The sequence below is a fragment of the Desulfitobacterium sp. PCE1 genome, from assembly GCF_000384015.1.
Lineage (GTDB): Bacteria > Bacillota > Desulfitobacteriia > Desulfitobacteriales > Desulfitobacteriaceae > Desulfitobacterium > Desulfitobacterium dehalogenans.
Genome location: NZ_KB913023.1, coordinates 130,618 through 188,288, shown reverse-complemented (window position 1 = coordinate 188,288; position 57,671 = coordinate 130,618). Strand labels below are relative to the sequence as shown.

Here is a 57,671-nt window from a genome sequence, read left to right as displayed (position 1 = left end):
TCTCGAGCAGCAACAGCATCCCGCATCAGCACACCCAAACCGGGGTAAGAGAACACGGTTTCGACCAATACCGAGCCACTTAAAAGATAACCCACATCCATCATCAACACAGTAAATACAGGGATCAAGGTGTTTCTCATAATATAGCCTAGATTAATCTGCATGGGGGGTATTCCCCTAAACTTTGCCATCTTAACATAGTCTTCACTGATAGTTTTTAGGACACTATATCGAGTCGTTGAGAAGTAAGGCATAAGTGATGTAATGACTAAGGCCGTTGCCGGTAAGGTAAGATGCTTTAATAAATCCAGAATATATGGCCATCCCTGGAGATCACTCCACATCGAATAGGCACCATAGGTTGGAAACCATCCTAATCTCGCACCGAATACGGCCAATAATAGGATGGCTATCCAAAAAGGTGGAATGGAGCTGATCAGGACAGTTCCTAGAACAATAGAAAGATCGCGATTCTTTTTCCGCCGCAAAGCGGAAAGGGCTCCGAGAAAAGACCCGATTAATACTGAAAAAAACAAAGTGACCGACGATAAGAGTAACGTCCATAATATCGCCGGTTTTATGATTTGGTTTATGGGCAAGCGTTTGGAGAAGGAAATACCCCAGTCTCCTGTCACAAGATCGGAAATGTAATATCCAAACTGTTCATAAAGAGGGGCATTTAAATGATAGGCATCAAGAATACCCATTTTCTCCTCAGCTGTCATCTCGGCCACACTTTCTCCCATCAGGGTTTTGACCGGAGAACCCGGCAAAAGGCGGGGAATGAAAAAGTTAGCAATAATGATGATAATAAGAATAATGGTGTAGTGGGCTAATTGCTTCTTCAACGCTTCATCCCCCTTTTGCCATATTTGGAACGATTAATAATGGTTATCCTATTTCCCTAAAAAGGAGTGAATGTTTATGACATTGGTGCCTTTTCCAGCTTTCCAACCCGAGTATTGGGTGGTATTGCAAGCCTGAAGGCTATCATCATAACCAAAATTTACCAGGCCGGGGTCTTCTGCTATAACGTTCTGAAGTTTACGAAGAGCACTATATAATTCCTCCGTTGTTTTGGCCGTACTGAATTCGGAAGCGATAATTTGGTCAAACTCTGAGTTTGTATAACCACATACATTGGATGTTCCGATGCCTAAATCACCAGAGAATAAGGACACGAGGAAGTCGAGGTTTGTGCCGATGCTTGTACCCCAACCCCACATTGCAAAGTCATAATTTCTTCCTTTCGTTACATCAAAATCCGGCCACACAAAGGCATCGACAGTATCCATTTCCATCACTTTGATCTTCATTTCTATTCCCACCGCTTTAAGCTGTTCAGCGATCATTTCAGCGGTACGAATACGTGTGGTGTTCCCGGAGTACACCAGTATTTCAAATGAGCAGGCTTGACCATCGGGTGTGAGACGGATTCCATTGGCATTTTTCTTATCAAAACCCGCTCCATCTAAGATTTCGTTTGCTTTTCCCGGGCTATAAGAGTACTCAAGGCCTGTAACAGAATAGGGCAAATCCGGTCGGATCAAACCCTTTGTTCCCACTGTGGCATATTCGCCATAAAGGGTTTTCATGATGCCATTGACATCAATAGCATAGGTAAGGGCTGTACGGAATTCCTTTGCATCCATAGGTGCTCTGCTATTATTGATATTCATAATTAAAGGTGCAAAACCGGCGCTTGAGAAAACTTCAATCCCTTGCGCCTTATTAAATGTCTCAACCATTTCAACGCCAATATTCGATGTTGCGGCAGCCAGCTGACCTGATAGAAGGCCTTGCTGTATGGCTGTGTTGTCTCCTATAATCGGCATATTGATTGCCTTTACTTTGGGAGTCCCTCTAAAATAGTCTGCAACAGCTTCAAGCTTATAATATTCCCCAACCTTGTACTCACTTAGCTTGTACATTCCGCTGCCAATTGTTTCCGATATCAACGTGGCATCAGCCGCATTCTCATATTGATTTTTGGAGATGATGCGCATGGCGCTCAACCCACTTCTGAGGAAATTTATATCTGAGGACTTTAGATTGATGGTAACGGTTCTTTCATCAACAGCTTTGATATCTTTAATTTTATTGCATATTTTACGTAAGCTTGAGCTTTTCTGAGTACCTGGGTATGTAAAAGAAAATACGACATCTTCCGAGGTAACAACTGTTCCATCATGAAACTTTTGCCCTTCAAGGAGTGTGAAGGTATACGTCGAAAAATCATTCTCAACCCTGTAATCATCTTCCACCATCCAAGGGATAATCTCATTATCAAGATCCGTTGTAAACAGTGTATCATAAACTAAACGATTGACAATCAGTCCGGTTGAACTCAGATAGGTAAAGGGTGATAGACTATTTTCATCTTTAGAAATGGCAATGGTTAGTATTTCGGCTGTTTCATTATTTGCCCGACTCTTGGGATCCGCTGAATTGACCTTCTCTGCAGAGCAAGCAGCCAATGAAAGGACCATTATACATGCGAGTGCAAGGCTTATTATCTTTTTCATTCTATCCTCCATTTTTCAACCTTTAATGACGCAGACATCTACTCTTAAATAAGCAAGTTATCAAGTACAAAATGTCCATCTCGTCTGTACGGTTCAGCATAAAGTGCTCGGCAATGGCCTGTTGAAGCAGGATACATATAAAATGCCTTGTCCATCTCGCGCTTCCAGAGCATTCCCCGCTCCAAGGGGGACTCAATATCCTCCCAATTAGGGACCGCCATTTTCCGCTGTCTTAGCTGTTCAGGGGTTTCCTCTTCTTTTTCGCCAAAATAAAGAAGCTGGGCTTCAAGGGCATCCATAGCCGCACATTTTTTCTCCCATACAGGCAGGATATCGACCACACAATTAGGGTGCTCAGGAGTCATATAGTAAAGTGTCGCACTGCGGGCGGGCTTAAGGCCAGGCAGCTCATCCAGAGCATATGCTCTGCCGGCAAGGGCAATGGCTTCCAGAACAAGGGTCATGAATGGCCTTCTTCCGGGATCAAGGTCACTCACGCAATGCTCTGGATCTTGGGTAATAATAATGTCCGGTTGGAAAGTGCGGATGATTTTGATGAGGGCAAGCTTCTCTTCATAGGAAGCCGAGATCTTTCCTGCATCCATATTCAAAAACTCTACAGATGTTCCGAGGATTGCCGCTGATTTTTTTAAGTCCTCTTGCATCTTTGCACTGGCAAAGAGAATTGCTGCATGGGAAATACCGCCCGCATCGGCATTTTTGCATAGTGCCCCCCCACACTCAACAACTTCCATGCTATAAGCACCTAGCAAGAGCATTCTTTTTCCTGATTCCATTTTAACGCTCCTCCTCTAACATAATTTATTAGAAAATAAAAAAAGCCAAATTATCATCACGTTCTCGCGATGGCAATTTGGCTTCATACCAAATAATATACAGACCTTTTAAATTAAGAATAATCAAACTATCTTGTGTATTAGAGTATAAGAAATATTTATCCCTGTCAAGCCTATTTTTTCTGGTTTCTTTTCCAATCGTCAAAATTTCTGACCGAAAAATGCATTCGTTCCTACGAGCAAAGGCGTAACAATTAACGTTACGCCTTTACTTGTATAGCTAATAAACCAATCCTTAATTCCTATTCTTCTTGAGCTTCAATGAGCTGCATGAGGGTTTCTTGTTCTTCCCTGATTTTTTCTAACTCGTCAGCCAGATTCAGAGCGGCCAGGATAGCGATTTGATGAATGGCTAGACGTGGTGTCCGTTGGGCAATGAGACGCATCTTTTTATCCACTTCACGGGCAACCTTCAGAATGTGCTCTGGGCTTTCCTGTCCGCGAATCACATGTTTTTCCCCAAATATTTCCACAATGACTTTTTCATTTTCTTCAGCCATATGACACCCCCCAGATACTATACTATTTTCTCCAGGCAGCTCCAAATTCCTTTTCGATTCCTTCAAGAACTTGCTGGTTTAAGGCATTGACCTCTTCGTCCTTCAGGGTTCGATCCAAGGCTTGATACTTCAGCGCAAAGGCAAGGCTCTTACGATCTTCGGGAATGGGTTTCCCGGTATAGACATCGAAAATATTCACCTGGACCAAAAGTTCCCCTCCCAGCTCTTTGATCCGTTTCATAACATCTTGGGCGGAGACCTCCTGAGAAACTACCACAGCCAGATCTCTCTGCATGGCCGGGAATTTAGGAATGGAGAAGGCGCGAATGGTCCGATTGCCGGCCTCTATCAGGGGAACCATGGCCAGTTCAAAAATCAAGGCCCTTTCCAGCTCCCACTCTTTGCCTAAAGCGGGATGAATCTCGCCCATCAAGCCGATCTTCTCCCCGTTGAGGTAGATATCTGCGGAACGTCCCGGGTGAGTAAGTTCCTGATTATTAGGCAGCCGATACTCGAACTCCAGCCCAAACTCACGAGCCACTTCCTCCAGGATCCCTTTCACTGTATAGAAATCATACTCCGTTACCGGGGTTAGCCAATGACGGGAGGATTTGCCCCAGATAACCCCAGCCAAATGCAGCTCCTCATGAGGAAGCTTAACCAGAGGGCGCTCCTTGCTCTTATAAATACTGCCCATCTCGAAGAGACGAATATCCAGGTTCCTGCGGGAGATATTCCGTGCCGCGATCTCCATAATACTGGGAAGTAAAGCGGTCCTCATCACACTTAACTCTTCCCGCAGGGGATTCAGCAAAGGAATAGCCTGCTCCATATCCCCAAATTGCCGATCAGCATCCGGGCGAGTGAAGGAATAAGTCATAACCTCATTCAAACCCAAACGAACCAGGAGATGGCGCAAAGTACGCTTAAACTCCTGCTCAGGAGTTCTCCGTCCCTGGGTTTGATCCCCTTGAGGCAAGGTAGTGGGAATGCGATCGTAGCCTGTCAAGCGGGCTACTTCTTCGATCAAATCTTCTTCAATGGTAATATCGGAACGATAGGCAGGAATCTGAACTTCATATCCCCCATCTTTTTCTTCATAAGGAAAACGCAATCGCTTGAGAACCTCAGTAATCTCTTCCTCAGTGAGAGTAGTTCCCAGGAGGGCATTGGTCTTTTCTACAGTAAGGGAAACCGCCACATGCTCTGAGAGCTGCCCTGCTTGTTCGATAAACCCTACCGGTTTTCCGGCTCCCAGTTGGATAACCAGCTCAGCCACACGGCCTAGGGTTGCCGCTACACCATGAGGATTGACCCCTTTTTCAAAGCGATTGGACGCCTCTGAGCGCAGTCCCAAACGACGGCTGGTACGGCGAATGCTTACACTGGAAAAATGAGCGGATTCTACGAAGATATTTTTGGTGGAGTCGGTAATTTCACTATTTAAACCACCCATGACCCCCGCCAAACCAAGGGCCTTTTCATCATCTGCTATGAGCAGCATTTCCGGATCAAGCTCCCGCTCCAGATCATCGAGGGTTACCAGTTTCTCACCGGCCTGAGCCCGACGAACATGGACAGCACCGGCGATAGCATCCCGATCAAAGGCATGCAGGGGCTGCCCCATCTCCAGCATAATATAGTTGGTAATATCCACTATATTGCTGATAGGGCGCACTCCCGCTGCCTTAAGACGTTTCTGCATCCACTCCGGAGAAGGTTCAATCTTGACATCCTCTACGACTAAGCCGGCATAACGACGGCACAGCTCCGGATCATCCAGGACAATCCTGGCATTGGGATCCACCGGATAATCCGGGCCTTTTGTCCCCTCCGCCCATGTCGGCAGGTGAAGAGCTCCCCCTGTCAAAGAGGCCACTTCTCGCGCCACATTCACCATACCCAGGCAATCAGGGCGGTTGGGATAGAGCTCCAGATCCAAGACGCAATCTCCTTCACCGAGAACGGTATCCAAAGTTACTCCCAAGGGAGCATCTTTCCCTAAGATGAGAATGCCGCCTTCACTGCGTGGGTCTCCCATCTCTGAGTCCAAATGAAGCTCCTCAGTGGAGCAGAGCATTCCCGAAGATTCCACTCCCCGCAGCTTAGAGACTTCGATATGAACCCCATTGGGGAGCGTGGTTCCCGGTAAAGCCACCGGAATCCGATCCTTGACCAGTAAATTCTGGGCTCCTGTGACGATGGTCGTGGACCTGTCTCCCAGATTCACTTCGCAGATCCACAGCTTATCCGCATTAGGATGACGCTCCATACGGGCAATCTCACCGACCACGACTGCATCCAGACCTTGATGCAGATGCTCGACGCCACCGACCTCGATCCCCCCTCGGGTTAAGATCTCTGCTAAATCCTCAGCAGTCTGATCGATATCCACATAGTCTCGTAACCATTCCAAACTGACCTTCATACCCCTGCCTCCTTAAAACTGCTGCAAAAAGCGCAAGTCGTTATCGAATAAAAGCCGCATATCTTCAATGCCATACTTCAGCATGGCGATCCGTTCTACACCCATACCAAAAGCAAAGCCTGTTAATTCTTTGGAGTCATAGCCGCCCATTTCCAGAACTCTGGGATGAACCATACCGGAGCCCAGAATCTCAATCCAACCGGTGCCTTTACAGATTCGGCAGCCGGACCCGCCACAAAGCATGCAGGATACATCCACCTCAGCGCTGGGTTCGGTGAAGGGGAAGAAGCTGGGGCGCAAACGAATCTCCCGGGACTCCCCAAACATCATTCTTGAAAAGCTTAAGAGAATTCCTTTCAGGTCCGACATGCGAATGCCCCGATCCACCATCAACCCTTCTACTTGATGGAACATAGGGGAGTGGGTGGCATCATCATCATTCCGATAGACTTTACCCGGGCAGATAATCTTCACTGGAAGTTGAGGCCGCTGCTTCTCCATAGTTCGTACCTGAACCGGTGAAGTCTGAGTCCGTAAAAGGATCTCTTCCGTTATATAGAAGGAATCCTGCATTTCCCGGGCAGGATGATCCTTAGGAAGATTCAATGCCTCGAAATTATAATAATCACTCTCAATCTCCGGACCTTCAGCAATCTGGAAGCCCATCCCCAAGAAAATTTCTTCGATCTCTTCGATGACCTTTGTCAAAGGATGCTGATGACCCCGAGGAAGGCCTACTCCGGGCAGACTGATATCCAGTTTTTCCTCTTCCAGTTGTTTAATCATCGCCGCTTTGGACAACTCTTCCTCACGACGGGCCCAGGCAGCTTCCAAGACATCCCGGGTCTCATTGACTACCTGACCAAAAATTGGCCGCTCTTCCGGGCTTAAGCCACCCATCTTCCGCAATTGAGCGGTAAGAGAGCCCTTTTTGCCGAGAACTTTAACCTTCAGTTCCTGCAGCCCTTCCAAAGTCGAGACCTTCTGAAGCTCTGCCAGTGTTTCTTCTTGAATACGATGAACTTCCTGTTGCAATGAAAACCCTCCTAAGTTAAGATTTAACCTTTGACCCAAACTCTTTCCTAATAAAAACAAAAATTCTCATCCCTATAAAAGGGACGAGAAATAACTCCCGCGGTACCACCCTGGTTCAGCTCAATGATGAGCCGCAGCTTCCTTCTCCGCTAACGGTGGAGACCGGGTTTACCTAGTTCTTGTTCAGCAAACCGCTCTCAGGGGAAATTTAACACCCCGGACACAAGCCGGAGATGAGGATTTCTCTTGGTTAAGCTTTCAGTCTTGGACTTAACCTCCCTGGAAAAGAAAACATCCTTTTAACCTGATCATTGCATTTTCTTATTCATTGCCAGATTATTGTTCAGAGTGTACTGCTTATAAAGCAAGTAGGCATTTGGAGAACCGGTTGCCTCAAAAATCTTCCATAACCACTCTGCGGGTGACATGGTTTAGCCCACCTTTCGGTCTGGATTCTTAAACCTGTTCACTAAAATTATAGCACCACCCGCGACCGTTTACAAGAAAACCTGGTCCAAAAGCCGCTCTTTTCAAGTTGTTGAGGTTATTCTGCGCCTTATTTCATAGATAATGATTCCTGTCGCCATAGCTACATTAAGAGATTCCACCTGATGGCTCATAGGGATAGTAATCCGCTTCACCCGGGAGCCCCGGAAAGCCGCAGAAGGCCCGTTTCCCTCATTTCCCACAACCAAAGCCATAGGTTGAACGAAATGAGTCTTATACAGATCCGTTCCCTCAATATCCCCGACAAAAACAGGAATTCCTTGACTTTGACAGACCTTAAGAATCTCTTCCGGTTGGCAATGAGTGAGGATCTTCAGGGAAAAAATCGCTCCCATAGTACTCCTTAGAGCCTTAAGATTGTATACATCCACGGTCCCTTCCGTCAGGCAGACTTGTGTTACCCCTGCAGCCAATGCCGTCCGCAGTATGGTCCCACAGTTGCCGGGATCCTGAACCCCATCAAGGATCAAAAGCATGGGGATCTTGTCCCCTGGGCCATGGTTCATTCCTAAAAGATCGTCCCAGGTCCATTGGGGCCGTTTGACAACAGCAAGAATCCCTTGAGGGCTTTCCGTATCGCTCATTTTTCGAAGCACCCGCTCATCCACTTCGATAATCGGTACCTCATTATCTTTTAGAGCCTTTGCAAGTTGTGGCCATGATTCACTTTTCCGCTCAGGGCAGACAAAAACCTTTGTTAAGTGAGCCCCCCGATAAATGCCCTCTTCCACAAAGCGCCAGCCTTCGATCAGGAATTCGCCGGTCTCCTCACGGAATTTCCGCTTATGGAGATTCACCACATATTTAACTTGTTCATTCTGTAAGGAGGTCAGCATATCATCACCCCGGAAACCATTTGCTCACACTATAAATATTCGATAATAGTGTACCCAAATCAAGATGCTTTCTAATAATTCTCGAGCACAAAGCTTTCCTTATTCCCTATGTAAAAAGGGTGCCTCAGCACCCTTTAATGTATTCTTTACTTCGCACTCATTTGAGCTTTAGCAACATTGACTAATTCAGTGAAAGCTGCTGCATCATTGATAGCCAGATCAGCCAACATTTTGCGGTTGATGGATACTCCGGCTTTTTTCAGGCCGTTCATCATACGGCTGTAGCTTAATCCGTTCAGACGGGCAGCTGCATTGATACGAGCGATCCACAATTTACGGAAATCGCCTTTTTTGTCTCTACGGTGAGCATAGGCATAGGCTAAGGATTTCATGACCTGCTCATTAGCCGGACGGTAGAGTTTGCTCTTTGCTCCACGGAACCCTTTTGCAAGCTTTAATACTTTTTTATGACGTTGATGCTTCGTTACCCCTCTTTTAATACGGGCCATAGCGAAGACCTCCTTACATGTTAATCTCTGTCATTCTTCTCATCTCTTATCTGCCCGGCTCATGCCGAACAAGGCTTGTCTCATAATGCGCCCTTAGATTCTAAGGCTGAGACATCAGCAATTATCCTCCAAAAACCTCTTCGATTTTCAATCTTATAGATAAGCAACTAAGCGGGCAATACGTTTGGCATCGGTTTTGTGCATAAGGGTAGCTTTGCGCAGATTCCGTTTACGTTTTGGAGACTTCTTCTCCAGGATATGGCTTGTAAAAGCATGATGGCGAACAATTTTACCAGTACCTGTTTTCTTAAAACGTTTCGCAGCTCCGCGGTGGGTTTTCATTTTTGGCATTGGGATATCCCCCTCTCGTGTTAGTCGTGTTTCACAGGCGCTAAAATCATAATCATATTGCGTCCTTCAAGCTTAGGATCACGCTCTATATTAGCCTCAGCTTTACAAAACTCAGCTAGACGCAGGCATAAAGTTCTCCCAAGTTCCGGATGGGTAACCTCCCGACCACGGAACATAATCGTTACCTTAACCTTATCCCCATCATTTAAAAAGCGTTGGGCATTGCGTGCTTTGGTTTCGAAGTCATGGTCCTCAATATTGGGACGAAGCTTCACTTCTTTGATTTCCATGGTCTTCTGTTTTTTACGGGCTTCTTTATCCCGCTTGGCCTGCTCATACTTGTACTTACCATAATCCATGATCTTACAAACAGGCGGCTTAGCAGTTGGTGCAATTTCCACTAAGTCCAGAGATTTCTCAGCAGCAATACGTTGAGCATCTCTAAGTTGGACAATCCCCAATTGCTCTCCCTCTTCCCCGACAAGACGAACTTCCCGGGCCCGGATTTCGTCGTTAATCCGTAAATCCTTACTAATAACGAACCACCTCCAAAAAAAATCACACAAAAAAAGACGGGCAGAGTTTCCACCCGTCTTCCATACAAATCATGAGCAAGTACGATAGGCTCAGGACCCGAAGATACCTCATCGACTCAAGCCATGAGGTGAGAAGCGGATGGCTTCTACTTGAACATCAATATTATATTGGGTTCTGAGGTAATTGTCAAATATTAATTTTTATATATTTTAATGCGATCAGACAGCCAGTTCTTCCATGATCCTCTGATAAATGCTATTCAGTCCCGGTTCTTTCAAGCGCAAGTCAAGTACTTTCAGCACTCCATCCATAACCGCCGCTATGACTTGGGTCTTTTTATCTTTTGGACAATCAATACTTATAGTTCTTCCTTCGACCTGAAAGGTTTCAATTTGCTTTTCTACTAATATTTTCTCTAAATTATCCGGAATCACGGAAAGATCAATTTCAATCTTCGTTGGCATACCTAACTTATTCTGTAATTCTTTCAAAGTGCCTTGAGCAATAATTTCGCCGCGATTCATAATGCCAATCTGCTGTGCCAGTTCTTCGACATCATTAAGATTATGTGAGGAAAATAATATGGTCGTACCTTCCTTATTCCAGTTCCGAATCATTTCTTTTAATTCCAGGATGCCAATGGGATCTAACCCGGTTGTCGGTTCATCCAGCACAAGCAAATCAGGCCTGTGGATAATAGCTTGGGCCAAACCTAATCTCTGCTGCATTCCTTTGGAAAAAGTTCCTACTCTTCGGTGTCGCGCTTCACTTAAGCCGACTTGTTCCAGCACCTCTTCGCATCGTTTCTTCGTTATTCCTTTTAATTTGGCGTAAAAAGATAGTATTTCCCAAGCCGTTAAATTGTCGTAAAAATTCATTCTCTCCGGCAAATAACCTACCCTTTTCTTAATCTCCTTATTTTTAACATCATAATTTAATCCCTCAATCCCGATCATTCCGGCTGAAGGTTTTACCAACCCTAAAATCATTTTTATTAATGTTGATTTTCCAGCTCCATTGTGCCCTAACAGGGCATATATTTCCCCTTTTTTGATAGTTAAGTTAATATCCTTGACTGCTTGAAACTGACCATAAAACTTCTGGGCATGTTTCACCTCTAAAGTATCAATGACTTCCATAGGATCCCCTCCTAATAATCCTGCCTGCGGCCAAATAGTATCGCCGCAAGCAGAAGAGGTATAATCATCCAGAATAAAAGGGCTCCATATAATAAAAATTCCCCCGACCCCTGAGTAAGCATCCTCGTCAAAGCGACCAACGTGGGACCAAAGGTTTCTTCACCGCCAAGCTGTAAGATGACCAGTACACGCACCATATCCGCCGGATTGGCAAGCAGAAGCAGCAGTAACATGGGAATAATAATGGATACATTCGACAGCCCAGCGACCCCTATAGCTAAAAAATCGTAAACTAAAATCATTAAAAACCAAATAAAAATCCCCAAACCAATCCCTTGAGCTCTTCGTGATACAATGACAGAAATGAGTATGGCTATACTGAGAAATACCAGCGCCAAAATCATGGATAAGATCACAAACATAAGATAATCCATAATATTGATTGACCCTGTTTTCCAGGCGATCACTACCCCCGCCCCGCCAAAACCAACTAAAATGGAAGCAATTAAAGCCAAAGCCAAGCCACCAAACTTGCCGATAATTACTTCAGCCTTATTAATGGGCTGGGTGAGCAGAACATGGAGGGACCCAGCCTCCTTTTCACCGGCTACTGTCGCCGAACCCATTACAAGGGCAATCAAGGGCAGCAAATACAGCACCAGATTCAAAAGACTGGCTGTAACCCGGTTAAATCCCTGCTGCCCACCCACACCGAGACTGGACAAGCCAAAAAAAGAAACCAGGAGGGCAATTAAAGCAAAAACAGCGGTAAACGTTCCCAGCCATTTGCTGCGTATGGATTCCAAAAGTTCCTTTTCTGCTATGGTAACTACATTGACCAGCTGCATCTAATCCCCCCACTCTTCCCGATTAAACTCAATATCCAAGCCGATGGTTAATGGCTCCGTCTGCACTTGCTCCCAGGTCATTTGTTTTCCCCCTACCTCTTCGGCAAATTTCTGAGCCGCCCCCTCGACAGCAAAGGCTACGATCCCGAAACTCATGGGGGTATCGATCCGACCCTGTACATAAAAGGCCTCCTGAGCACTGAGCCATTCCATACTTTCAAAATCTTTTACATAAGAGGCTATAATACTATCCTTTTCCCCTGTTTCCAATCTTCGCATAAAAATAGACATGCATCCGATATCATCAAAAATCTCAACTCGTCCCTGGCTATCAATAATCTGTGCCGCAAAGTGCTCATCGATCACACTCATCCTGCATACAGGACAAATGTCGATTGTAGGGTCAATCTTCCGGGGAGTCCCTGCAACTTCCCCCGCAGAACATCCTATAAGCGATAAACACCATAGAATAATCAAAACCATAATCCTGGGCTTCATTTTCGGCCTCCTCTCAGAAAATCCTCAACTAGTTTTACTCCTTGAGAACTTATTCTAAACGCCCGGGCGGCTATTATCCCTGCCATGAGGAGCATAAGCAAGGAGTATGCACCAAGGACCTTATTGGAAACCTGGTTCTTCTCGAGTTGAAACTGTGTATTCATCTCAATCCCCACAGGCTTAATCAAAGGATATACATCTTCGGCTTTAGGAATCTCTATAACCGGAAACATGTTTTCGGCAAACTCCAAAGCTTTAGCTGCAGGACTGTTTAAAAAAAGACGCACAGTAGGGGCTTTATTCATTAGATAGGTAAAAATATCCCCTGTAAGATAGGGAGTATCACCTATACCGTCTTGATCCAGATCAAACCCCCTATAGTCATTCCAATAGTTGCCTTCCCCTTCGTCATAGAACACATTCCCTTCCCCAATTTTTCCCGCCCGGAAAGCGATTTGCTCCATATTATCCACAAAATTGTTTTTTACAAAGGTATTGAATCCCGAACTGGAAATCAGATCAATCCCAATATCATTAGAGGCCACCATATTATTACGAAAGGTGTTGTGGTAGGACACATCGAAGAGGGCCCCCCTGGTATTACCGAAAATAATATTCCCTTCCGCCAGGCAATCGTTGCAACTGGAAAACAGAACTCCAAAAGAGCGGTGACCACGGTTATAAGCGAAGACATTCTGGCGGAAGGTTATTCTTTTCGAATACATGGGAGCCGCCCCTGCCACATTATTCGTAGCTATATTCCCTTCAAAATAATTATCATCGGAATACATATAGTGAATGGCATAGCGTACCCCATTAATGCGGTTATATAAAAGACGATTATCATGAGCATAGTTGAAGTAGATGCCATCCCTGGTATCCGTAATCTCATTATTCTCAATCAAATTATTGGATGCTGCAAAAAGATGAATCCCGTCACCGCTTTCCCCTTCAAAGAGCGGCAGTAGTTCATAAGTGCCGGCCTCGCTCATTTCCTTTTCAGAGTCTTTTAATTTATTCTTAGCAGGTCTCCCGACAATCGTATTATTGCGGATCGTATTATGGGGAGATTTCAGCAGATAGATCCCAAATAGATTATTGGATAATTTATTATCTTCAATGACATTAAATGCGGAGTGAATTTTAATTCCCGCATCGGAATCCTGTAATCTTTTGCCGCTGCCCACGACCTGAAACCCTTTAAAATTTACCCCATCGGCCTTAAGGCTGACCACATCCCCCTCTCCTCCCCCATCAAGAATCGGAGTGCCGATTCCTATCAAGGATATGGCTTTATCAATCACAATGTTCCCTACGTAGGTCCCGCTATAGACATTGATGGTATCCCCGGGAGCAGCCCTTGCCAAAGCGGATTGAATACTTTCCGCTGAGCCGCCGCCCCGGACCTCCAGGGTAGCAGCCTGAACTGCCGCCGGGATGACCCATAGGAAAAAAAACAGACTCAGCCAAAAGCAACGCCTATTCCGTTTGCTTTTCATGTTCCTTAAACCTCCAAGCAGCCAGCAGCATTAGGATAATGCTCAGCCCCAGTAAATATCCTCCTGAATCAAAGCCCGTATACGTAATAAAATTCGCAAGCTTATTTGTACCTATAATCGGAGGGGTAAAAGGATCTATTTTTATTGCCGCCATGGGGTCCAATTGGGTCCCATAATCGCGTAACCAGCGCCACAAATCATACACCCCAATCATGCCGCCCACAGCACCCAAACCGGCGGTCAACCAGGCGACCCACCTTTTTTTAACCAAAGCAGTAATAAAAGCCAAGCCAATGATGATATAGGCTACTTTAGGAATGACTTTGAATTCGGGAAAATCTTCTTCGCTAATCCACTTCATTCCTATATAGTGATTGATATTATTGATAATATCGATTCGGCCATCCAGTTTGTCCGGATAGACAATTACGGACAGACCTTCCGGATATTGAGGAGCCACTAAATCTAAATGCCACCAAGGCAGGAAAAGAGAAGCCAGGAGTATTAAACCGGCAGCACCAAACATGATTCTTCCTATGATATTAAGGTTTCCCTTTAGAAGCTTTCTTGCAAAATCCATGGTTAACCACCACTTTCCTATCAGTTAAGGGGGGGGGAGGGACCCCTGAGTTAGGATCCCTCTCGATTCTTCTATAAAGCTTTAGAGAGCTTTATAGGCCTTTTGGTTTTACAATGAACCAACCCTGCATTTCCTGGTGGAGTGCCGAGCAGAAGTTGGTGCAATAGAAGGGATAGACTCCCGCTTTATCTGCTACGAATTCAAATTTCACCGTTTCTCCCGGTTGAGCTTCCACATTGAGGTTATACATGGAAATACCGAAGCCATGGGTAATATCTTCATCAAAATCCGTATTTGTCACATACCAGGTCACATGATCTCCTTCATTGACCTCCACATTATCCGGGTAATAGCGGCTGCGGAAGGACATTTGATAGACCGTGACATTATTGCCATCCCGTTCAATGCGGGCATTTTCCTTTTCATAAACAGCACCCGGCCGATTGGGATCCTTCTCGAATACTTCCCAGGTCTTGATCTTATCTGCTTTGATCATCTGAGCGAAGTGAGGCTCGGGATCTACGGGGACATCCATCAAAATCTTCATTTTATCCGTGGTTAAATCGATAAGCTGGGCACTCTCCGGATGGGATGGTCCAACGGACAAGAATTTATCCTTGGCCAGCTTATTCAGGGATACCAAATACTTGCCGTCCGGATCGACGGTATCTCCCTCAGCGGCACACAGGTGACCGGGGCAATAATGAACCGGGATAACATCAACAATTTCAAAGGTATCGAGTCTCCACTTGGCAATGGTACTGTCGATAAATAATGTGGTATAGGCATAACCATTACCGTCAAATTGGGTATGCAGTGGCCCTAAGCCCACGGGCACTTCCGCCACTCTTACCTTCTCATAATTGACAATCGGGAAACCCCGTTCTTCACCCTGGAAGTCTTTGTTCTCAATGCATTCCTTGAATTTCTCGAAGCTGAATACGGTAGCTACCGGAGCAATCTTTCCGTTGGCAATGAAATATTTGCCATCCGGCGTTACATCCACGCCATGGGGACTCTTCATGGCTGGGATCAGGTAGATAGAACCCGGTACATCCAGAGGGTCAATCATTTTCACCCCATCAACCATTTTAAATTTTCCTTCATTGGCCGCCTGTTCAAGCAGTTTCCAGTTTAGAGCGATGACATAATCCATCTCCCGCTGTGAAGCATTGACCTCCAGCAATTCATAGGCTTCCTCAGTATTATATGTTGTCAAAAACGCCCAACCTTCGCTGTCCAGCTTACCGGCATCGGATAAATCGTAAGACCAGGGAGGCAATAATACTTCCCAGCCTATACTCATCTCTCCGCTTTCTTGATTTATAGCTATCGCGGCCAGAACTCCCTTATAGTCCTCGGAATAGTTCTCAATAGGTGAATAGGTCCCATAAGGTATCGGCCCGGCAAAACGGGAGCCCATCATAAAGTATTCCGAATTCGGTGTCATAAACACAGCACTATGAGGCCCGTAAATATTAGGCACCTCTAAAATTTGAGTGGTTCTAAAGGAATCCAAATCGATCCGGGCAGCCCTGCTGTTGGCATTATCATTGACAAAAAGCCAACGCCCGTCATAATCTCCCTTTGTCTCGCTCAAAGCAGGGTGGTGGAGATCTCCCCAGCCCCATTCGCCAAGCATTTCCTTCGATTCCGCCGTCCAGCCATACCCAACAGCTGATTCAGGGGTAAATACCGGAATCGTTCTGATCCGCCGCATGGAGGGCACACCATAGACAAAGACGTTCCCTGAATGGCCGCCTGAGGCAAACATATAATACTCATCTAACTGACCAGGCGGCACATAGGTCTTTAGGGCCGCTTGCACCACATCATCCGATACACCATCGACAGATATATTCTTTCCTAAAACAGCCTCTGAACCCGCTCCAGGATTAAGCTGGGTAGATAAGTAAACAGCTATTACCAGACCAACCAGCAGCCCTGCCAGGGACAACACAATCTTTTTAAATAGTCCTTTTTCCACTTGCTAAAAACCTCCCTATACATTTGCATGATTCTATTGCTGATATCACTCTTCACTCCGGGTTATTCGTATTTTCAGTACCTTTGCTCTCCTCACCGTCTGGTTGCTGGGCCGCCTTTCCGCCGGCTGCAGTTAATAATTCGAGAACCTGATTTTTTTCATCACCTGTAATATCCATTCTGGCGAACATCTCAGCCATTGTCCCTTCCGGTTCTTGTAAAAACTCGGCGAGGGTCTTCCCAAAACGATCCGGCACATCCCCATACGCCTTGGTAAGATCTGGACCCGTCACACCACCGGCTATTCCGTAATAACTTACTTCATGGCACTGTGTACAGCCCTTTTGTAGAAAGAGCTCTCCTTCTCTTGCTGTTTTACCTGAGGCACCGCTCGGATCGCCGCTTTGGGTCCCTGCAGATTTCTGAGGCTGCAAGCCGGATGCATAGACCAGCTTAGCCTCACGATCATCCGGCAAAGCATAATTCGGTGCGGCGATTACACTCCCGGTTATCCCTACCAAGAAACCCATCCCCAGCCAGATGCAGAAAATTGAAAGCAAGTGAAACGATGGATTATTCCGCCCTTTTCCCGTCATTGATTCACCCCCATACCTTTCCGATTCCTAACCCATAATTAAAAATGCAGGGCAATATAAGTTAAAACCACCATGAGGATCAGTACGATTTCCGCTCCGATAATAACCCATGGCCTCTCTTCGGGTCGGCGGGATGTGCTTTTATCCAACCATGGCAATAAGATAACCCCTATAACCAGAAGTGCCGGAATCAGCAATCCCAAAAGTTGAGGGACAATTTTCAGCAGACCAAAAAGCCACATAAAATACCAATCCGGTTCAATATGAGCAGGGGTCATGACGGGATTGGCCGGGGGGCCCAGATCTTTGGGGATTACTCCAGCCAGAAAAAGAACAACTCCAAGGATACCAAGAGCCACGCTTACTTCAGTCGTTAAATGGTTTGGGAAAAAAGGTACCGTATCCTTATCCAATTCCTTTTTATTGATGTCCATTCTCATCACCTCCTATAGTGGACCGGAAATCCCCTGTTTACGAATCATTAAAAAGTGAGCAATCAGCAGGCCTATGGTAACCACAGGCAGTATCACAATATGGATAATAAAGAATCTCATCAGGGTATAGTCCGTAATCTTGGTTCCAGCTTGGCCCAATAGCAAGAGCTGGTCACCGACGATAGGAATTGACCCCAATATCTTGGTTCCAATAATCGCCGCCCAGTAACCCACCTGATCCAGCGGCAAAAGGTAACCCGTGAAACAGAAGAAAACGACTAAAAGCAGCAGGAGTACGCCCACTACCCAATTGAACTGACGAGGCGGCTTGTAGGCACCGGTAAAAACAACTCGCAAAAAATGCAGGACCACCATAATCAGCATCAGGTTAGCCGCAATGTTATGAACCGAACGCAAAGCCTTACCCATGAAGACCTCATTATTGATAAACATCACGCTCTGATAGGCGCCTTCCATCGTCGGGTTGTAGTAAACCGCCAGCACGATACCCGTAACAACCTGAACCAAAAACAACAGAAAGGAGATCCCACCAAAACAGAATATGAAATTACGAGCATGCCTGGGAACAGGATGTTCAGCGATTTCCTTAAGCATATCTTTTACCTCGACTTCTTTAGCCTCAAATGCCACGCTAAACAACCTCCCTTTGTACCATGACATAACCGTCTTCCACCCAGGCCCTCAAACGGGTTAGAGGTTTTGGCGGCGGGCCGTCCAGCACATTCCCGTCTTCATCGAATATTCCGCCATGACAGGGACATTCAAAGCGTTTCTCCGCTTCATTCCACATTACCGTACAGCCGAGATGGGTACAGACCCTGGAAAAGGCTTGATATTCGTTGCCCTTTTTGAAGATCATGGCCGGAAGACCGTCATAGATGATTTCTTTGGGCTTCTCCAATAACTCGTCTTCTTTAAGAATCGCCATTTTCGGAGGAAGCGGCTTTAATGCCTCAGGGGGGCTTATCATTTTTCCTACTGCGGCTGCAGGGGTTCCCACACTCAAAACCAAGGGTACCCCGGTCATGATTCCGAGGAATTTGCGTCTTGATATTTCCCCTTTATTGTTGTTCTCCATTTTCCATACCCCCTTTGCGGTCCAGAATCAAAACTCTCCATGTATAAACGGAAAAAGCGGCTGCAAAGCAAATTAATCCCATAAAAATTGCTACCCAATAGGCGTTTCCAGCTGTCCAACTCCTCGCGATCATAAAGACCAGGGTTATAGCCGCCCATATTCCCAATGCCAAAACCACAAAACCTTCCATATCCCCTTCTTCGTTAAAAAAACTCATCTTTTCACCCCCATCTTTTACTTTTTAGGAAAAATTTTTTGTACGCGGCCGCGAAACTTTGTAAGGAGCAAGCCCGCAATAATTATTGCTGATGCAGTACAACTTTGGCATAACTTGCAATTTCCACTACATCCACTATGTTGTAAAGGAAGCAAAGCTGCAGTTAATCCGATAGCTGTACCGGTTAGATTCTGCTTAACACGATTACTGATAGTGTTGAATTTGTTTCTTATCATATGAAGCATTGGCTACCCCCTATTTGCAACAGCTGAAGATGTCGTCCCCTCCAATTGAATAGGTTTATGTGTTTCTGTAATTCCTTTACTGTAACTTAAGGCTTCCTGAGGACATACCGCTACACAATCTAGGCAAACATTACACGAATACGGACTAACAGATATCCCTTTCCCCTGATCCGTTTTCGTAATAGACCACATGGAGCATGCTTTAATGCAAGAGCCACAGCCATTACACTTTGAACTGTCGTATTTAAGTTTATAAGTGAATCCCAGCTTAGAGCCGATCGCGTAGAACAAGGATTGAATAGTTCCTATGGGGCAGCCAAAGCTGCACCAACCCCGTCCACCCTTTATAAACAAGCCGAAAAAGACGAACCAAATTACTACTGTAATAATGGCCGTAGTGCTCCAATAGGCCAAAGCCTGCAGATCGCCGGTCAGCCCGCTGATGAATCTCTGAAAAATACTAAAGTTACAGAAAGCACAGCAGACACTCCCTCCTAAAAACGGCGTGAGAATGAAACCTGCTAAAAACCCATAGCGGATTGGAGTTGGATTTACTGTACGAGAAAGGTCAATTTTGAATCGATCCGGAACTAATTTGCTTAAGTACTCGGTAAGTGCTCCAGCCGAACATAACCAGCCGCAAAAAAGCGGTCCAAAAAAGAATGCTATGGCAATAACGATTATGAAACTAAGATAAAGGGGGTCGGCTACAATGCGATACCATTCTGTAGGATCAAAGAGCCAATTAATCGGCATCCGCATGCAGAAACTATGAATATCACTTGTTGAAGGATTATTTGTAATTGACTTCACGACCCGGACAAACACAGCAAATGGTGCATAAAAAAGGAAAATCCCCAAAATATATGTGCTTAGGCGCAGCCAAAAGTGTTTCCTTTTCTTTTTATCCCTATCCGAATAATGGCAACCAGACATTTTTCAAATCCTCCTTTATTAACCACATTAATTCCACTAATCAGGGTGCACAACAATCCTTATTGCCGTCTGAAGCCATATTCGTGTTAACAATTTTTATCGGAACATATCCCAATTGTTCTTTTGTGGTAAAATCCAGGACATTTAATCTCCCATCATAAATCTCTGAGGCGTTGAATAATTCTTTAGAAACGTCGAAATACATATTAAAATTTACTTTTTGACCCGGTTTTAAGGGGCGATTTAGAGTATTGTTTTTTTCATCCCATGCATCATCCTTAACACTCATTCTCACTGGTAAGGAATTATCCGTTAATTCAAACTGCAAATTATAATCCTTATTACTTTTATTTGTAATCGCATGAGACCTTACTTCAATAAGATCTGGCTGAAGTAACTTCTTAAGAAGGCCTTGCTCGTCAAGATTTACTGTCACCGTTTTAACCTTCCCGGTGTCTTTCTGTGGAAGGTTTAAATTGAAAGATCCTCCATCGCCTATACTGCTCTTATAATAACCCGCACCTATAACCAGTCCTAAACTGAGTGTGAATACGATCGTGGTTATGGCCAATTTCCGGCCTTTTTGCATCAATCTTCTCCTTTCCATTCCAATCATCTTCCGTGCGTTAACTTCTGATTGAGCACAAGAGAAAGTAGGGTTGCTGCCACTGCGGCAAATGGTTCCACCGCAGTGGCAGATTGTTCTGCCGATGCACCATATGTCTGGCTATCTTCACTTACCTGGGGTACGCTTCTTCCAGATACTGAAGGATCTCCCCTTCCTCTTCTTCTTGCATGAAAGCTCCATAACTTTTCATCAAAACAATAATTTCTGACCAAGTGGAAGAACCCTGATAATTCTGCACAGTGTCCACGGTATGGCATGCTGTACAGGTTGATTGGAAAGTAAGGTATCCGACCTGCCCAGCAGCCTCTGCTTCCTCCGGCAGGGGAATAGCATAGGTTGCAAAAAGGGCAAATCCAATCACCAAACCGACGACAACCATATTTAGACCTAAAGTTTTGCTTAATCTTCCGGTGACCAACCCCCGCAAATGATTCAACCTCCTTTGTCCATCCTCTGAGAGGAGCAAGTTTCCTTTATCAAGCTTTAATGTCTTTAGAAGTCGAAACAGGGATTTTTTCTTGGAAAACCGCAATCAACCCATCAATTATTGTCAAGCCTCCCAGGACATAGAGAACTTTAGCGGTGGTATGGCACTCCATCGGATTCATGCAAACGCCAATCCCCAGATTTGTGGGCAGGATAATAACGCCTAATCCCAGTATCATCAGAACACCGCCCAAACTTTTTTGAGCAAAGATGGTCTTGTTAAACAGATAGATTAAGGAGACCAAAACTATGATTATGCCTAAAAACACCTCCCCTTGGCCTGTATAATGACAGCGCATATGGACCATCTTCCCTGTGGTTAATTCCAGTAATCGTTGACAAACTGGAGCAAGATGAAACGGAGTCAAGGCGATCAATAGCCCCAGCACTACCCCCAGTCCGCCAATAACCTTAGCTAATTTTCCGTTCAAAGTTCTAACCTCCATTCATTTAACCTCTGGATTGCAACTGCCCCTGACTTAAGCTGTAAACCCGTCCGGCATAAGCTGCCAATTGGGGGTCGTGAGTAGCAACCATAACAATCTTCTTTTTTCCTGCCTGCTCTCCCAGCCACTTTCCCACAAAGTCCTTTTTCTCCTCATCTAGCTCCGCCGTGGGCTCATCGGCCAGGATTATATCCGGGTCATTGACCAAGGCCCTGGCCATGGCCACCCGGCGTCTTTGACCACCGCTTAGCTGATAAGGTAAAAAATCAGCCCGGTCTCCCAATTCCAGCTGTTCAAGCAAAAGCTCTACTGCTCTTTTTTCCATCCTTCTATCCCTTGCCTTCCCTCCCCTAATCCAGAAGGGAAGCATGATATTCTCCTTGACAGTCAGGGTAGGGAGCAGATAACACATCTGGAACATGAAGCCAATTTTTTGATTTCTTAATTCGGCTAAGTCTTTATCCCCATAGTGAAGGAGGGAGCGCCCGTCTATCGTCACCTGTCCTTCCGAAGGCCTTAACATACAACCCAGGATAAACAGCAGCGTACTCTTGCCACACCCTGACGGTCCATAGATTATGAGGGAATCCCCGCTCCTCAGGGTTAAATCAATGTTGCGCAGGGGAGTAACCCGATCACCCATACCGTCCCGGTAGTGGTGTGTAATGTTTTTTAATGATATTTCCATGGATACCTCCCTACTTTAGCTCCCCTTCCGTTAAAGCGATTACGGGATCCAATCGCGACGAACTTCTTGCCGGCCAGAAGGCTGCCAAACAGCAGATGAGAAGAATAAAAGCGATGACCCCTAAAAAAGCTACACAAAGCTGAGCTGCCTCAGGCAGCATAAACGGAAAAGAACTATGCTTGCTGAGGGATTTCGCCAGATAAAGCACCAGACCATATCCGGCCAGGCATCCTATAACTGCAGCCGCCAGTCCGCTGCAAAGGGTTTCCAGCATAACCAGCTTAAATAGGCTTCCTTTCTCTGTTCCCAATGCCCGCAGCAGCGCTAGTTCCTGCTGTCTCTCCAATACCAGGGAAGAATATCGTGAGGCCAGGGAAGCAATTGTGATTCCACAAATAATGACCACCATCAAACGCAGGATTTCTTTAATCAGGAGCAGCTCTTCTTTAAGTTCGGAAAATAACTTCCCTGCCGTCACGCTCTTAATCCCATTGATCCTGTCGATACCTTTGGCAACTTGACTCGGGTCAGCCTCAGCTTTTGTTTTAACAAGCACCGACGAAACCAACTCTTCCGGGTCCCCAGCCTCTTGCCAGTATTCCTGTAAATAGGGACTTTTTCCGGCAAGCCTCCGGGCCGTTTCAATAGGTACAAAAATTGTATCGTCAATACTCCCTCCCATCGGTTCAAGATAACCGGCAACATCAAAGGGCTCAGCCAAAATCACCACCCTGTCCCCCAAAAAAGCAGGCACGTTTCCACCTACAATAACCTCCGTGTTCTTTAAATCCCTGCCCACCCCTTTCGCTAATAATTCCCTTACCAGAAAATCCGTTTGTGGATCATAACCAACCAGCCGGTATTCTTCCGGGAGACTGCAACAGCTCTGATTAAGAGTCTGGCTGAAGAATTGTGCCGATATAGCTTCCACACCAGGGACTTTCTCGATCTCCCTCAACACTTCTGAATTCATATAAATATTAGCGGGTGCCCCGGTAAATAGGACTTGGCCAGGTTCAAAATGAGCATCTGCCGGTATAGCCATAACATCCGCTCCCAGATTATCGACGGCACTTTGGCCTGCTTTCTCAATACCCCAGACCAACAGTATCCCGGCTGCCAGAGCGGCAGCGCAGGCCATGACGACAAACAGAGTAAGTCCTTGCTGCCAAGGCCGTCTTTTGGCATTCCGCCAAATCAATTTTGCAAACATTCTTTCACCTCCCTGCTAGCGTTAAGGCTATACCTTATAATCAGAAGCTTGAGAAGATTATTACTAATTCATTTTGCAATTATCGTGCCAATAGTACCTAAGCTGCTTTTCTGCAGATGTGTGAACGTTTTGTGAATGTTTAAGGATATCTTTGTGAATCTCTTCTCTGATCCGTTGGGGCAAGAATGTCACTCAATTGTCCCAAAGATGTCCCACTTTTCGACCTTAACCTCAGACAAGAGGATGGATTATCCAAAATTAAGTTGGTACGCCATTTGCATTGAAATCTTATGAGGTCTCTGAGCAATAAAAAAACCCTTGCTCAAAAGCAAGAGTCTTTTATTTAGGCCTAATTGTAAGGAGGTTGTATTTATGGAAAAAGTAACAACTAAAATCATCTTCAGCCTTGTCCTAAGCCTGGTTCTCCTCATCAGCGGTTGCTCCTCAGGCCAAGAACCCAGTCCAACCACTACTACGGCTCCACAAGAAAAAGCCGACATCGCGGTTTTTAGCCAAACTAAGGAGCTTAATCAAATCATTGATTTAGATACTATGAAATTAAGAATCATCAATGTTAGTTTGGTAAGAAACACCGATCCCTCCGAAGATGCCCCCTTGGGTAAAATCGCTTTAGGTATAGAAATCGGGAACACCTCCAACAAGGATATTCAATTTTATCCTGAGGAATTTGAAATGACCATCGACGGCCAGGAAATCTCCTCACCGGATCTCACCCTTACTTCATCTTTAGGGGGGACCTACCCTCCTCAGAGGGTGCAACAGGGTTTTATCACTTTTCCCGTTAGGGAACGTGAAGTCACCTCTGTAAAGGAATTGCAATTAACCATTCCCCCCATTACAGATCAGGATGGCGCATCCACTGAAGCAAAAGAATACACCATTTTTATTGACGATTCAGAAGCTTAATTACCTCTGCAAATCATACTTATTCATCAGTCTATGGATTGTTTTACGATCAATTCCGGCTGATTTAGCCGCCTGAGTGATATTGCCATTATGTTTGTCTAAAAGCTCCTTCATGTATTTTACTTCAAATTTTTTCAACCAAAGATCCTTCGCCTCATGAAAGGAAAGGTCCCCCAGATTCTCCTGCTCAGGGAGAATCTTTTTTTGTTCGGCAATGACTTTCTCCGGCAGATCAGTAATCTCTACCATCTCTGACTCCGACAGGGAGATGGCTCTTTCCACAACATTACGCAGCTCACGGATATTCCCCGGCCAGGAATAACTTTTCATGGTCTTCATTGCCTCAGGGGTAAAGCCCCCAACCTTCTTATCCATATCTTGTGAAAATTTCTTACAGAAATGATTCACCAGTAAGGGAATGTCCTGCTGCCGTTCATGCAAGATGGGAAGCTTAAGAGTAATGACGTTGATTCGATAATAGAGATCTTCACGAAACTCTTTCGTGCGGACCGCTTTTTCCAAATCACGATTCGTAGCGGCCAAAACCCGAATATCGATATTGATCAAGCGATTACCCCCAACTCTTCGAATCGCCCGTTCTTCCAATGTTCTTAAAAGCTTGGCTTGCATGGCCAGAGTCAACTCCCCCAATTCATCCAGGAAAAGAGTTCCACCGTGGGCCATTTCCAACAACCCCTGCTTGGTGTTGTTCGCCCCCGTAAAGGCTCCCCTTTCATAACCAAACAGCTCACTTTCCAATAGATTTTCCGGTAAGGATGCACAATCCACGGGAATGAAAGGCCCTGTGGAACGTCTGCTGTTTTTGTGAATAGCCCGAGCGATGACTTCTTTACCGGTACCGCTTTCCCCCAAGATGAGGATGGAGGCATCGCTATTGGAAATCTTGCCAATCGTAGCAAAGACATCTTGCAGCCCTCCCCGGGCACCAATAATATTATCGGTGTTTAGGCCTTCCTGCAGCTGAGCCCGCAGCAATTGGTTCTCTTCCGTTAAGGCGATATGTTGAAGTGCTTTATTGATGGTCAATTGCAGCTGTTCAATGGGAAAAGGCTTGGAAAGATAATCATAGGCTCCTTCTTTCATGGCTTGTACAGCCGAGTCCACCGAAGCATAACCCGTGATTACAATAACTCTCGCCTCGGGGACGCATACTTTGGCTTTTTCCAGCACTTCAAATCCATCGCATTTAGGCATTTTGATATCTGTTATGATCAGGTCAGGCTGCAGCTTATGGATTTCCTCCAAAGCCTCACAACTATCTTCATAGGTAGTGCATTTATATCCCATGCGGTGGATAACCCTGGCACAGGTCTCCAGCATATCCGGCTCATCATCGATGACAACAATATGTCGATCCTCACCCATTCAAATCACCCTCCCGGTCATTTGGCGCACAGGGTAAAATCATGCTAAAGCAACTGCCCTCGTGGGGAGTGCTCTCCATGCGCAAAAAGCCGCCATGCTCTTTCATGATAGTCAGGCTAATCGGTAATCCCAACCCTGTGCCCAGTTCTTTTTCCTTCGTACTAAAAAAGGGGTCAAAAATAGTATTCATAATTTCCTCCGGTATTCCCGTACCATTATCCTCAATATCTATCTGAATATTATTTTCTTCAGTATTATGTTTCGTGGTAATGGTGATCTTCCCTCCTTCCGGCAGGGCATCTTTGGCATTAGTTAAGATATTGACAAGCACTTGCTCCAGTTGGTCTTTGTTGCCGATAACGGTTGGCAGGTGGCAGAGGTTGAGGACAATGATGATATCCTTACGGGAAAACTGTCTTTCCAGCCAAACCACTGTTTCCTTGATCAAATTCTCCAGATCGACTAAAGCTGTTTCATTTTTCGTTCGCCTGGAAAAAGAGAGCAATCCTCGGGTGGTATGAGCGATCCGTTCTGTATGCTTTTTGATAACCAGCAAATCTTTTACGACCTCTTCAGGCAACTCTTTTTCCGGAGCCTCTAAAAGGAGCCATTCCAACCTGGACAAAATGATTCCTGTAGGATTGTTGATCTCGTGGGTAAGGTTAGCTGCTAATCTACCTGCAGCGGCTAACCGTTCAGAATAAATCAGTTGACGCTGCGTCTTTTCCAACTCTTTAATAGTGTCGAACAATGACCTATTGAGCTGAGTGATTTCTTGATTAGCATCTTCAAGGTTGTTCTTTTCTTGGGCCAGGCGATTCAGCAATTGAGAGCGTTGGAGGGTCGCTGCCACTTGGTTGGCTATGGCTAAGAGAATTTCAAGCAAATCTCGGCTTAGCCCTACCTTAAGGGTACTCTTAAGGGTAATCACTCCAAATACTTCCGTACCTGAAACCAAAGGTACACAAACATGGGATCGAAAAATGCCCCGGCAAGCTTCTCCCGTACAACAGGGACAAGTCTGATCCTGATCAGAAATCATCGGCAACTGATCCCGTATAGCTTTGCAGTTCCCTAACTCCGACCTGCTGCAGCTATATCTTTCAGGGAATATATTGAAGCTGCATTCGTAGTGAGCGAAAATATTTTCCATCTCTTCTTTGATTGCCGGTAATAGTTCTTCGATTTTTAAGGGCAAAAAGCCCGTCATATTGTTTATTTTGTGAAGTGCAGCAATCTGTTTTTTTAGTTCTGCTTCAGAAGATAAGGCTGTATTTTGCTTCACGTCCATTCTATCCCACATCCCTTACTGCATTAATTAATGCGGCAAGATTGCCCGGCTTTGTATCCAAAGGTATTTCACACCCGGAACTTAAAATAAACCGCTTGCTACTGGCTGCCAGATTGATCAACTCTTTACCTTCACGGATGATCTCCTGAGGGGTTTTATTAACAAACCGGTAGGGTTTAATATTTCCGGCCACCAAAAAGTCTTCTCCCCACTTCAATGCTTCTTCCAGCGGGACCTCATAATCTATGCTGGCAATATTCACTCCACATTGGCGATAGTAGGGCAAAAGCCCTTGGCTATTTCCCGTTATCATTAACCAGGAAGCCAGCGTCCCCGCTGATTTGAATTGGGAAAAAATATCACGAATATGGGGTAATAGATAGCGGACAAACATCTCACTGGGAAGAATGCTTTGAGACGCACTAGGGTCTATTACTGCCGAGATATGAGCACCCTGGGCAAGTAAGGCCAAGCCGGATTTTAAAGAAATTTCGGCAGTGAAGCTCAACATGTCTGCAAATTCACAAGGCGAGTCAAGCAAGAGATATAAGAGTCTTTCCAATCCCATCAATTGACTGGCAATACTCATAGGTCCCAAGACGACTCCCACAATAGGCAGATTATCACCTATTTCGGCCTTGAGAATTTTAACGGCTTGTAGTAACTCCGGCATCCTACCATCTGTTAAAGGGTTAAAATCCGGTAATTCGCTTAATTGTTTTGGATCTTCCAGTCTATATTTTTCAATATAGGGATAAGCATTTTCCGGAAAACATATTCTTGATCCCAAAGCTTCTGCTTCGATACAATTATCTCCATAGACAAAAACTGCATCATAGTTGAATTTCCGCTGTGAATTCAACTGACATTGCGCCAAAATTTCTCCATTTTGCAGATACTCTTTTAATCTTACATTCGTTAAAAAAGCTGCCCCTCCAAATACCAGCGGCATACAAAGAGTATCGCCAAAAGTATGGCCTACCAGAGCAGACTCTAACCTCTGTAACCTGTTCACTCCACAACATTCCCTTCATGAAGTTGGAGAAATCTTATAAGATCAAACGCATCTTCCGCTATCATATCCACATCGAGATCCTCTTTTCCTAATTGTTTAACAGCAGCCCCCCCAGCTATCACCATAATATCCAACATACCTTCTTCTCTTAACAACCTCTTTATCTCTCTAATGCCCGCCGCTGAAGAAAAGATTAAGCTGCTCACCCCTATAAAATCCGCCTTCTCCGCTTTAGCAGTCATGACGAATTGAGCGGGAGGAACATCTTTGCCTAAATCGATGACCTTATAACCTACAGTTTTCAAAAGAGTCGTGACAATGTTTTTCCCCAGATCATGGATATCCCCTTGAATTGTACCCATAACGAATACTCCTTTTATGCGGAGGGAACCAAACTCGGCAGGCAGTTTCTCGATCTCCGGACAAACCACCTCATCCACAACTTCTTTCATTGCTCTGGCCGCTAATAATATTTCCAGAAGGTTAAATTGATTCATATTGCATTTCACATCGAGAGAATCCAAAGCTCTTGTCAGCCCTTCTACTAATTGAGTTATCCTATAACCTTTGGCTAATAAATCCCTCGCGATAAAAACAGATTCCTTAGCATTCCCTTGTATGACGTTTTCGACTAAGTCAGCAACATTATACAAGTCTTTACCTCCTTCCTATGAACTATTTAGTTTATATTCCAACCTGATTTTGAGCAACAATTGGCGTATTCCTTCCTAACCTTTTTATTTCTCCCAAAAACGACTATATACCTTTATCTTACTAAATACTAAAAAAATTTAGAAAAATTGCTGGCCAGAATATTCCGTCGCCCGCTCAGAGAAGAAATCCTGTCACAATATAATAAAACTATTTGTACGTCTGGAATAATAACAGTTAAAATAGACTCTAAGGAGGAATCGTCTATGAATAAGATCAGAATTGGTATCGTAGGTTATGGAAATCTTGGGCAAAGTGTCGAGTTAGGAATTCGGCAAAACGAGGATATGGAACTTGTGGGAGTATTTACAAGACGTGACCCTTCAACAATCAAAACTGTTACCAAAGGAGTTAATGTCTTCACAATGGATGAGGCCAAACAGATGACGGATCAAATTGATGTGATGGTGCTTTGTGGTGGGAGCATGTCGGACATGCCGGTTCAGGGTCCTGAGTTTGCGGGTCTGTTCAATACCGTCGATGGCTATGATACTCATGCGAAAATCCCGGAATATTTTGCTGTCATGAATAAAAATGCCTTAGAGGCCAAAAAAGTTTGCATTATTGCCAGCGGATGGGATCCTGGAATGTTCTCAATCAATCGCCTCTATGCAGAGGCCATCCTACCTGAAGGGAATACCTATACCTTCTGGGGGAAAGGAATCAGCCAGGGGCATTCGGATGCGATTAGAAGAGTTAAAGGAGTCAAGGATGCGAAGCAGTATACCATTCCTAAGGAAAGTGCCATTGAGGCCGTTAGAAGAGGAGAGATGCCGGAACTGACGACAAGGGAAAAGCATGGTCGAGAGTGCTTTGTGGTGGTTGAAGAAGGAGCCGATAAAGCGCAGATCGAGCATGAGATAAAAACAATGCCCAATTATTTTGCAGACTATGACACAGAAGTACATTTCATTACTGAAGAAGAACTGGAAAAAAATCACCACGGTCTTCCTCATGGCGGTTTAGTGATTCGTCATGGAAGAACAGGCCTTAATGAAGAGCATAATCATGTCATTGAATACCGATTGGATTTGGATTCCAACCCCAATTTCACAGCCAATGTCCTCGTTGCCTTTGTGAGGGCCGCATATCGTTTAAATCAGGAGGGGGTATCCGGTGCCAAAACAGTTATAGATATCGCCCCGGCCTATCTTTCAAGCAAATCAGCGGAAGAGCTTAGAAAATCCCTTATATAATGGACTCAGCCTTATATCAACATCGCCAAGGTTCCGCTAACAATTAACGCCAGTCCAATCGCAGCTTTTTTCGATAATTTCTCATGGAATACAAGATAGGAGAAGGCAATGGTCACGAGAATGCTGAGTTTATCGATTGGCACGACTACGCTGGCCGGCCCATCCTGAAGGGCCTTGTAATAACACAGCCACGATCCGCCGGTGGCCAGGCCTGACAGTGTGATAAAACCAAGTTCTTTCAGAGGTATCTCTTGGGGAGTAATCTTTTTTCCAGTCACAAACACCACAATCCAAGCCATAACCAGCACGACTCCCGTACGAATGGCCGTCCCAAGGTTTGACTCCACTCCTTCAATACCGATTTTCCCGAGAATAGACGTCAGGCTGGCAAATACTGCAGCCAAAAAGGCATAAATCAGCCAGGAATTATTGCTTTGGGGCTGCTCATCACCCGTTTCTTTTTTCTGTATCATTAAGTATGTACCTATGCCGATGCCCACGACTCCTGCTGCCTTCCCAACACTTATCCCCTCGTTCAGGACAATGAAGGCCAGAATGATGGTCAGGACCGTACTTGATTTGTCGATGGGAACAACCTTGTTAATATCTCCTAGCTGCAAAGCCTTAAAGTAGCACAGCCATGATGCGCCGGTGGCCAAGCCGGATAAAACCAAAAACAGCAGTGTTTTTCCAGAGATATCTGCGATCGTCGTATGTGACCCCACCATAAATACCATCAACCAAGAAAATAACAGCACAACAATCGTGCGGATGGCCGTAGCAACATTCGAGTCCGTCTTTTTTATCCCGCATTTGGCCAGAATTGCGGTAATCCCTGCGAAGAACGCAGAGCCAAAAGCATATACAACCCACATCATCTTCGCCTCATTTGCATCGTATATTATGTATCTTCTCTCATTATAGGGTGAGATGATTTCCAAAGCAAAAGGATTTGAACCATAGGTTCAAATCCTTTTGCTTAAGTCTTATACCAATTGCTTTTTGCTTGCAATCTCTTCCTGCACGAGAGCCATGAACTCCGCTACAGAGAGTTTTTCTCCTGAATTGGCTTGACTATAACGGCGAACGGAGACCGTATCCGTTTCCGCCTCTTGGTCCCCGACCACGAGGGCGAAGGGGATTTTGTGGGTTTGGGCTTCCCGGATCTTGTAGCTGATCTTCTCGCGGCGTTCATCCACTTCAGCCCGGATGTCCAGATCATTGAGGCGGCGTACGATGTCCTGAGCATAGTCCTCATGACGTTCGCTGATGGGCAGAACCCGGACTTGAACAGGGGCCAGCCAGGTGGGGAAGGCTCCGGCATAGTGCTCTGTGAGAAGAGCAATAAAGCGCTCAATGCTTCCGTATACCACCCGGTGAATCATGACCGGACGATGCTTTTGACCGTCTTCACCGATATAAGTGAGGTCGAACTTCTCGGGCATTTGGAAATCCAGCTGAATGGTGCCGCACTGCCAGGTTCTGCCTAAGCAGTCCCGGAGATGGAAGTCGATTTTCGGTCCGTAGAAGGCACCGTCTCCCGGGTTAATCTTATAGTTGACTCCCTTTGCTTCCAGGGCTTCCTGAAGGGCATTGGTAGCCATTTCCCAAGTCTCATCGGCGCCCATGGAATTTTCAGGACGGGTGGAAAGCTCCACATGATATTCAAAGCCGAAGACCTTATAGAAACGGTCCACCAGGTCAATGACGCCGCTGATTTCATCTTTGATTTGGGAAGGAAGCATAAAGATATGGGCATCATCCTGAGTGAAATTGCGAACCCGCAAGAGTCCGTTTAAGGCACCGGATAACTCATGACGATGCACTAAGCCCAGCTCTCCCATTCTCAAGGGAAGATCGCGATAGCTTCTCAGCTTTTGCTTATACATAATCATACCGCCGGGACAATTCATAGGCTTTACAGCGAAGTCCTCATCATCAATCTTGGTGGTATACATATTATCTTTATAATGATCCCAGTGACCAGAATTTTCCCACAGGTCGCGGCTTAGGATGATGGGAGTCTTGATTTCGTGATAGCCTCTCTTGCGATGCTCCTGACGCCAGAAATCTTCCAGCTGGTTACGCAGAACCATACCTTTGGGATGGAAGAAGGGAAAGCCAGGACCTTCATCGTGAAGGCTGAACAGATCCAGCTCCACGCCCAGTTTACGGTGATCACGGCGCTTTGCCTCTTCGAGCTTAAAGAGGTAGTCCTCCAGATCCTCTTTTTTGGCCCAGACCGTTCCATAGATCCGTTGGAGCATTTTATTCTTTTCACTGCCCCGCCAATAAGCACCGGCCACGTTCATGAGCTTGAAGGCTTTAACTACCCCAGTAGAGGGAATATGAGGACCGGCACAAAGATCAGTGAAGTTTCCTTGAGTATACATGGAAATCACTTCATCCTCAGGTAAGTCTTCAATCAACTCCACCTTGTACTTTTCTCCTTCTTCAGAGAAATACTTCAAAGAATCACTGCGGGAGATTTCTTTTCGTTCATAGGATTTATTCTCTTTAACCAAACGGCGCATCTCGGCTTCGATCTTTTCTAGATCCTCCGGTGTAAAAACATGCTCGGAATCAAAATCATAATAGAAGCCATTGTCAATAGCAGGCCCAATCCCTAATATGGTTCCCGGGAAAAGGTTCCGTACGGCTTCAGCCATAAGGTGAGAGGTGGAGTGCCTTAAAATCTTTAATCCTTCCTCAGAATCCACCGTGATAATCTCTACCTCAGCATCCTGGATTAAAGTATAAGACAAGTCCTTAAGCTCTCCATTCACTTTCCCGGCCACGGCAGCTTTCGCCAGACCTCTGGAGATGGAGGCTGCCAATTCCATGAGACTCTTACCTGATTCGATCTCTCGGATAGAGCCATCCTTTAACGTAATCTTTACCATCTTGGTCAACTCCTTATTCCTTTCAATTTTTAAACTTTATAATACGGAAAATAAAAAAGCCCTCATCCCAATATGGGACGAGAGCATTATTCCCGTGGTTCCACCCAAGTTAAAGCACCTCCCGGTTGCTTTCCCTTTGATCCCTTAACGCGGGCAGACGTCTGAGCATACTTTGCTTCAACTCAGCACTCCGGGGTGGTCTTCCTCTGCTTCTTTGTGAGAGATGCTTGCAGCCGGTGACATCTCCTCTCTAACACAAACAAAAACAAACTACTTTCCCCGTCATCGTTTTCATTTCATTATATCTATCCCTTTGCTCTTTGTCAAATCTTCTCACAGATAGAACAGCTTTCTGTACAATAACTGACGCGGCCTTCAAAAACCTTGCAGATCGTCTGCAGAGTATCTTTATACCCTTCATAACGAATATGCATCACAATTTTTCGCGGGGCCACAGCAATTAAAGCACTGACGAGAAGATCTTCATAAGTGAGTTCCTGAGAGGTATCCATAAAAGACAAATCATCCATGTATTTTTTGGTGATTTTTTTCCCTTCTTCATTATAAAGGTTGAACTTGCCTTGTCTTGTGATTCCTACATGCAAGGTATGAATACGGGGCTTTTGCGAATCCACAAAGCGCCTGAGCAAATTGATAAACTCTTCATATTCCGTTTCAATGACATGTTCGTTCACTACGTAGTTGACGGCTTTATGAATCTCTTCTTTATAGTCCTTGGCCCGGAATCGCAAAAAGCCTTCCATATCAAAGAGGGACTGAGCCTCTATGCATTTGACGATTTGGTTGACCAAGGATGCCTTACGATGAATGCGGTAACCCTTCCATTGTTGGGATTCTTGATTAAGGTATTGGAGAGCCTTCTCGAAAATCTGAACAACTTCCTCCCGTTTCATTTTATATTTGCTTTTGAGCAGCCAGCGGATATGATCTTTTTCCCAATGCTGCAAGATCGTTTCCGCAATAGCATTGGCTAAGTAATAGCTATGAATTTTTTTGGTGGTCTCCCGATCCTCTTCGATCGCTTCGAGCTGGAACTCACAATCTATCAACCAGTGCTTGCCTTGTTGATATTCGTGAAGCACCACCGGAAGCTTCTCCTGCTCTTGGAGCTGCCTAAGGCGCTCATAGATGCTCTCTCGATAATATTGAGTTCCAACCTGAACGGAGTGTTGTTCCACCACCCTGGCATCCCCTCCATAGTAGAGTATATGAGCAAGGTTTGCTCATATTGCGGCTTACCTCGAAATACTCAAGCTATTTCGTAAAGCCATATATTTCCTACTATTGCCAGGTTGACTCTCTCTTATTCCCCAAACTGCAGAAGCACTGTACCTTTGCATACAGAAAGGGAGTATCGCTTTAGACTGCTTTAAAAACAGTTTTTGCGACACTCCCTATTTCACCCTGCAGTTGATTATCTCGTTATTTGAATAAAACTCTTAATTCCAAAATCGCTCTTTAAAATATGGTCCAGTACCCAGCCGAAGATAAACTCTAAAAGTTTGCGAGTATGACCATCCTGGTCTTGGTCGATTGCCGAGAAGTCAATGGACTCTACCTCTTTGATGAAATCATCATGAGCTACCTTTTGCTTAAAATAACCCGGGTACTTGATTTTCAGCATAAAATCTTCTTCTGTTTTGAAATGGTTCACGGTATATTCCTTAAGCTCAGTGATGATTTGAATAATCTTATCGTACTTATCCGGCAGTAAGTAATTCTCTAATAAATCATAGATCTGATTGCCAATTTCGAATAGATGTTTATGCTGCTCATCGATCTCTTCCACTCCGATAGCATATTCCTCTTTCCATTTTAACACCACAATCACCTCTCTAACTCTCTATTTTCCAGTACCGACTTGAATATCTCCAGTACTATTTTACAACACCAAACTTGTTACAGCCAGTACCCTGAGCATTATCTACTCTGAAAAAGACCCGGAAGCTAATTCTCCAGGATTTTGCTTGCGGCGTTCACCCCATAAGCTGCACGGAGGTTTGGCTCGACTGTTAAGAAAGCGAGTTAACCAGCCCTGGAGCTACCCTTAAAATTATTCTACGGCATTAGCCAATTGTTCTTTGACATAATTAGGCAGAGCAAAGCATCCTTTATGGATCTCTGTATTATAGTATTGCGTTTTAATCTCCAAACCGTTCCAAGCTTGCTCATCAATATCGGTTAAAGGATCATACTTTTTCGAAGCAAAGCCAAAAAGCCAGTGTCCGGAGGGATAGGTTGGAATATGAGCTTGATAGACCCGGCAGACGGGGAAAAACTCCTTGATCCTTTTATGAGCCCGGCCCATGTTCTGTGCATAGCTTTCATAATAAGGACTCTCATGCTGATTCACCAGGATTCCATCATCCTTAAGAGCTTTATAGCAGTTACCGTAAAACTCCTTCGTGAATAGGCCTTCTCCTGGTCCAAAGGGATCCGTAGAGTCCACAATAATCAAATCATAGCTATTTTCTTTCGTCCGTATAAATCTCAATCCATCCTCAAAAAACAAATGAACCCGCGGATCCTTCAGCTTACAAGCCGTCTGGGGCAGATACTCTTTGCAGACATCCACCACCAGTTTATCGATTTCCACCATATCAATGTTCTCGATGGAGTCATAACGGGTTAATTCGCGGACAGTTCCCCCATCCCCGGCACCAATGACCAAAACATCTTTAATTTTGAGATTGGTAGCCATAGGAACATGGACAATCATATCGTGGTAGATAAATTCATCCTTTTGGGTCACCATCATCAATCCATCCAGGGTAAAAAAGGTACCAAACTCTTTGGACTCAAACACATCGATCCTTTGAAACTCACTCTGGCCTGAATAAAGCTGCCGATCCACCTTAATCGAAAAGCGAACGTTTTCCGTATGCTCTTCCGTATACCATAATTCCATAGCTATTCCTCCACGACTTTGATATTTTCAATATCCATATCCTCTGTACCTGTCAGAAAACAGCCTTTAATCTTAGAGTAAGCGATATAATCAATAATATCCTCCGTGATTTTTTCCCCTGGAGCTAAGATCGGTATACCTGGAGGATAGGCCATGACGAACTCCCCACTGACCTTACCTTTGCTTTCCTGGATGGGTACTGAGCGTTGCTGCGCGTAAAAAGCCTTCTGAGGTCCCATGACCACCACAGGATTGATATACTCATGATCAAACATGCCCGCTTTATCCCGCTGATAGCGTCGTTTAATCTCCGCCAAAGCTGAGACCAGACGCTCCAAAGCCAGGGCCCGATCCCCTACGGAGATAATGGCCAGAATATTGCCGATATCTCCAAATTCGATCTGAATCCCATAGTCATCCCGAAGGATATCGTAGACCTCAATGCCTGCCAGCCCGATATCCCGTGTGTGAATGGAGAGCTTGGTGCAATCAAAATCATAGACCGAGTCCCCATTGTTCAGCTCTTTGCCAAAAGCATAATAGCCGCTCAGCTTATTCACTTCATCACGGCCATAATTAGCCAGATAGAGCGCTTTATCAAAGATACGTTGGCCGTTTAACGCTAAGTTGCGCCGGGAAATATCCAGAGAAGATAAAAGCAGATAGGAAGCACTGGTGGTCTGAGTTAAATTAATCATATGCCGAACCCGTCCCACATTCAAGCGTTTGCCGATCAACAAAAAAGAACTTTGGGTGAGGCTGCCCCCCGTTTTATGCATACTGACTGCTGCCATATCCGCTCCCGCCGCCATAGCACTGATGGGCATATTTTCTCCAAAATAAAAATGGGTGCCATGGGCCTCATCCACCAAGACCAGCATATTGTGCTCATGAGCCAGCTCTGTTATGGCCCTTAAGTCGGAACAAATCCCGTAATAGGTTGGATTATTAACCAGAATAGCTTTGGCATCCGGATTTTCTTCGATGGCTTTCTTTACATCAGCTACCGACATTCCTAAGGGAATACCCAGTTCTTTATTGACTCCAGGATTAACATACGCCGGAATGGCCCCGCTGATAATGAGGGCATTAATCGCACTGCGATGGACATTGCGCGGCATGATAATTTTCTCACCCAGCTTGCAGACACTCATAACCATAGCTTGTACCGCTGAGGTGGTTCCATTCACCATGAAGAAAGCATGATGGGCTCCAAAGGCTTCTGCAGCCAGCTCTTCCCCTTCCTTAATTACAGAGACAGGATGGCCAAGGTTATCCAAGGGTTTCATGGAGTTAACATCCACAGACAAACATTTTTCGCCTAGAAACTCCGTCAATTCAGGGTTTCCCCTCCCCTGTTTATGTCCAGGTACATCAAAAGGCACCACACGCATGGATTTATACTTGAGCAGCGCCTCATAGATAGGCGCCTTGCTTTGTTGTAGTGAAGGCATGATACCACCCCCTTTAGGTTATACAAGATATAATAATACAAAATTTAACTTAAAAAGTCGATAATAAATAAGACTCCATTCCATCTTTAGTTCATCTTAAATTCTACTACATCTTCGGTTCACTGACCTACTAAAACTTACTCAGAGAGCATTAAACCTATAGGTTAGCATGTACCATCATCAAGTTTGGCATTCTCTACGTACCAAAGTATAAAAATACAAAAAAGCCTTGAATCCCTTTGGCAGCGATTTCAAGGCTTTTCTTCTTAAGTATATGGTGGGTTTGAGAGGACTCGAACCTCCGACCCCCGCGATGTCAACGCGGTACTCTAACCAGCTGAGCTACAAACCCTAAATGGTGCCGATGACCGGAATCGAACCGGTACGGGCTTTAAGGCCCGCGGGATTTTAAGTCCCGTGCGTCTGCCAGTTCCGCCACATCGGCAATATTAACGTATTATTGGAGGCGGCACCCAGATTTGAACTGGGGATAAAGGTTTTGCAGACCTCTGCCTTACCACTTGGCTATGCCGCCGAAGAAATGGAGCGGGTGACGAGATTCGAACTCGCGACTTTCACCTTGGCAAGGTGACACTCTACCACTGAGTTACACCCGCGTGGTGCCTTAGGACGGAATCGAACCGCCGACACGAGGATTTTCAGTCCTCTGCTCTACCGACTGAGCTACCAAGGCATGAAATGGCGACCCCGATCGGACTTGAACCGACGATCTCCTGCGTGACAGGCAGGCATGTTAACCACTACACCACGGGGCCCTATGAGTTTGGTGGGCGATGACAGGATCGAACTGCCGACATCCTGCTTGTAAGGCAGGCGCTCTCCCAGCTGAGCTAATCGCCCGTGTCAACTGACGAATTTTAGTATACACAAAAAACGGTTTTATGTCAAAGGTTTTTGTATTATTTATGGTTGTCAATTTTTACAGCTTTCGTTATTGAACTAAGTTATGTTAAATAAGCTAATCATTTCATGGTTTATCCTTTAATATCTTTTCACTGTACTCGCAATTAATTCAACTTTATTTTACGAAACTTAAAATCGCTTCTCTCACGATCTTCGCCGCCAAAAGAGCTGTTCGCTCACTGCTATCCATAGCGGGAGATACCTCCACCAGGTCAAAACCCACCACATCCAGCTCACCGAGAGCATGAATGGCCTTGATGATTTCCCGCGAAGTACATCCCCCGGCTTCCTGTGTCCCAGTGCCTGGGGCAAAGGCCGGGTCCACTACATCAATATCCAAGGTCACATAGACCGGTTTCCCTTTAAGCTCCGGAAGGACAGCCTTGAGCGGCTCTAAAACCTCTTCCACCACTAAATGATTGTTCTCCCTAGCAAAGAGGAATTCCTCCCGGGTCCCGGAGCGTATGCCGAACTGATAGACTCGATTGGGTCCCAGGGCTTCCGAGATTTTTCGCATGACGGTAGCATGGGAGTTGGGCTCACCGAAGTAATCCGTACGCAAATCAGCATGAGCATCAAAATGCACTACCCGAAGCTCGGGATACCTCTCCATAAAGGGCTTAAGCAAAGGATAGGTAACAAGGTGCTCTCCCCCCAGGAAAATGGGGAATTTTCCATCCTCCAACACCTGCTGGGCAGCATTTTCGATCACTTGCAGGGATTTCTCCACATTGCCAAAAGGCAGACTTAAATCTCCACAATCGCAATAAGCATAATCAGAGAGATCCTTATCCAGATACACACTATATTCCTCAATCCCGATGGAGACATTGCGAATACTCAGGGGCCCCAAACGGGTACCCGGACGAAAACTCACCGTATAATCCATAGGAATCCCTAAAATTACCGCATCGGCATCTTCATAAGGAGTTTCTCCCCCCATAAATACACCGGGGTTTTCTGTCATCTTCATGAGCTTTTCCCAGGGCATAACACTTCACCGCTTTCTTCATAACCTTCAAATGTAATGGCAAAAGGAGATCTCTCTGTGTGGAGATCCCCTTTATGTAGCTTTCTAATTTTATATTTAAGTATCGTTAAGCTAGCTGGATGAAACCTTCTTCTCTTTCACTACATCATCATATTTGATGGAACGAGTGTGCTTGGTATGGGACCATGATTTATCCTTGCGATTGACGAAGCCTAAAAACACGATAGGAATCCAGCTATAGATAAATACGGGGTATAGGATCAATCCCGCATAGGCACGCCAGGGCAGACGTTCAAGGGCCAAGGCCGCTACAGGGTAGACCAGAGAAATCGCGGAAAGAATCTGCCAGCCTGACCAGGGCATAACAATATCAAAAACTTGGGTATAGTAGGGTTGAAGCCCGGAAATCAGGTTAGCGAACATAAAGAAGGTGGCTATCATGACCAAAGCCGGTTGGAACAAATGGACCGCTGCATCAAAATACATGATTTTTCGTTCCTTAAATGCCTTGTACATCAGGGGGAAGAAATACCGACCCGCTACATCCACTTGCCCTTGAGCCCAACGTTTCCGCTGATTCCAGGCCTGGATAAAGGTCAGGGGTTTCTCATCATAGACAATGGCATCATGAGCCCAGGTCGTCTTAATTCCACTAATTAAGGCCTTCATGGTAAACTCTAGGTCTTCCGTAAGAGAGGTAGCCCCCCAGCCAAGATCCTTTAACACTTTGGTGGAGATACACATACCTGTTCCACCTAACACATTATTAAGGAAGCCGGTGTTATAGCGTGCAAGCTGCAAAAGCCTGTTGGAAAGCCAGAATGTAATGGAGAAGGTGTTGGTGACCCAGGTATCATAGGGATTTTTCGAATCCAGGTAGCACTGAACAATCTGATGTCCCTGACAAAGCTTGCTGTTCATCTCGACCAAAAAGGTCTCATTGACCAGATTATCTGCGTCAAAAATAATGACGGCATCATATTCTCGTTCCAGCTTAAATAAGCGATGGAACATCCACTCCAGGGCATAGCCCTTTCCTCGTTTTTCATTATTAAAACGTTGATGGACCAAGGCTCCCGCGTTCTTCGCGATCAAGGCTGTTTTGTCGGTACAGTTGTCTGCTACGACATAGACATCGTAGAGCTCTTTCGGATAATCCAGGTTCAACAGATTATCCACTAAAGGCCCGATGACCGCCTCTTCATTATGGGCTGCTACTACCAGGGCAAAGCTTTTTTCTGGTTCCAAAATCTTTTTCTCCGGTCTGCGAAACAAACCAAACATGGACAACACGAAATAGTAAAATGTCATAAAAATGATAATAAGCTGTACTGGAATCATGATCATATTGAACAAGTGAGAACCGGTAACACCAGACATAAAACCCATGTTCCCAACCTCCTTTTAACCTTAATCATAATATCACAGGGTTATTTTCCTCGCAAGGCGAAAGATGTCTAAAAAAGGGACAACTTCTGCTTGTCCTATGCATTTATATGCAAATGTTCTCTGCATTATACCTTTAATCTATCCAGGAAGGCCCGTGTCTTAAACTTTAGCCGGAGGAAACTATCTTACCGCCGGTAATGAGTCTTTAACCAGAGTAAAAGCAGTAAAGAGGTGGCAAAAACCAGAAATACGAAACTCACTTTAAGGGCAAAAGCAATCGAGGACCAATACATTGAACTCACCGAAGTCCCTGTCACCCAAGGTATTGCTGCCCTGAATATCTTAGCGACGCCTTGACCTATGAGCAAAAAAAGTCCCAGCCCGGAAAGAACAGCGATAACGCCAACAATTCCTATGGGGGTATCCAAATGCCAACGGCGGGTTAATTCCTTTTTCATCCAATAAAACTCAATTCGTAACTCTCGAATAAAGCGGTTCAGCATTATCATTCACCTCTTGCTAACAGATTATGTTAGCAAGGTTCCGCAAAGAATTTGGCCCTTTGGGTATAGAATTGCTAATTTTTGGATAGAATTTCTTCCAAGGAGGTGGATTCATTTGCCTAAGTTCTCCGATGACGGTAAATATGTCCATTGCGCTTTTTGTAATCAGAAATTCCGTTTCGAGTTTGATGCACTTCATCATGAAAAAGAGAAGCACGCCGACAAAATATGATTTGACTTAAAAGAAAGCCGCCCATAATCCTCAGGATTATGAGCGGCTTTCTTAAACTCATGAATTAGTGCGGTTTACCCTGTAAAGGCCATGACCGTAATTACGGTAACTACTAAAAGCGCCAGAACAAATAAACCTGATTTTACGTCCAGATGCAGCTTATCGAGCATTCAAGTCCCTCCTCTTCTTTACATATTGGGGAGTTCGATGACATGTTGATAGGGTTGCAAGAGTTACAGTAAAATCTTCCCATCTACTGGTACATCCATTGCTTCAAATGATGGTGTTAATGATTATCAGTATAATACCATACAATTATGATTATTCCAATATGCTTTATAATATTTAAAAATATTTTCCTTACTCTTTCTTCTTGTTTTTATCCTTTGAACCCTCGGTATGATTGCTATAACGAGATAGTACGGCAAATAATACCCCAATGACTATCCATATCAAACCCGAAGTCAGATTTCCCAAAACAATTTTATAAACCCCCGCCGCGATAAAAGCGATTCCCACTAAGAGATACCATAAATTGATATTCCTATTCATTAAAACCCTCCTTTCCTTAGTCCTGACTACCTCAATTCTACCTGACAACTCCATCTCTGCCAATAAAAAACTGCCAACGACCTCATCTGACGATAAGATAATTGGCAGCCTTTCATCATAACAGAATAGAAAGAACGATAGCTGCTGCAACCGCGACAACAGCAAGGATAAAAATAACAGATTTCGGGTGAAGATTATAATTGTTTTGCACGCGAAATCCCTCCTTCCCTGCCAAATTGGGGTAGGAGATACTCGGGGTGCGTATTAGAAGTTTACACGAATTGCGATGACCCTTTTAAACACCTCCTTTATTCAAATTTAGTCCAGTAAACCTGCTGGGCTACTATAGGTCGTCTAGTCTTAGACAGCATCCCGATTAGGTCCAACCTCACGACAAGATAGTATTTCGCCACAGAAACCTAAAACACCTTCTTCAAAATATGAAATTTTTCCATAACTCAGAAAATTAATTATCTACTATATTATCTACTTATTCATAGAGCACCAGCTCCCCACCTATCATAGATCATGGACAATAAAAACCTTATAGCCTAAATTAATATCTTCTTTAAAATCTCCAGATACTTCCTGGAAAAGGCCCCATTCTGACCCTCCAAATAAGCTAAAGCTTCCTCTACCCCCACTGTCTTCCTATATGGCCTTCCTGCCGTTATCGTATCGAATGCATCAGCAATCATAACAATCTTTACATATTCATTAATTTGATCCTCTTGCAGCTGATTTGGATATCCACTTCCATCTAATCTTTCATGATGCTGAAGTATTATATCATGGCTTAACATAGCAAGCGAACACTCCGCAGTGCATTCTACACCTAATTCGCAGTGTTGCCTGAGGATATCCTTCTCCGTATCACTCAGTGATGTCTTCTTATGTATAATTCTTTTCGGGATAAGCAATTTCCCAACGTCGTGAAGGATCCCCCCTAACCCAAGATCCCAGAGTAATTTTTGAGAAACCCCCGACTCCATTGCCATCATCAAGGAAAGAAGAGCCACATCAATAGAATGGGTATAGAGCCAATCAATATGGTTACCTAATGCCGTGAGATACATATACCATGGTTTCTTTTTTGATTCAAATACTATGTTGACAAGTAGAACACTTGCCCGATTGAGCAATTGATCGTCCGCTCGTTTGTATCGTTCATCAAGTTTATATATTTGTTTTTTAATTTTTTCATAGGATTCTTCTCCTGTTAAAGGATGCTCAACATTTACTTGTGTTTTTTCGATCTGCTCTAATTCAGATAAAAAGCCATACTTTCTCTGAAGTCTCAAAAACTGTTTTAAAGTAATTTTAGTCCCCTTAGCTGATAAAAGAAGTCCTTGCTCATTGTAATAATCCCTTGGGCAAACAACTCTTTTCATACCTACTGACTCACCTCCACTAATTATGCTCTTAATTCATACAAAAACTAATAGTTATGCAACAATATTACAATATTGTTGCATAATTAATGGATTGTTTAATAAATAAACTTCAAAATTTGCTTTTATTCTCACCAAGTCAAAATATTCTTTAGAAATGAGGTATGATTTGACTATTCATACCCTTAGTTCCTAACATAAAGATTATAATGAATAAGAAAAATGCACATAGGAGGAAATATCATGACTGTCGAACCTATTCGAGATAAAATACAAATACTGGCACTGTATAACCATCTAAACCAGTTTCATCCTAAATATGCTATGATCTTTAAATTTGGAATTAACACCGGATTGAGAATCAGTGATATCATTACACTTAAGGTTTCAGATATTTATTTTGAGAAGCGGCAGTTCAGAGATTACTTGGTTTTAACGGAAAAGAAGACTGGGAAGCTAAAAAAAATTAAACTGAATGATACTCTGCGGGAAGCATTGGCACTTTATATTAGTGAGCAAAATTTAGAACTAGGCGACTATTTGTTTCCCAGCCAAAAGGGGGGCTATATAGGTAGAATTCAGACATACCGAGTATTGAAACATTCTGCCGTCACATTAGGAATAGAGAATTTTGGCACACACAGCCTTAGGAAAACATGGGGTTACTGGACATATAAACTATCTCAGTACAATATTGGTTTGGTCATGGATATCTTCAACCATAGTTCACAGAGTGTCACTCTACGCTATATTGGTATTAATCAAGACCAAAGAGATCAGTTGTATGATATGGTTCAGCTTTAATAGAACATTCTTCTTTGTCTCAATGCCTGAAGCTTCGTGATTAATCTGTCATTATTGACATGCATAGACCCAGTAAGGTATATTGAAAATAAGAAATGCAACAATATTGTAATATTGTTGCATTTCTTATTTTTTATCGCTCCGCACTTTATACAAAGCTTTCGATGCATAGGCTTCTTGATTGCTCTAGATTTTCTCTAAGGGTTTTAAAGTGGGCCCTTCAATGGGGTTACCCTCTATATCGTAGCGAGAGCCGTGACAAGGGCAATCCCAGGACATTTCTGCATCATTCCACTGAACCTCACATCCCAAATGAGGACAGGTGGTATCCACCCTATGCAGGTTCTTCTCAGAATCCATATAAATCCCCACACGACGACCATCCATATTGGCAATCACCGCCTCACCAGGGCTTAGGCTATAGATTTCTTTTCCTCGCATGAGCTTCCCCGCAGCAAAGTCAAAAGCCAGCAAGGAACTATTCGCCACGAAGCTTGCTGCGGAATTTAAAGTTATTTGTCGAGAAGGATCATAAACCCCCTGCCAAGGGGAGTAACCCTTCACGATCCGATCCCGGATGATTAAAGCGGCTACGGTACTGTGAGTCATTCCCCATTTCCGAAATCCCGTCGCAATCAATAGATTAGGCTTACTCTTGCTGATTTGTCCAATGTAAGGCACCTCATCCAAGGTGGTGCAATCCTGTGTAGACCAATAATAGGGGAATTCCTCTACGGTAAAAAGTCCCCGGGCGAACTCCATGAGATTTTTATAGTGTTCAGTCAAGTTTTTCCCATGTCCTGTTCTGTGCTTTTCACCAACGACAAGAATTCTCTCCCCATCAGGCGTGGGCAGTCCCCTCAAGGAACGGGCCGGATCTTCGGCATTAATGTACATTCCGCCGGGAAAAGACTCCTTGGCCTTAAGGACTACAGCATATTCCCTTTCTTGATATATTCTGGATACATAAAGACCGGGTAAAATGTGGAATGGGTAGTGAGAAGCTATCACCACATAATCGGCCTTTACCTTGCTGTCTTGCTGGGTTAGCACCAGAAACGGCCCATCCCCTCGAATATCCACAGCTTTAGTCTGTTCAAAAATATGTCCCCCCTTTTCTCCGATCCTTTGAGCCAAGGCCAGAAGATATTTACGGGGATGGAACTGTGCCTGCTGTTCAAAGCGCAAAGCGCCTTTGATTAAAAGAGGGAGGTCCAACTCAGTTACATAATGGGCGTCAATTCCGCATTGCCGAGCCGCTGCCAGTTCCTTCTCAAGCTTCTCTTTGGTTTTATTCTGCTGGGTATAGATATAAGCCGGCTGCCGCGTGAAGTCACAATCAATATTCTCCCGTTCCACCAGCTTCGCCACGAAGTCTATAGCGGATTCATTGGCTTCAGCATATTGCCTTGCTTTTTCCGCTCCTATCTGCCGAAGGATTTTATCGTAGATGAGGCCGTGCTGAGATGTCAGCTTAGCCGTGGTATAAGCTGTCGTACCCTGGAGGATACGATCTGCTTCCAGTACGGCCACCTTAAGGCCTTCCTGGGTGAGAAGATAAGCCGAGCTGATTCCGGCCATTCCCCCGCCGATTACCGCAACATCAACAGAAATATCCCCTGCTAAAGAGGGGTAGTTGGTTTTAGGTGTGGAATCCAGCCAATAAGAGGGTGGCGTCTCAAGACTTTTATCCAGATAATACTTGCCCGCTGTATGATGAATCTTCATGAGTTTATACACTCCCTAAAACCATAGTTTTTTTACTGTCTTTCTGCATTGACTGCCTTATTTAGGTTACCCCCTTTTTCCATTATCACTCCTTCTTAACTCCACTCCTTTAGTTTGACCTTATTTATATTCTTCCTTCAAGCTATAATTATCAAAACTACAATATGCAGAAAATAGCTCTGAAAAGTCGGGCGCACACCCTATGGATTTGCTACTCTATGCATAGGAGGTCATGGTCAATGGATTCCATCCGTTCGTTGAATAGGGCACTGGAGTATATCGAAGAGCATCTAGCGGAAGACATCGATTTGGAGGAAGCGGCGAGGCTGGCTTATTGCTCCGAATATCATTTCAGAAGAATGTTTACCTTCCTGGCCGGAATCACCCTATCAGAATACATCCGTCGCAGACGCCTCTCCCAAGCCGCCTTTGAGCTGAGAGACCAAGATGTCAAAGTCATTGATATTGCTTTGAAATACGGTTATACTTCTCCCGATTCCTTTACAAGAGCTTTTAGAGAACTCCATGGTATCACACCCTCAGAAGCCCGGAGGGACACCCATTCCTTAAAAATCTACCCTAAAATGATCTTCCAACTCACGATTCAAGGAGGCAATGAAATGAACTGCCGTATTGTTGAAAAAGAATCCTTTCGTATCGTAGGTCTTATGAAAAGAGTAGCCATTCAATTTAACGGTGTGAATCCGGAAATCACAGCCATGTGGGGTTTATTAAACCCTGGGATGATTCAACAGCTGAAAAACCTCTCCAATATAGAGCCTTTCGGTCTTCTACAAACCTCCACCAACTTTTCCGAAGGTCGTATGGAGGAAAAAGGCGAACTGGATCACTATATCGGCGTTGTTACCACCCAAAAGTGCCCAGACAATCAAAACTATGCCACCCTTGAAGTCCCGGCTTCCACCTGGGCTGTCTTTGAGTCCGTCGGCCCCTTCCCCGAAACCCTACAGGCCGTCTGGGGAAGAATTTATTCTGAATGGTTTCCCTCTACCAACTATCAACTGGCCCAAGGCCCGGAAATCATGTGGATGGAGAATTTTGATTTCGATTCACCGGATTTTAAGAGCCAAATATGGATACCCGTGAGGAAATAGCATCCCATTGACCTTGCGGCACCCGCAAAAAACCCTCAACAGTCCATTCCTATGGAACAACTGTTGAGGGTTTCGTTGCACTATCAGAAGTATTAACCACTCATATGTATAAAAAAAAGCTTTCCAACTCATTGCGATTCCATATTAGACATCAACGCAAATATAGATTATCCTAATAGTAATATAACTATAGAAAACGGGCAAACCGTTAATTAAGGGTTAGATTGATTAAAAAGGGGGATTTACAATGACAACAGCGTTATGGATTTTAGCTGGATTGGTCTATCTTACATTTGTGGTAATTTATCTAAGACGTGAAATGGTGAAATTATGCCATCCTCATACATTGAACCACGAGAACAAAGTGCCTAATCACCAACCTGAACCCAAAACTCACCTCTTCTTAGTTCATACATCTCGGTAAGTACTAATGACTCCATCACTGGAGCCTTAATGATCCTTAACTAATGAGGGACAGTAAATGGGCGGCATTTACTGTCCCTTATATCCTTAAGCTTGCTGCGCTTAAGGGTATGTTACGAAATATCTTCCAAAGCCTTACCACCGGTTCGCATTCCCCACAGCAACAACACCGCCACAGGGATACAGACCATAATGGCGACCATGTTGTACACACCGGAGAAATAGTATAATCCGAACACCACAGGCACTATATTCTGTAATACTGCAGTGGCTAAACGTCCTGAAGCATTGTGGATGCCTGTTGAGGTATTTCTCATCTTTGTGGGGTAATTCTCTGCAATATAGCTAAAGGTAATAAAATTTAAAGCCATATTGGCAGAGATCAAAAGAAACCCACAAACCACAATAGAAATAAATCCATCGACTCTACCGAAAATCACCGCCAAAACAGCTACACTGACAGCCATCGCTGCCATAGGTATCTTTCTTCCTCCCTTATCCGCAATCAAGGAAGAAAAATAACATCCTGCCGGAACACCAAACATAAGCAGGGTGGAGGCTGTTAGAGCATCTTCAACCCCTAAACCTCTTTGACTCAGAAGAGTTGGGGTCCAGTTGGTGATCACAAATCCTGCAGGTACTGTTAACATAACAAAGCATAAAATCACGAGGGTCCGCTTGATGTATTTCCGGGAGAAAAGACCAATGATAACTTCCATAGTCTTCACTTTAGGTTCTACTTTGGAGGCTGCTTCACTTAAGTCAACCTTGACATGACTTAAGTCTTCAATGACCTTTTCTGCTTCTGTGATTCTGCCTTGAGCTACTAACCAACGAGGAGATTCTTTTAAATACTTCAGCCCCAGAAAGAACCCTATTAAGCCCAAGCCCCCAACATAAAAGATATACCGCCAAGCATCAGGGCTCATCGGAACAACGATTCGGCATAAGATTCCTACCAAAGGAGCAGCCATAAAGCCCACTGAAGCCGTTAGACTCTGCCACTTTCCCCGGGTAGCTGATGGTGACATCTCGGCAATATAGACCTGGGAAGTAACCATCATGCAGAAAATACCAAACCCTGTAACAGCACGAGTTAAGGTAAACATTGTAACGTCCGTAGCGAACCCATTAGCAACTGAAGCTATGGAGAATATTAGGATGGAGCCGAGGAAGGTCTTTCTCCGGCCGATAAAATCCGAGATAACTCCTCCTGTTAAGCCGCCAAGGGTCATAGCTACAAAGTAGGCAAAATTAATCTTTCCCACATCCGCCATGGTGATACCCCAGCTCTTCATTAAGGCCGGAGCAATAAACCCAAAATTCCAATTGTCCATTTGCTCGAAAAAATAAGCCAGCATAATAATCAGGAATAAGATCTTATGGACTGATGTGACTTCCAGACCATCGAAGTAGTTGTTTTTAACTTTGTGAGATGTTTTGCTTGCTGTCGTCTGCGAATTCTCTACCAAAGCTGCCATTTCCATTCTCCTTACTAATGTGAAAAATTAAACTTTTGTTGTTTTATTCTTCACATAAATATAGATTTTACTTTATCCTTGGTCTTTCATTACCTTTTGAACTACACGTGCTGTATTTTGCTAAAGACCCGAGACAACAACTCTCCTTTCCTTTGCACTTGTGTTCTCAATCCTAATTATAGTTAATTGTTATACATCTCACAAAACAGCAATTACTTTACTTATTCCACAAGTAAAACTTGTTAATCATTCATGGTCTTTGCAGTGCTCTCCAGACACTCTAAAAACTTTTGTGCCGGAAGTGACACAGGATGTTCCGCAGAAGTGGCCCAAGTATAAATGAGCTTTAAGCGCATATCTGACTGCACTGTAAGCTCCTTCAACAGTCGATTCTCATTGAGTTCCAGCATAGAAAAGGCACCCATTGCCAACCCGTCAATAATGGTTTGACGGAACAATTCGTTGTTTAGGGTTTTTAAAAAAACCTTAGGCGGAAGATCCGCTCTGCTAAAAATCTGAGCGATGATTTCTTCGTATTGCTGTGTATCATAATAGACCATGGGCAATTTCACCATAGCATTGGCGGATCTCAGCTGCTCATTATTTAAAGCCCATGACTTAGGAACGCATACAATCAATTCGTCTCGCAAAATCTCCTTATAAACCAAGCCAGGGTAGGCTTGCAAAGGACTCCCCTTACCCTGTTCCTGTGCTTCCGGATAATTGATAAGGCCCACTACCGTAGGGTTCTCCTGAATCCAGGCAATAGTTTCTAAGGGGGCTTTTTCCTTAATCGTTAAGTTCACATTGGGGTATTTTGTTTTAAATAACTTTAAAGCCTTAGGCAAAACCGCCGTTCCCGAAACATGAGTATGAGAAAGGGTCAAATTCCCCTCCACCATTTGCTCTTGTCCCTGTTTAAGTTGTTCTAACTCTGTCGTTAATTCATCGTATTTCTCGATGATTTCTTTTGCTTTTTGGACAGCTATTTGCCCCGCATCGGTCAGGCTAATTCCGTGCCGACTTCTATGAAACAGCATAGCATCAAGTTCCTGCTCTAACCGTGAAATGACTTGACTCAATCCTTGCTGGGAAATATGCATCCTCCCCGATGTTAATGTAATGGACTTAGAGTGGGATAACTCTATTAGAAAAATTAAATCTGTGATACGCATTTCAAACACTTCCTCACCGCAGTCGCTTATTTATCTGTATCAAGAGATGAGTGACACTTTGGTCCGGATAAGTTGACCAATTTCCCTTTATTGTACCTGCTTGTTATAAAAGGTTCAATCCCTCTGGCTGCAATTCCCTCTAAGTAATTATTGGCATCAGGATTTTTGCTCTTGCCTGAACCTTTAATACTAAAAAAGATGCTCCCCTAATGAAACAGACTGGCATACACTTCTGTCTATTTTTAGGAGAGCATCACTCAATTCGGTCTTCTCATCAGCACTTTAGAAAGCAGGAATCCTAACTGTGCCTACTCTTAGAATTGCGCTGACAAATGAGTGTCATATCTCTTGTTATCGATATTCAGATAAATTTCAAACTCACCGGACAATCCTTCTCTACTTACATAGAATTGAAAATCATTGTCGTTTTGCTCTTCGAAGGAGACGCAAGCAGCAGTAACATCGTGAACCTCGGTAGGAATATTATAGAATTTGGATTGCTCGGCTCCCTTTAATTCAAGGAATACCTGGGATCCTTCTTTAAAGCTTGCTCGAACCGCTAAGCGGTCTTCTTCAAGAACGATATTGAGATTGTGTTTTTCCGGAAGCTCTGTTTCAGCATCTTTGAATTTAATTCTCATGAATTCAGGGGTTACTCCAAAACCGCCGAGGAGTTCACCTTTTCCAAGGATAAGGTTGGTTTTTTCATCGTATGGGCTAATTCTTCTCGCCCTGTAGTAATTACCCCCTTGAACCTTTAACTCATACTTTAACTCATCATTTTGTACTTCTACTGTGATGGATTCTAAGGTTAAATGGATATGCTCATCTTTGTATTTGTTCAGGAGCATTGCTCCTAAGCCATCGGTGTGCTTACCTCTGTAAGTAGCGATACCGCCGGAGTGAACCATATAATGGCCTTCGCCGTAATAGTCTACATTGCAGATATAAGGGGAGTAGAATTCGGCCCCTCTTTCCTTACCGTACTGCCATACTTGTTCGATCTCCATTTTATCGGTATTGATTCTATAAATTACACCGCGCGAGAAGTTTTGCTCAGGCTCCACGCGGGTAGCCTCGTTTTTAGAACGATAAGTTCCGTTATCAAAGATGAAGACATCACCGTTGGGCAGAATTCTTGCAGCATGCTGCTCATACTGCCAATCAAAGTCTCCCTTGGTTATATTCTTGAAGAAGTATTTTTGCCATTCTTCCGACCAACCTTCGGGATCGCCGATAATCCAGTTCAATGCTCCGCTATCATAGTCAAAGTTGATGACAGCGTCCATATGACGGCCTGACATGGTGATGGAATTAGTGGGTTTATCGTACCACACCGAGTTATTGTGGAACCAGTCATGGTGATTCCAGTCTCCCGCTTTGCCTTCGCCTCTGGGGAGGATTTTTTGCAGATCCCAGGACTTAACGATTGCTCCCGTAGCGCGATCGATTTCTACCACGAAGTCTTCCACGGAATCGTTGAAATCGTTATCAGAAGCAGCTAAGATGTTGCCATTTTCCAACTCAACGGCATCATGGTGGTAGCCACCGGGGAGACGATACTCTTTATAAATCTTTCCGCAGAAATCCATCTCCATGACACCAACGGTATAGTAAGGTTTTTGAACGGTTCTATGGGAAGTATAGAGCAATCTTCCGTTTTCTAATTTTTTAATATCCCAGCTCTGAAGATTGGTAATGCACCATCTCAGATCCCCGGCATAGTCAAAGCCAACCGTTCTTGCAGATTCAATAAGAGGTGTTGTGGTAGAAATCAGCATGAAGTCTTTGCCAAAATACCCTGATGTTGTCTTACAATACTGAGCTTTGTTTACATTGAGTTCTTCAATTTGAACTTTAACTTCAGAGGTTTTACCGTTGCCCAGCTTAACCTCCACGGTATTTACATAATCATCATATAATCCGTAGATCGGTAAAACATGCTCTTTAGCTGCGGCAAAGGTATGGTTAAGATCCCCTTCTACTGCTTTCCCTTTAACCGTGATCTCCGCGGTTGTTTCTTCATCGGTGTTAAAACAAATAACTGCTGCGAGGGGGTTAATAATATATGGATTTTTAACAACCAATGGATTCTCTACAGAATAATTCCCCGATCTCAGTTCTGCTAAAAACTTCTCCTCAGACTCAGCTTGCAAAGTAATGAGGTGCTTTTCGGTATCTAAGTAGGTTCTCAAAACTTCCACTCCTTACTAATAAAATTTAAAGTTAGGTTTTGTCAGCATTACCATTTGGGCATTTGCTCTTGTTCCCTCTAGCACAATCATATACCAATTCATTTGCCTTGATAATAAATAGTTTTTTGGCATATTCCACAACGATTTGTTGTGCTTATTAAATAAAAGCTTAAATGGCAGCTATCTGGTCGATAGTCTGCCATTTTTTTCGCTTTAAGAATGCATAATTATGCGTTCTTACTATATCTTATAAACTTAAAACTGATTATAAATAAAATTCACCTCATTGGATTCTGCCAATACATACATCAATATGATACCTAGTATTATCACCGTATAAAGCAGGCTTTCACTGAGCATAGGTAAGAATCGCTTCATTCACTTCCACCCACCCTTTCCACCCCAGGTGCATGGTATCCCGCAAAAAATATTTATCATATTCATGATCGGAAAAATCAGCAAGGTCGTATCCTGCCTTGCTAATAAGTTCCTTCACTTTTTTATAATATTGAGTTCTATCCTCCTGAGGGAATCCGCAATAATCATACCAAAATCCGTTAACCGGAATACTGACGAACAATGGTTCAATCTCTAATTCCTGACACAGCAGAAGCAATAACTCGAAATCCCTATACTCTGGAGAGTCCAGATAAGACTGGTCTTGCATAGTGCCTTTGAGATCAGGAAGCTTTTCTTTCAGATATTCATTAAAATAACTGTTGTCAATTCCAAATTCATTATTATCCGAAAGAGCTTTCCCCACCTCTTGGGCACGCTTCTTTTCAGATTCCCAATCTATCTCCACATTGAATTGCTTCATTGCCGATTTGGAATCACCCCTCCTATCCCCTTTCCAATGAGCAGTATTTTCCATAAGGGTTCGGTAGCCCTGGACACGGTCCTTGGTTAATAACTGGGCCTCCTTTAATCTATAGTAGGGTTGTAAAACTCCCAAAAAGCCTCGGGCATACCCGGCATCATTGTAGGAGAGGTAGGATAGAATTCGCATATCCATACTTTCATCTTGAACTAATAAGGAACTCACCCGTTGGGTAACCAAGCTTTTTAACTGAGGACTGATCCCTTCATTGTTCAAAAAGGCTAGATAGTGCAGTTGGGAAAAATTCTTCTTAAAGTCGTCAGAGGTTATCCCTGTTTTGCCGAACCACTGGGGAGAAAGAAAGAATACGATCTTTTCTCCTTTAAGGGAATCGCCTAAAGCACCGAAATTAATCAGATGAATCAAGCTTTGACAATACCCTCTACCAATCAGGTCATAATAAACGCCTTCGTATTGTCCCGTAAAAAAGTTTACCGGCTGAAAGGGATCTTTTGACCCGCTCAACTCTGAAGAGCCATAAACCAAGATGCTGCTATCCTTTTCTATCCCGGTCCTCTGAAGTACCATGCCTTGGTTCTTCTGAATATTTAATTTATAGCCAAAGGCCGGGTCGTAAGCCTCATTAATTTTAGAGGCTAGGATCTCGTTACCCGCCCAAACTATAAGACATGAAATGACCAAGGCCAAAGCTAAGGGGAGAAATCGTCTCATCCAGCAACCCTCTTACTAAAGGTGGCGATGATTTTCGCCGGAGTCTCAATATCTGTTCTTTCTATCTCTGTGGGCTCAATTTTGATCCCTAACTCTTCTGCGCCTACTAAAAGTTCAATCACTCCTAAAGAATCCAAAATCCCGGCCTCAAAAAGATTCATATCTCGTTCATTTCGCACCTCATCGGTACCACAGACTCGTTCCAATAAACTTAAAATCTTTTCTTCCATTTTTGATCTACTCCTTTATTATCAAGAGGCTTATAGTATTTGATGATGTTAACCGGTGGCACGCTTCCCGCTCCAGCTCATTCTCCTCTACGCCCCTTCGTTGCCATGGGTTCTCTCCTGTATGTAAGCTACCCTTACGGGTCGTTAGGACCACTCTACTTGAATAAATATCCCGAAAAGATTAGAAAACCAAAGCAAACCAGGTTAAATGTAATCAAAGTGGATGCCGCAGTCCAGAGGGGATAGTTCTTATATTTCTTATAAAGGGTACTATGTCTCTGAAAGTAGTCCGTACTTATAATCAGTACCCCGTGATAAAGGCCATAAAGAATGTAATAGATCTCGGTACCATGCCAAATTCCCATGGTTCCCATGGTTAGCAGATAGCCAAGATAAGATGCGGTGTATCTGTTTTTAAAGCGTTTTTTCTTCATGGAAGCCATGACAAAGCGTGTATATAGGTAATCTCTGAACCAAAAAGATAGGGTCATATGCCAGCGATTCCAAAAATCTTTGATATCCTTACTTATAAAAGGTTTATTAAAATTCTCCGGCGTCCTAACTCCCAGGATATAACTTATCCCAATGGCCATCAGGCTATATCCCGCAAAGTCAAAAAACAAATAGAAGCTATACCCATACATATACTTTACGGTTTCCACTAGGTCATAGGCTTCTGTGGGAATTTTACTCAACCAATAGATGTAGATAATATTCCCTATAATAAATTTATAACCCGCTCCAAGGAGAAGCTTTCGCAGTCCCAGATAGACCCTATGGAGATACTCATCCCGTGGAATAATCTGATTTACTTCATCCAAGAATCTTCTGGAGCGATCAATGGGCCCTGAACTTAGGGTTGGGAAGAATAAGAGAAAATAAGTAAAATCCAATAGTCTTACTTCCTTAATGAGACCGTCGCTTATTTCCAGAAGCATCTGAACGACCTTAAAAGTAAGATAGGAGATTCCCAAAAAACCCAAAAATCTATCCGTAAAAAGATGACCCCATTTGGATAAAGCCAGGGGAAGTAAGGCTAAAAGGACGGCAAGCCATAAAATCCATCTTTGGGAGTACTTTTGCCTCAGAAAGCTATATCCTTTAACGAGAAAGAGCTCCCCCAGGTAAAATAACACCAGACAAAAAAGCTGAAGCTTAGAATCTGAAAAAAGAAGCCCGATGATGAGCAAAGATGCTAAGAGTCCATAAAGTTTAAGACGTTTTTCCATTACCCCTAAGAGAATGCCTGGAAGTAAAATCAATCCGATGACGTAGAAGAAAAAAAGATTACTATAGGGAATCACTGAAACTCCTCCATAAGTGCAACTCGATTCACTTTGCCATTGACCGTCATCGGCAAAGAATCCCTAAACATGATTTTTCTTGGAATCATATAGTCCGGCAGATAGTTTTTTAATTCAGCTTTGATCATCTGCCCCATCTCAAAGTCCTTTTTATCGAACTTTTTGTTCGGAACCACTACCCCTGCCAGATAGTGAACCCTCTCTTCCTTCTTAATGGGCAAGACCACCGCATTTGCAACCCATTCCACCTTGCGCAGGTTATTCTCAATATCCTCTAACTCAATTCGATAGCCATTCAGCTTGATCTGAAAGTCGATTCTCCCTCCATAATGAAGAAGTCCTTCTTTCAGGTAACCCTCATCCCCTGTTCGGTAGCACCGTTTCACATCCCCGTCGAAGGACCGATTAAAAAAAGCCTTATCCGTCATTTCTTCGTTACGATAGTATCCCGGGCTTACACTATCACCTACGATGACGATTTCACCCCGGTCTCCTTCCTCCTGAGTGACCCCTTCCGAGTCCATGATGAGAATTTGGCAATCCTCCTTAACCCTTCCTACCGGCAGAGGCTCGCCCTTGGCGCACAACTCCAAATCCACTAAGAGAGCTGTCACCGCCACAGTCGCTTCCGTAGGACCGTATGAGTTAATGACCTTGGCTTGGGGAAATCGTCGGTATAATTTTTCCGCACATTGATTGCTCAAGGTCTCTCCACAAAACATAAACACTTTCATATTAGGAAGAAGTTCGCTCTTGAAGCTGGAGTCCCCCAGGCACATCTCTGCAAAAGATGGAGTTGAGACCCAGACTGTTACTCTGGATTCTTTAAAATGAGCAAAAAGTTCCCTCGGCTCAGCGATCATGGCCTTATCAATACTGTACAGGGTAGAACCGGAGACGAGGGCCAGATAGAGATCCATCACAGACAGATCAAAGGAAAAGGGGGCCTGGTTCAGGAAGACCTCTCCCTCAGGAAACCGACCCACTCCCACACCCCAGCGGATAAAACTCTCCAGATTAGCCAAGGTTATCTGAACCCCTTTAGGTTTTCCTGTGCTTCCCGAAGTATAGATAATATAATAGGTTTCATGGTGTTTTACTTGATAATCTTTAGATGGAGTCTTGCCTAATCGGGACCGAATCAATCGGTTAATCTCATCTGATTGAACTGTCCTGATCCCTTCCCGTTCCGGGCTCTCGCCAGGTGAGAGAATCAATCTGGTCTGAGAGCTCCGAATAATATCTTCGATTCGCTGACTGGGCAAAGAAAAATCCGCGGGGATATAGGCATGTCCAGACTTTACACAAGCTAAAAAGCAAATGAGCATTTCATGCTGCTTATGACCATACACAACAATGGGCGTTCTATCGTCCCCAAAAGTTTCAATCAAATAACAGGCCAAAGCATCGGACGCTTCTTTTAATTGTTTATAGGTAAGTCTACTATCCTTATATTGATGCGCCACTCGATCAGGACAGCTTTCAGCATAGCTGTCTATTCTGGATATGAGATTCAACTTTTAATCCTCCACTCAATGCAAAGGTGTTCCTCCTTATCCTATCACGAATCCGCTCATTTGCAAATATTGGCTTTTAAAGCAGCTTATGAGCTATTGCCCGATTACAACTTTTGGGATACTTTAACTGCTCATTGCGAGTGTCTTGAATTATATAATACAGAAGATAATCGTGAACATATGTTTCCAGCCATTATGTTTGATATACTTATGTTATTGTCTGCCAGGTTATTCAGTTGTACTGACCCATAAAAAATTAAGAACATTCCAGTATATTTCCTGACTGTTTTACATCCGGGGAAAGGAATGGTTATCAAATGAATAATAAAACCCTCATTGGATATCTATCGTCTTAATCGCACCAGTAATTTATTACCTATTCTTTATGATGTGGGCTAATAAACCTTAAAGGTTCATTAATTCGAACCTTATACGCATCACTACTCCATGCCCTGCCTCGTTGCGCTGGCATTAAGCCCCACGCTTTGCTTGGAAGACCTGAACAGCTCCAGTTTCGTCATACCGCCCGCATCGTTCTGGGGCATAATTTCCCCCTCTCCTCTCCCAGTAAACTCAGCAAGAGGAGAGGCTGGGTGTAAGTCAAATTCGTCACTGGGGGTCTGTTGACAAATAGGGTAAATCATAGCGATTAAGGACCATCAACAATAATTAACTGAGAGATTTCTCTGCAGACTTACTATCCTCAGCTTAATTTGCGGATAGGAGACAG

56 protein-coding genes, 7 tRNA genes and 2 other annotated features (1 of these 65 running past the window's edge) are annotated in these 57,671 nt (G+C 44.2%); of the genes, 5 read left to right on the top strand and 58 right to left on the bottom strand.

Annotated features, from left to right (window positions below):
* The 27 genes from DESPCE1_RS0100975 to DESPCE1_RS0100835 form a co-directional block, all read right to left on the bottom strand.
* Nucleotides 1-848, bottom strand: partial view of an ABC transporter permease gene (locus DESPCE1_RS0100975; protein ID WP_019849177.1) — the 5' portion only. Its footprint begins 121 nt before the window's first position; only the first 848 of its 969 coding nucleotides appear in the window; it begins with the start codon at nt 846-848; its stop codon lies off the left edge, out of view.
* 48 nt (nt 849-896) lie between these two features.
* A complete protein-coding gene (locus DESPCE1_RS0100970) occupies nt 897-2,525 on the bottom strand; it encodes an ABC transporter substrate-binding protein (protein WP_019849176.1) in 1,629 nt (542 codons plus the stop codon).
* Nucleotides 2,526-2,569: 44 nt separating this feature from the next.
* Nucleotides 2,570-3,322, bottom strand: a complete 753-nt coding sequence (locus tag DESPCE1_RS0100965; RefSeq protein WP_014792177.1) for a PIG-L deacetylase family protein — start codon at nt 3,320-3,322, stop codon at nt 2,570-2,572.
* Nucleotides 3,323-3,624: 302 nt separating this feature from the next.
* Nucleotides 3,625-3,882 (bottom strand): cell division protein ZapA, encoded by a 258-nt coding sequence (locus tag DESPCE1_RS0100960; protein WP_014792176.1) that lies wholly within the window; start codon nt 3,880-3,882, stop codon nt 3,625-3,627.
* A 22-nt stretch (nt 3,883-3,904) separates the two neighbouring features.
* Nucleotides 3,905-6,310, bottom strand: coding sequence for a phenylalanine--tRNA ligase subunit beta (gene pheT / locus DESPCE1_RS0100955; protein ID WP_019849175.1), 2,406 nt, complete (start codon nt 6,308-6,310; stop codon nt 3,905-3,907).
* A gap of 12 nt (nt 6,311-6,322) precedes the next feature.
* On the bottom strand, nt 6,323-7,345 hold the full coding sequence (pheS, locus tag DESPCE1_RS0100950) for a phenylalanine--tRNA ligase subunit alpha (RefSeq protein WP_019849174.1): 1,023 nt from the start codon (nt 7,343-7,345) through the stop codon (nt 6,323-6,325).
* A 530-nt stretch (nt 7,346-7,875) separates the two neighbouring features.
* Nucleotides 7,876-8,688, bottom strand: coding sequence for an RNA methyltransferase (locus tag DESPCE1_RS0100940; protein ID WP_019849172.1), 813 nt, complete (start codon nt 8,686-8,688; stop codon nt 7,876-7,878).
* A 146-nt stretch (nt 8,689-8,834) separates the two neighbouring features.
* Nucleotides 8,835-9,197 carry a 50S ribosomal protein L20 gene (gene rplT / locus DESPCE1_RS0100935; RefSeq protein WP_014792172.1) on the bottom strand — a complete coding sequence of 121 codons (363 nt, stop codon included), beginning with the start codon at nt 9,195-9,197 and terminating at the stop codon, nt 8,835-8,837.
* 153 nt (nt 9,198-9,350) lie between these two features.
* On the bottom strand, nt 9,351-9,548 hold the full coding sequence (gene rpmI, locus DESPCE1_RS0100930) for a 50S ribosomal protein L35 (RefSeq protein ID WP_014792171.1): 198 nt from the start codon (nt 9,546-9,548) through the stop codon (nt 9,351-9,353).
* Nucleotides 9,549-9,568: 20 nt separating this feature from the next.
* Complete coding sequence (gene infC / locus DESPCE1_RS0100925; RefSeq protein ID WP_019849171.1) at nt 9,569-10,114, bottom strand: translation initiation factor IF-3; 546 nt, start codon at nt 10,112-10,114, stop codon at nt 9,569-9,571.
* Nucleotides 10,107-10,242, bottom strand: a sequence feature (ribosomal protein L20 leader region). It overlaps the preceding gene by 8 nt.
* A 61-nt stretch (nt 10,243-10,303) precedes the next feature.
* Nucleotides 10,304-11,224 (bottom strand): ABC transporter ATP-binding protein, encoded by a 921-nt coding sequence (locus tag DESPCE1_RS0100920; RefSeq protein ID WP_019849170.1) that lies wholly within the window; start codon nt 11,222-11,224, stop codon nt 10,304-10,306.
* Nucleotides 11,225-11,235: 11 nt separating this feature from the next.
* Nucleotides 11,236-12,072 (bottom strand): ABC transporter permease, encoded by an 837-nt coding sequence (locus DESPCE1_RS0100915; RefSeq protein WP_014792169.1) that lies wholly within the window; start codon nt 12,070-12,072, stop codon nt 11,236-11,238.
* Nucleotides 12,073-12,570 (bottom strand): nitrous oxide reductase accessory protein NosL, encoded by a 498-nt coding sequence (locus DESPCE1_RS0100910; protein ID WP_014792168.1) that lies wholly within the window; start codon nt 12,568-12,570, stop codon nt 12,073-12,075. It abuts the gene before it with no gap.
* A complete protein-coding gene (locus tag DESPCE1_RS0100905) occupies nt 12,567-14,069 on the bottom strand; it encodes a NosD domain-containing protein (protein WP_019849169.1) in 1,503 nt (500 codons plus the stop codon). The genes DESPCE1_RS0100910 and DESPCE1_RS0100905 overlap by 4 nt, the downstream gene beginning before the upstream one ends.
* Nucleotides 14,050-14,649, bottom strand: coding sequence for a hypothetical protein (locus DESPCE1_RS0100900; protein ID WP_019849168.1), 600 nt, complete (start codon nt 14,647-14,649; stop codon nt 14,050-14,052). The genes DESPCE1_RS0100905 and DESPCE1_RS0100900 overlap by 20 nt, the downstream gene beginning before the upstream one ends.
* A 91-nt stretch (nt 14,650-14,740) precedes the next feature.
* Nucleotides 14,741-16,636, bottom strand: coding sequence for a Sec-dependent nitrous-oxide reductase (nosZ, locus tag DESPCE1_RS0100895; RefSeq protein ID WP_014792165.1), 1,896 nt, complete (start codon nt 16,634-16,636; stop codon nt 14,741-14,743).
* A gap of 52 nt (nt 16,637-16,688) precedes the next feature.
* Nucleotides 16,689-17,231 (bottom strand): hypothetical protein, encoded by a 543-nt coding sequence (locus DESPCE1_RS0100890; RefSeq protein WP_014792164.1) that lies wholly within the window; start codon nt 17,229-17,231, stop codon nt 16,689-16,691.
* A gap of 38 nt (nt 17,232-17,269) precedes the next feature.
* Nucleotides 17,270-17,665 (bottom strand): cytochrome b subunit of the bc complex, encoded by a 396-nt coding sequence (locus DESPCE1_RS0100885; RefSeq protein WP_019849167.1) that lies wholly within the window; start codon nt 17,663-17,665, stop codon nt 17,270-17,272.
* A gap of 12 nt (nt 17,666-17,677) precedes the next feature.
* Nucleotides 17,678-18,346, bottom strand: coding sequence for a cytochrome b N-terminal domain-containing protein (locus DESPCE1_RS0100880; protein ID WP_172637574.1), 669 nt, complete (start codon nt 18,344-18,346; stop codon nt 17,678-17,680).
* A complete protein-coding gene (locus DESPCE1_RS0100875; RefSeq protein ID WP_014792161.1) occupies nt 18,318-18,764 on the bottom strand; it encodes a ubiquinol-cytochrome c reductase iron-sulfur subunit in 447 nt (148 codons plus the stop codon). Before DESPCE1_RS0100875 ends, DESPCE1_RS0100880 begins: the two co-directional genes overlap by 29 nt.
* On the bottom strand, nt 18,748-18,981 hold the full coding sequence (locus tag DESPCE1_RS0100870; RefSeq protein ID WP_014792160.1) for a hypothetical protein: 234 nt from the start codon (nt 18,979-18,981) through the stop codon (nt 18,748-18,750). Before DESPCE1_RS0100870 ends, DESPCE1_RS0100875 begins: the two co-directional genes overlap by 17 nt.
* A gap of 248 nt (nt 18,982-19,229) precedes the next feature.
* Nucleotides 19,230-20,162 (bottom strand): 4Fe-4S binding protein, encoded by a 933-nt coding sequence (locus tag DESPCE1_RS0100860; RefSeq protein WP_019849165.1) that lies wholly within the window; start codon nt 20,160-20,162, stop codon nt 19,230-19,232.
* A 40-nt stretch (nt 20,163-20,202) separates the two neighbouring features.
* Entirely contained in the window at nt 20,203-20,751 is a 549-nt protein-coding gene (locus DESPCE1_RS0100855) for a hypothetical protein (protein WP_019849164.1), read from the bottom strand.
* A gap of 148 nt (nt 20,752-20,899) precedes the next feature.
* Nucleotides 20,900-21,217 carry a hypothetical protein gene (locus DESPCE1_RS0100850; RefSeq protein ID WP_014792157.1) on the bottom strand — a complete coding sequence of 106 codons (318 nt, stop codon included), beginning with the start codon at nt 21,215-21,217 and terminating at the stop codon, nt 20,900-20,902.
* Nucleotides 21,218-21,266: 49 nt separating this feature from the next.
* On the bottom strand, nt 21,267-21,722 hold the full coding sequence (locus DESPCE1_RS0100845; protein ID WP_028305415.1) for a DUF4418 family protein: 456 nt from the start codon (nt 21,720-21,722) through the stop codon (nt 21,267-21,269).
* Nucleotides 21,723-21,726: 4 nt separating this feature from the next.
* Nucleotides 21,727-22,410: an ABC transporter ATP-binding protein gene (locus tag DESPCE1_RS0100840; protein ID WP_014792155.1), complete on the bottom strand. Its 684-nt coding sequence runs from the start codon at nt 22,408-22,410 to the stop codon at nt 21,727-21,729.
* A 10-nt stretch (nt 22,411-22,420) separates the two neighbouring features.
* The gene (locus DESPCE1_RS0100835) at nt 22,421-23,623 is read right to left on the bottom strand and encodes an FtsX-like permease family protein (RefSeq protein ID WP_014792154.1); all 1,203 of its coding nucleotides are present in this window, start codon (nt 23,621-23,623) and stop codon (nt 22,421-22,423) included.
* A 372-nt stretch (nt 23,624-23,995) separates the two neighbouring features.
* Here DESPCE1_RS0100835 and DESPCE1_RS0100830 point away from each other — a divergent pair, with 372 nt between their 5' ends.
* Nucleotides 23,996-24,550 carry a hypothetical protein gene (locus DESPCE1_RS0100830; protein WP_019849162.1) on the top strand — a complete coding sequence of 185 codons (555 nt, stop codon included), beginning with the start codon at nt 23,996-23,998 and terminating at the stop codon, nt 24,548-24,550.
* Here DESPCE1_RS0100830 and DESPCE1_RS0100825 read toward each other — a convergent pair whose 3' ends face one another.
* Genes DESPCE1_RS0100825 through DESPCE1_RS0100810 form a run of 4 tightly spaced genes read right to left on the bottom strand, consistent with a single transcriptional unit; the run spans nt 24,551 to nt 28,895 of the window.
* Complete coding sequence (locus tag DESPCE1_RS0100825; protein ID WP_014792152.1) at nt 24,551-25,936, bottom strand: sigma-54 dependent transcriptional regulator; 1,386 nt, start codon at nt 25,934-25,936, stop codon at nt 24,551-24,553. It lies immediately after the preceding gene.
* Nucleotides 25,929-27,239 (bottom strand): GAF domain-containing sensor histidine kinase, encoded by a 1,311-nt coding sequence (locus DESPCE1_RS0100820; protein ID WP_028305414.1) that lies wholly within the window; start codon nt 27,237-27,239, stop codon nt 25,929-25,931. Before DESPCE1_RS0100820 ends, DESPCE1_RS0100825 begins: the two co-directional genes overlap by 8 nt.
* On the bottom strand, nt 27,229-28,242 hold the full coding sequence (locus DESPCE1_RS0100815; RefSeq protein ID WP_014792150.1) for a uroporphyrinogen decarboxylase family protein: 1,014 nt from the start codon (nt 28,240-28,242) through the stop codon (nt 27,229-27,231). The genes DESPCE1_RS0100820 and DESPCE1_RS0100815 overlap by 11 nt, the downstream gene beginning before the upstream one ends.
* The gene (locus DESPCE1_RS0100810) at nt 28,239-28,895 is read right to left on the bottom strand and encodes a B12-binding domain-containing protein (RefSeq protein ID WP_014792149.1); all 657 of its coding nucleotides are present in this window, start codon (nt 28,893-28,895) and stop codon (nt 28,239-28,241) included. Before DESPCE1_RS0100810 ends, DESPCE1_RS0100815 begins: the two co-directional genes overlap by 4 nt.
* Nucleotides 28,896-29,159: 264 nt before the next feature.
* Here DESPCE1_RS0100810 and DESPCE1_RS0100805 point away from each other — a divergent pair, with 264 nt between their 5' ends.
* On the top strand, nt 29,160-30,149 hold the full coding sequence (locus tag DESPCE1_RS0100805; RefSeq protein ID WP_014792148.1) for a diaminopimelate dehydrogenase: 990 nt from the start codon (nt 29,160-29,162) through the stop codon (nt 30,147-30,149).
* 11 nt (nt 30,150-30,160) lie between these two features.
* Here the strand turns inward: DESPCE1_RS0100805 and DESPCE1_RS0100800 are convergent, their stop codons facing one another.
* The 18 genes from DESPCE1_RS0100800 to DESPCE1_RS0100700 form a co-directional block, all read right to left on the bottom strand.
* Nucleotides 30,161-31,024, bottom strand: coding sequence for an EamA family transporter (locus DESPCE1_RS0100800; protein ID WP_019849161.1), 864 nt, complete (start codon nt 31,022-31,024; stop codon nt 30,161-30,163).
* 111 nt (nt 31,025-31,135) lie between these two features.
* On the bottom strand, nt 31,136-33,052 hold the full coding sequence (gene thrS, locus DESPCE1_RS0100795; RefSeq protein WP_014792146.1) for a threonine--tRNA ligase: 1,917 nt from the start codon (nt 33,050-33,052) through the stop codon (nt 31,136-31,138).
* A 70-nt stretch (nt 33,053-33,122) separates the two neighbouring features.
* Nucleotides 33,123-33,347, bottom strand: a binding site (T-box leader).
* Between the two features lie 28 nt (nt 33,348-33,375).
* Nucleotides 33,376-34,251 carry a putative sporulation protein YtxC gene (ytxC, locus tag DESPCE1_RS0100790; RefSeq protein ID WP_028305413.1) on the bottom strand — a complete coding sequence of 292 codons (876 nt, stop codon included), beginning with the start codon at nt 34,249-34,251 and terminating at the stop codon, nt 33,376-33,378.
* A 236-nt stretch (nt 34,252-34,487) separates the two neighbouring features.
* Nucleotides 34,488-34,895: a bacteriohemerythrin gene (locus DESPCE1_RS0100785; RefSeq protein WP_019849159.1), complete on the bottom strand. Its 408-nt coding sequence runs from the start codon at nt 34,893-34,895 to the stop codon at nt 34,488-34,490.
* 231 nt (nt 34,896-35,126) lie between these two features.
* Complete coding sequence (gene speE, locus DESPCE1_RS0100780; RefSeq protein ID WP_014792143.1) at nt 35,127-35,981, bottom strand: polyamine aminopropyltransferase; 855 nt, start codon at nt 35,979-35,981, stop codon at nt 35,127-35,129.
* 2 nt (nt 35,982-35,983) lie between these two features.
* Nucleotides 35,984-37,435: an aminotransferase class I/II-fold pyridoxal phosphate-dependent enzyme gene (locus DESPCE1_RS0100775; RefSeq protein WP_014792142.1), complete on the bottom strand. Its 1,452-nt coding sequence runs from the start codon at nt 37,433-37,435 to the stop codon at nt 35,984-35,986.
* Between the two features lie 275 nt (nt 37,436-37,710).
* Nucleotides 37,711-37,787: transfer RNA gene (locus DESPCE1_RS0100770), tRNA-Val, on the bottom strand.
* A gap of 4 nt (nt 37,788-37,791) precedes the next feature.
* Nucleotides 37,792-37,880 (bottom strand) — tRNA-Leu (locus DESPCE1_RS0100765).
* 16 nt (nt 37,881-37,896) lie between these two features.
* A tRNA-Cys gene (locus tag DESPCE1_RS0100760) sits at nt 37,897-37,970 on the bottom strand.
* 7 nt (nt 37,971-37,977) lie between these two features.
* Nucleotides 37,978-38,052, bottom strand: a tRNA-Gly gene (locus DESPCE1_RS0100755).
* A 1-nt stretch (nt 38,053) separates the two neighbouring features.
* Nucleotides 38,054-38,129: transfer RNA gene (locus DESPCE1_RS0100750), tRNA-Phe, on the bottom strand.
* Nucleotides 38,130-38,135: 6 nt separating this feature from the next.
* Nucleotides 38,136-38,211 (bottom strand) — tRNA-Asp (locus DESPCE1_RS0100745).
* Between the two features lie 9 nt (nt 38,212-38,220).
* Nucleotides 38,221-38,296 (bottom strand) — tRNA-Val (locus tag DESPCE1_RS0100740).
* Nucleotides 38,297-38,474: 178 nt separating this feature from the next.
* Nucleotides 38,475-39,350, bottom strand: coding sequence for an agmatinase (gene speB / locus DESPCE1_RS0100735; protein WP_019849158.1), 876 nt, complete (start codon nt 39,348-39,350; stop codon nt 38,475-38,477).
* A 111-nt stretch (nt 39,351-39,461) separates the two neighbouring features.
* Nucleotides 39,462-40,739 (bottom strand): glycosyltransferase family 2 protein, encoded by a 1,278-nt coding sequence (locus DESPCE1_RS0100730; protein ID WP_014792140.1) that lies wholly within the window; start codon nt 40,737-40,739, stop codon nt 39,462-39,464.
* Nucleotides 40,740-40,924: 185 nt separating this feature from the next.
* Nucleotides 40,925-41,242, bottom strand: coding sequence for a hypothetical protein (locus DESPCE1_RS0100725; RefSeq protein WP_014792139.1), 318 nt, complete (start codon nt 41,240-41,242; stop codon nt 40,925-40,927).
* 592 nt (nt 41,243-41,834) lie between these two features.
* Nucleotides 41,835-42,026, bottom strand: a complete 192-nt coding sequence (locus DESPCE1_RS0100710; RefSeq protein ID WP_014792137.1) for a hypothetical protein — start codon at nt 42,024-42,026, stop codon at nt 41,835-41,837.
* A 551-nt stretch (nt 42,027-42,577) separates the two neighbouring features.
* The gene (locus DESPCE1_RS0100700; RefSeq protein WP_019849155.1) at nt 42,578-43,417 is read right to left on the bottom strand and encodes an HD-GYP domain-containing protein; all 840 of its coding nucleotides are present in this window, start codon (nt 43,415-43,417) and stop codon (nt 42,578-42,580) included.
* Between the two features lie 243 nt (nt 43,418-43,660).
* Here DESPCE1_RS0100700 and DESPCE1_RS0100695 point away from each other — a divergent pair, with 243 nt between their 5' ends.
* The gene (locus tag DESPCE1_RS0100695) at nt 43,661-44,221 is read left to right on the top strand and encodes a tyrosine-type recombinase/integrase (RefSeq protein WP_014792135.1); all 561 of its coding nucleotides are present in this window, start codon (nt 43,661-43,663) and stop codon (nt 44,219-44,221) included.
* 186 nt (nt 44,222-44,407) lie between these two features.
* On the opposite strand, the gene DESPCE1_RS0100690 is transcribed toward DESPCE1_RS0100695, so the two are convergent.
* Nucleotides 44,408-45,949 carry an FAD-dependent oxidoreductase gene (locus tag DESPCE1_RS0100690; RefSeq protein WP_019849154.1) on the bottom strand — a complete coding sequence of 514 codons (1,542 nt, stop codon included), beginning with the start codon at nt 45,947-45,949 and terminating at the stop codon, nt 44,408-44,410.
* A 239-nt stretch (nt 45,950-46,188) separates the two neighbouring features.
* Here DESPCE1_RS0100690 and DESPCE1_RS0100685 point away from each other — a divergent pair, with 239 nt between their 5' ends.
* Together DESPCE1_RS0100685 and DESPCE1_RS22880 are read left to right on the top strand one after the other, a co-directional pair.
* On the top strand, nt 46,189-47,064 hold the full coding sequence (locus DESPCE1_RS0100685) for an AraC family transcriptional regulator (RefSeq protein ID WP_019849153.1): 876 nt from the start codon (nt 46,189-46,191) through the stop codon (nt 47,062-47,064).
* Between the two features lie 247 nt (nt 47,065-47,311).
* Nucleotides 47,312-47,488, top strand: coding sequence for a hypothetical protein (locus tag DESPCE1_RS22880; protein WP_014792132.1), 177 nt, complete (start codon nt 47,312-47,314; stop codon nt 47,486-47,488).
* A gap of 112 nt (nt 47,489-47,600) precedes the next feature.
* On the opposite strand, the gene DESPCE1_RS0100680 is transcribed toward DESPCE1_RS22880, so the two are convergent.
* The 8 genes from DESPCE1_RS0100680 to dltA all read right to left on the bottom strand — a co-directional run bounded on the left by DESPCE1_RS0100680 (nt 47,601) and on the right by dltA (nt 56,941).
* The gene (locus tag DESPCE1_RS0100680) at nt 47,601-48,968 is read right to left on the bottom strand and encodes an MFS transporter (protein ID WP_014792131.1); all 1,368 of its coding nucleotides are present in this window, start codon (nt 48,966-48,968) and stop codon (nt 47,601-47,603) included.
* Between the two features lie 242 nt (nt 48,969-49,210).
* A complete protein-coding gene (locus DESPCE1_RS0100675; RefSeq protein WP_014792130.1) occupies nt 49,211-50,143 on the bottom strand; it encodes a LysR family transcriptional regulator in 933 nt (310 codons plus the stop codon).
* A 314-nt stretch (nt 50,144-50,457) separates the two neighbouring features.
* Nucleotides 50,458-52,338: an aryl-sulfate sulfotransferase gene (locus tag DESPCE1_RS0100670; protein ID WP_019849151.1), complete on the bottom strand. Its 1,881-nt coding sequence runs from the start codon at nt 52,336-52,338 to the stop codon at nt 50,458-50,460.
* A gap of 255 nt (nt 52,339-52,593) precedes the next feature.
* Nucleotides 52,594-52,647, bottom strand: coding sequence for a hypothetical protein (locus DESPCE1_RS24110; RefSeq protein ID WP_242831386.1), 54 nt, complete (start codon nt 52,645-52,647; stop codon nt 52,594-52,596).
* A gap of 40 nt (nt 52,648-52,687) precedes the next feature.
* Nucleotides 52,688-53,890, bottom strand: a complete 1,203-nt coding sequence (gene dltD, locus DESPCE1_RS0100665) for a D-alanyl-lipoteichoic acid biosynthesis protein DltD (RefSeq protein ID WP_019849150.1) — start codon at nt 53,888-53,890, stop codon at nt 52,688-52,690.
* The gene (dltC, locus tag DESPCE1_RS0100660) at nt 53,887-54,120 is read right to left on the bottom strand and encodes a D-alanine--poly(phosphoribitol) ligase subunit DltC (RefSeq protein WP_014792126.1); all 234 of its coding nucleotides are present in this window, start codon (nt 54,118-54,120) and stop codon (nt 53,887-53,889) included. Before dltC ends, dltD begins: the two co-directional genes overlap by 4 nt.
* Before the next feature lie 155 nt (nt 54,121-54,275).
* The gene (gene dltB, locus DESPCE1_RS0100655; RefSeq protein WP_019849149.1) at nt 54,276-55,424 is read right to left on the bottom strand and encodes a D-alanyl-lipoteichoic acid biosynthesis protein DltB; all 1,149 of its coding nucleotides are present in this window, start codon (nt 55,422-55,424) and stop codon (nt 54,276-54,278) included.
* Nucleotides 55,421-56,941 (bottom strand): D-alanine--poly(phosphoribitol) ligase subunit DltA, encoded by a 1,521-nt coding sequence (dltA, locus tag DESPCE1_RS0100650; RefSeq protein ID WP_019849148.1) that lies wholly within the window; start codon nt 56,939-56,941, stop codon nt 55,421-55,423. The genes dltB and dltA overlap by 4 nt, the downstream gene beginning before the upstream one ends.
* Between the last annotated feature and the right edge of the window lie 730 nt (nt 56,942-57,671).

What these genes read in the sequence shown, in the direction of transcription:
- dltD (WP_019849150.1), bottom strand. Translation starts at nt 53,890, where the DNA reads ATGAGACGATTTCTCCCCTTAGCTTTGGCCTTGGTCATTTCATGTCTT.
- DESPCE1_RS0100840 (WP_014792155.1), bottom strand. Translation starts at nt 22,410, where the DNA reads ATGGAAATATCATTAAAAAACATTACACACCACTACCGGGACGGTATG.
- DESPCE1_RS0100805 (WP_014792148.1), top strand. Translation starts at nt 29,160, where the DNA reads ATGAATAAGATCAGAATTGGTATCGTAGGTTATGGAAATCTTGGGCAA.
- pheT (WP_019849175.1), bottom strand. Translation starts at nt 6,310, where the DNA reads ATGAAGGTCAGTTTGGAATGGTTACGAGACTATGTGGATATCGATCAG.
- DESPCE1_RS0100885 (WP_019849167.1), bottom strand. Translation starts at nt 17,665, where the DNA reads ATGGACATCAATAAAAAGGAATTGGATAAGGATACGGTACCTTTTTTC.
- dltC (WP_014792126.1), bottom strand. Translation starts at nt 54,120, where the DNA reads ATGGAAGAAAAGATTTTAAGTTTATTGGAACGAGTCTGTGGTACCGAT.
- DESPCE1_RS0100700 (WP_019849155.1), bottom strand. Translation starts at nt 43,417, where the DNA reads ATGAAAAGAGTTGTTTGCCCAAGGGATTATTACAATGAGCAAGGACTT.
- DESPCE1_RS0100960 (WP_014792176.1), bottom strand. Translation starts at nt 3,882, where the DNA reads ATGGCTGAAGAAAATGAAAAAGTCATTGTGGAAATATTTGGGGAAAAA.
- DESPCE1_RS0100690 (WP_019849154.1), bottom strand. Translation starts at nt 45,949, where the DNA reads ATGAAGATTCATCATACAGCGGGCAAGTATTATCTGGATAAAAGTCTT.
- DESPCE1_RS0100775 (WP_014792142.1), bottom strand. Translation starts at nt 37,435, where the DNA reads ATGCCTTCACTACAACAAAGCAAGGCGCCTATCTATGAGGCGCTGCTC.
- DESPCE1_RS0100675 (WP_014792130.1), bottom strand. Translation starts at nt 50,143, where the DNA reads ATGCGTATCACAGATTTAATTTTTCTAATAGAGTTATCCCACTCTAAG.
- DESPCE1_RS0100915 (WP_014792169.1), bottom strand. Translation starts at nt 12,072, where the DNA reads ATGCAGCTGGTCAATGTAGTTACCATAGCAGAAAAGGAACTTTTGGAA.
- DESPCE1_RS0100880 (WP_172637574.1), bottom strand. Translation starts at nt 18,346, where the DNA reads ATGTCATGGTACAAAGGGAGGTTGTTTAGCGTGGCATTTGAGGCTAAA.
- DESPCE1_RS0100800 (WP_019849161.1), bottom strand. Translation starts at nt 31,024, where the DNA reads ATGTGGGTTGTATATGCTTTTGGCTCTGCGTTCTTCGCAGGGATTACC.
- DESPCE1_RS0100830 (WP_019849162.1), top strand. Translation starts at nt 23,996, where the DNA reads ATGGAAAAAGTAACAACTAAAATCATCTTCAGCCTTGTCCTAAGCCTG.
- DESPCE1_RS0100965 (WP_014792177.1), bottom strand. Translation starts at nt 3,322, where the DNA reads ATGGAATCAGGAAAAAGAATGCTCTTGCTAGGTGCTTATAGCATGGAA.
- DESPCE1_RS0100920 (WP_019849170.1), bottom strand. Translation starts at nt 11,224, where the DNA reads ATGGAAGTCATTGATACTTTAGAGGTGAAACATGCCCAGAAGTTTTAT.
- DESPCE1_RS22880 (WP_014792132.1), top strand. Translation starts at nt 47,312, where the DNA reads ATGACAACAGCGTTATGGATTTTAGCTGGATTGGTCTATCTTACATTT.
- DESPCE1_RS0100825 (WP_014792152.1), bottom strand. Translation starts at nt 25,936, where the DNA reads ATGGGTGAGGATCGACATATTGTTGTCATCGATGATGAGCCGGATATG.
- DESPCE1_RS0100845 (WP_028305415.1), bottom strand. Translation starts at nt 21,722, where the DNA reads ATGGAGGTTAGAACTTTGAACGGAAAATTAGCTAAGGTTATTGGCGGA.
- DESPCE1_RS0100870 (WP_014792160.1), bottom strand. Translation starts at nt 18,981, where the DNA reads ATGAGTTTTTTTAACGAAGAAGGGGATATGGAAGGTTTTGTGGTTTTG.
- DESPCE1_RS0100725 (WP_014792139.1), bottom strand. Translation starts at nt 41,242, where the DNA reads ATGCTGAACCGCTTTATTCGAGAGTTACGAATTGAGTTTTATTGGATG.
- thrS (WP_014792146.1), bottom strand. Translation starts at nt 33,052, where the DNA reads ATGGTAAAGATTACGTTAAAGGATGGCTCTATCCGAGAGATCGAATCA.
- DESPCE1_RS0100940 (WP_019849172.1), bottom strand. Translation starts at nt 8,688, where the DNA reads ATGCTGACCTCCTTACAGAATGAACAAGTTAAATATGTGGTGAATCTC.
- DESPCE1_RS0100890 (WP_014792164.1), bottom strand. Translation starts at nt 17,231, where the DNA reads ATGACGGGAAAAGGGCGGAATAATCCATCGTTTCACTTGCTTTCAATT.
- speE (WP_014792143.1), bottom strand. Translation starts at nt 35,981, where the DNA reads ATGGAATTATGGTATACGGAAGAGCATACGGAAAACGTTCGCTTTTCG.
- DESPCE1_RS0100875 (WP_014792161.1), bottom strand. Translation starts at nt 18,764, where the DNA reads ATGGAGAACAACAATAAAGGGGAAATATCAAGACGCAAATTCCTCGGA.
- DESPCE1_RS0100685 (WP_019849153.1), top strand. Translation starts at nt 46,189, where the DNA reads ATGGATTCCATCCGTTCGTTGAATAGGGCACTGGAGTATATCGAAGAG.
- DESPCE1_RS0100695 (WP_014792135.1), top strand. Translation starts at nt 43,661, where the DNA reads ATGACTGTCGAACCTATTCGAGATAAAATACAAATACTGGCACTGTAT.
- DESPCE1_RS0100900 (WP_019849168.1), bottom strand. Translation starts at nt 14,649, where the DNA reads ATGGATTTTGCAAGAAAGCTTCTAAAGGGAAACCTTAATATCATAGGA.
- DESPCE1_RS0100710 (WP_014792137.1), bottom strand. Translation starts at nt 42,026, where the DNA reads ATGAATAGGAATATCAATTTATGGTATCTCTTAGTGGGAATCGCTTTT.
- rpmI (WP_014792171.1), bottom strand. Translation starts at nt 9,548, where the DNA reads ATGCCAAAAATGAAAACCCACCGCGGAGCTGCGAAACGTTTTAAGAAA.
- DESPCE1_RS0100860 (WP_019849165.1), bottom strand. Translation starts at nt 20,162, where the DNA reads ATGTCTGGTTGCCATTATTCGGATAGGGATAAAAAGAAAAGGAAACAC.
- DESPCE1_RS0100680 (WP_014792131.1), bottom strand. Translation starts at nt 48,968, where the DNA reads ATGGCAGCTTTGGTAGAGAATTCGCAGACGACAGCAAGCAAAACATCT.
- DESPCE1_RS0100820 (WP_028305414.1), bottom strand. Translation starts at nt 27,239, where the DNA reads ATGTGGGATAGAATGGACGTGAAGCAAAATACAGCCTTATCTTCTGAA.
- speB (WP_019849158.1), bottom strand. Translation starts at nt 39,350, where the DNA reads ATGCCCTGGGAAAAGCTCATGAAGATGACAGAAAACCCCGGTGTATTT.
- DESPCE1_RS0100730 (WP_014792140.1), bottom strand. Translation starts at nt 40,739, where the DNA reads ATGGGTTTTATGTCTGGTGTTACCGGTTCTCACTTGTTCAATATGATC.
- DESPCE1_RS0100905 (WP_019849169.1), bottom strand. Translation starts at nt 14,069, where the DNA reads ATGAAAAGCAAACGGAATAGGCGTTGCTTTTGGCTGAGTCTGTTTTTT.
- rplT (WP_014792172.1), bottom strand. Translation starts at nt 9,197, where the DNA reads ATGGCCCGTATTAAAAGAGGGGTAACGAAGCATCAACGTCATAAAAAA.
- DESPCE1_RS0100970 (WP_019849176.1), bottom strand. Translation starts at nt 2,525, where the DNA reads ATGAAAAAGATAATAAGCCTTGCACTCGCATGTATAATGGTCCTTTCA.
- DESPCE1_RS0100835 (WP_014792154.1), bottom strand. Translation starts at nt 23,623, where the DNA reads ATGTTTGCAAAATTGATTTGGCGGAATGCCAAAAGACGGCCTTGGCAG.
- DESPCE1_RS0100855 (WP_019849164.1), bottom strand. Translation starts at nt 20,751, where the DNA reads ATGCAAAAAGGCCGGAAATTGGCCATAACCACGATCGTATTCACACTC.
- DESPCE1_RS0100910 (WP_014792168.1), bottom strand. Translation starts at nt 12,570, where the DNA reads ATGAAGCCCAGGATTATGGTTTTGATTATTCTATGGTGTTTATCGCTT.